Here is a 56,481-nt window from a genome sequence, read left to right as displayed (position 1 = left end):
AACGGCAGTGGTCCCTGCCGTGCCACGCGACGCAACTCGGGCAGTGCTCCCACGCGCTTGGCCGAGCGGACCACAGCGGCCAGGGGTTCCAGGACAGGCGTCTCGAAGAGTGCGCGCAGGGGGAGCTGGACGTCGAAGTCGGAGCGGATACGGGCGATGAGCTGGGTGGCCAGCAGGGAATGACCGCCCAGCGTGAAGAAGTCGTCGTCCAGACCGACCTGCTCGACACCGAGCACCTCGGCGAACAGTTCGGCCAGAAGCCGCTCGTCCGGTGTGCCAGGCGCACGGTGGGGGGCGCGCTGGGCCGTCAGGTCGGGGGTGGGCAGTGCGGCCCTGTCGATCTTGCCGTTCGGGGTGATCGGCATCGTGTCGAGGCCCATGACGACGGAGGGCACCATGGCCTCCGGGAGTGTCCGGGCGAGCGCTGCACGTGCCTGTTCCGGTCGAGCGGTGCCGGTCACGTAGCCGACGAGGGCGGTGCCGCCTGATGCGTCGGACCGGGCGAGGACCACGGCGTCGGTGACACCGGGCTGCTCGCGCAGCGCGTTCTCGATCTCGCCGAGCTCGATGCGCTGTCCGCGGATCTTGACCTGGTGGTCGCGCCGTCCGAGGAACTCCAGCTCCCCGTCGGGCAGGTAGCGCACGACGTCGCCGGTGGCATACATGCGGGCGCCCTGCGTCGTGCTGAAGGGGTCGGGCACGAAGACGGCGGCCGTCTTCGCCGGATCGCCCAGGTACCCCCAGGCGACCTGAGTGCCTCCGATGTAGAGCTCGCCCGGCACCCCTATCGGCGCCGGCGCCATCCGCTCGTCCAGAACGTACAGGGAAGTGCCTGCGATGGGCCGCCCGGCGGGGATGCCGGACCGACCGGGCACGGCATCACCGGGGGCGAGCCGGTGGACGCAGCAGCCGACGACGGTCTCGGTGGGTCCGTACTCGTTGACGATCGAGGCCTCGGGCGCGACCGCGCGGAACTGCTCCACGAGGACGGGAGACAGAGCCTCACCGCCGACGACGAAGCAGGCTTCCAGGCCCGCGAGGCCGTTCTCGGGAAGGAGCCGGCACAGAGCCTGAAGGTGGGAGGGGGTGAGCTTGACCACGTTGGGCCGGGCCGGGCCGGTGAGCACGGACACCAGTCCGTCCAGGGGATTGTCCTCGTCGACGAGGTGGATCGTGCCGCCTGCGATCAGCGGCACCCACAGGCTGGTCACCGTGAGGTCGAAGGCCACGCTGGAGTGGACCGGCGCCACGGGGGCACGGCCGGGGCTGTAGGCGTCGGCGGCCCAGCGCACGTAGTTGGCCAGACCTTGGTGCGGTACGACCACTCCCTTGGGGCGGCCGGTCGAGCCGGAGGTGTACAGCACGTACGCCGCCGTCCCCGCGCCGGGAAGGTTCTGCGCCGGGCGCTCGGGGAGGACCGTGACGTCGACGACGGCGGTACCCCCCGCCACGTCCCGTGCCTGCTCCCCGATGCCGACGACGGCGGCGGCTCCCGCGTCTCGCACGAGGGAGGCCAGCCGCTCCATCGGCTGCCCCGCGTCGAGCGCCAGGTAGGAGGCGCCGCACTTCCAGGCGCCCAGCATCGCCGCGACGAGGTCCACCGAGCGCGGCAGCAGCACGCCCACCACCTGTCCGGGACGCACGCCCGCCGCGAGCAGCGCGGCGGCGATACGGCCGGCCCGCTCGTCCAGCTCGCCGTAGGTGACGTGCCGTCCGCCCGCTACGGCGGCCACGCTGCCGGCCGCGGTGGCCACCTGCGTGTGGAACAGGTCAAGCGCCGTGGTGCCCTCGTCCACGGCGGCGGGGCCGCGTGACCAGCCGGACAGGCGAACCTGGTCCTCGACAGACACCGACGTCAGCGTGCACAGTGCCCGATCCGGGTGGTTGACGGCGTTGCGGCTGAGCGCGAGCACCGCGTCGAGCAGTCGCTCGGCGGTCTGTGCGGTGAACAGCTCGGTGCTGTACTCGAGGGTCAGGCGTGCGCCGCCGGGGCTGTCCGCGACGAACAGGGTGAGGTCGAACTTGGCGGTGGCGTTGGGGATGTCGAACCGCTCGGCGCGCAGCCCCGGAGCGAGGTCGAAGCCCTCTGGCATGTTCTCCTCGGCGACCATCGCCTGGAACAGTGGCTGCCCCGGGCGGTCCTGCCGGTGGCCGAGCGCCTGGACGACGTCGCGGAACGGAACGTCGGCGTGGCTGAGCGCCGTGGCCAAACGCGCGCGGACCTGACCGAGCAGGGCGCGGAATCCCAGACGGCGGTCGATCTCGGAACGTATGACGAGGGTGTTGGCGAAGAAGCCGATCAGCTCTTCGGTGTGCGCATGGCCGCGTCCCGCCGTGGGCACACCGATCCGGATCTCGCGCTGGCCGCTGTGCCGGCCGAGGGTGGCGGCGAACGCCGCCTGGAACGCGGCGAACAGGCTCGTGCCCTGGGAGGCCGCCAGCTCCCGGAGCCGCTGGGTGACCCCCTCGGACAGCACGGCGGTCACCCGGGCGCCACGGTGCGCCGGGACCGCGGTTCGAGGATGGTCGGTGGGCAGATCCAGGACGAGGGCTTCGGCCAGGTCGGCGCGCCAGTGGTCCAGTTGGCGTTCGGCCACACCGCCGGCCAGCCAGTCCCGGTGCCAGACGGCGAAGTCGGCGTACTGCAGTGCGGGAGCGGGGAGCGCGTCGGCGTTCCGCTCGGCGTACAGGGCGCGTAGTTCGTTCACGATGACGCCCATGGACCAGCCGTCGGTGACGATGTGGTGCATCGCCAGCAGCAGCACGTGGTCGTTCTCGGCGAGACGGTAGAGCACCGGGCGCAGCAGCGGACCCGCCGCGAGGTCGAACGGGGCGGCCGCGCGAGCGGCACTGTCCCTGCGGCACTCCTCTTCGGCGGCCTCGGCGGTGAGGTGGTCCAGGGTGATGTGCTCCATGCGCCAGGCGGGCTCGGCGTGGATGAACTGGGACACCTCCCCCTCGGCCAAGCCGAACGTCGTACGCAGGATTTCGTGCCGCACACCGAGGAGCCGAACGGCCTCTTCCAGCGCGCCGGGGTCCAGCGGGCCGGTGAGGCGCATCGCCACGGGCACGTGGTAGGCGCTCGACTCCGGCTCCATCTCGCCCAGCAGCCACAGGCCGAGCTGGCTCGGGGAGGCAGGCATGACATAGACCTGATCTGTGGACATGGGGTCCTCGCTGTTCCCTCTCGCGGTGCTGCCGGTCATTTCCGTACCGCTCGCTGGTCGTTCTCCTGGTGCGCCGTCTCGTCCCGGTGATCGCCGGGTGGGCCACAGGGTGGGCGCCCCGTCCGGCGGGTGTGCCGGACGGGGGGTTTCGCGTCAGACTGCGGGGACCTCTGTCCCGCCGTCCGTTTTCTCCTGCTCGCTCTCCGACCGGGCCGCCAAGGTGTGCAGCGCGTCCACCCAGCGGTCGGCGAGTTCATCGGCGTCGTGCGGCGGCTCGCGGTCGCCCGCGAAGGTGAGCACGAGCGCGTCCTCCGCACCACGCAGCACGTCGACCCGGACCGGGAACTCGGTCTGCGCCACGGAGTAGCTCCGGTGTGCCAGCGGGTGGTCCGACTCCACGGCCTCGGACACCGCGCCGAGCGAGGCGTCCACCGGGTAGTTGTCGAAGACGAGCACGGACTCCAGCGGGCGCCCGCCGGTCATCACGGCCAACTCGACGCCGCCGTGCTCCTCCGCCTCGAGGCGTTGCAGGTGGAGCCGGCGCACGGCTGCCGTCACGGGCTCGTCCGGGGCGAAGCGGAACCGGACGGGCAGGGTGCTGATGAAGGGGCCCACCGCCGCCTCAGCCTCGGCCGTGGCCGGGCGGCCGTTCGACGTCACGCCGAAGACGACGTCCTCGCTGCCGCTGCGGTCGGCGAGGACCCGTGCCCAGGCGAGCTGTGCGAACGTGGCGTAGGTGGTGCCCGCGCTCTTGGCCGCCGCGTCCAGCCGGTCGGTGAGCCGCGGGTCGAGCGCGCGCTGCACCTGCGTCAGGCGCCCCTCAGTGCGTTGCGGCTCCGCGGCCCACGGCCCGGTGCTGCCCTCCATGACCCGGGCCCAGTACGCGGCCGCCGTGTCCCGGTCGAGGCTCTCCACCCATGCGACGTGCTCGGCGAACGGGCGCGCCGGGTCGGCCTCCGGCTCGGAGCCGGTTGCGAACGCCTGGTAGGCGAGGAGGAGTTCCTGCCGCAGCCGCATGCAGGACCAGCCGTCGAGCAGGCTGTAGTGGTGGTGCTGGACGAGGAGTTGGAGGCTGTCCGTCAGCCGGTAGCGCAGCAGCCTGATCAGCGGCGGGCGGCCGAGGTCGAAGCCGGCCAGCCGCATCTCGTCCAGCTCGGACAGCAGGCGCTGCTCCTGCGTCCGCGGGTCGAGACCGCGCAGGTCGCGCTCCTCGAACCACGGCTCGACGTGGTCGGCGACGCGTTGCACCGGGGTGCCGGTGTCCAAGCCCTCGTAGTAGGTGCGGAGTACGGCGTGCCGGGCGAAGAGCCAGTCCCATGCCCGGCGGAAGGCCGCCTCGTCCAGTTCACCGGGGAGCGGGAAGCCGGACTGGATGACGTACAGGCCGGGGAAGGGCCGCTGCCGGGCAGTGGTGAGCATGTGGCGCTGGATCGGCGCCAGCCCGTACCGGTCGTGCGGCACTTCGGCATCGCCGTGCTGCCCCTTCCCGGTCTGCACCTTCTCCGCGTGCTGCGTTGCGGCCGACTCGTCGACGACCCTGGCCAGGTCCTCGATCGTCTGGTGCTGGAACACCATGCGGGGGGTGACGGCCAGGCCCGCTGCCTGAGCCCTGGTGACCATGCGGATGCAGGTCACCGAGTCACCGCCGAGGGCGAAGAAGCCGTCCGTGGCGCCGATGTCCGGCAGTCCCAGCAGCTCCTGCCACACGCCTGCCAGCAGTTGCTCGGTGGGTGTCACGGGGGCGCGGCCCGCGGAGCGGGTGGCGGCGCCGACCGGGGTGCCGGGCGCGGGGAGCCGGCCGCGGTCGACTTTGCCGTTGGGCGACAGCGGAAGCTTCTCCAGCTCGACCAGGAAGGACGGCACCATGTAGCCGGGCAGCAGCGTGGCCAGGTGCTCGCGGACGGCGTTCGCGTCCACCGGGCCCGCGCCCTCCTCGGGGACGACGTAGCCGACGAGGCGGCGCTGCCCGTCCATGGTCACGGCCGCGGCGACTGCCTGGCCGACGCCGAGCCGGCCCCGCAGGGCAGCCTCCACCTCACCCAGCTCGATGCGCTGTCCGGCGATCTTCACCTGGAAGTCGACGCGGCCCAGCAGCTCGAGGCTTCCGTCGGCCCGGTAGCGGGCCAGGTCACCGGTGCGGTACATCCGGTCGCCCGGCACGCCGCTGAACGGGTTCGGCACGAAGCGGTCCGCGGTCTGCCCCGGGGCGCCCGCATAACCCCAGGCCAGGCCGGTGCCACCCAGGTACAGCTCGCCCGGCACCCCCTGCGGGACCAGGCGCAGGTCGGTGTCGGTGACGTACGCGGTCTGGTTGGCCATGGGCACGCCGTACGGGATGCTCTGCCATGCGGGGTCGACCTGTTCGACCTCGAAGATGGTGGAGTCCATCGATGCTTCGGTGGCACCGCCCAGGCTGATCACCCGGGCTCGGGCGGCTCGCGTGCGCAGCCGGTCGGGCAGCGTGACAGGGATCCAGTCGCCGCCGAGCAGCACCACCCGCAGGTCCGGGAGGGACTCCACGCCGAGGTCGTCCATGCCGTCGAGCAGCAGCCCGAGCAGGGCCGGTACGGAGTGCCAGACAGTGATCCGGTGTTCCTGGATCAGCTCGAGCCAGTGGCCCGGATCGCGATCCCGCTCCGGTGCGGGCAGGACGACACAGGCACCGGTGATGAGGGTGCCCAGCAGGTCGTACGCCGTCATGTCGAAGCCGAGGGAGGACACCGACAGGACGGCGTCACCGGCCGCGATGTTGAAGCGCCGGTTGAAGTCGCTGAAGTTGTTCACCCGGCCCCGGTGGTCGAGCAGGACTCCTTTGGGCCGCCCCGTCGACCCCGAGGTGAAGATCATGTAGCACAGGTCGCCCGCGTCGGCCGGGCAGGGCACGGGCGCGTCCGACGCCGCGTCGAGTTCGCGGCGGACCTCGTCGGCGTCGAGCACGACCACCGGAACGTCCACGACGGGAAGCCGGCCTCGCACCGCCTCGCTGGTGACGACGGCCCGGATCCCGGCGTCCTGGAGCATCAGGGTGAGCCGCTCGGCCGGCTGGTCGGGGTCGACGGGCATGTATGCCGCTCCCGACTTGAGGGTGCCGAGCACCGCGAGCGGCAGGTCGGCGGTCCGCTCCACGGCGACGGCGACGACCTCGCCCCGCCCCGCTCCGCGCTCCGCGAGGACCCGGGCGAGCTGGGAGCTGCGCCGCTCCAGCTCCCCGTAGGTGACGGTGCCCGACGGGGTCCGCACGGCGGGGGCGTCGGGACGGGCGGCGGCGCGCTCGGCGAAGAGGTCCGGCAGAGTGCGCTCGCGGGGGTACTCCGCATGGGTGGCGTTCCACTCCAGGGCGGCGCGCCCCTCCTCCTCCGCGGTGAGCACTCCGAGATCCCCGACGGTGGTGTCCGGTGCCTCGATCAGGGTGACCAATGCCTGTTCGAGGTGGGCCAGCATGCGGTCGATGCGCTGGGCGGTGAAGATCTCGGCGTCGTACTCGCAGGAGACGTCGATGCCGTCGGGTCCGTCGAGGAGGGAGAGGTCGAGGTCGAACTTGGCGGTGCCGTTGTGGGTGTCGAAGGTCCCGGACTCGACGCCGGGCAGGCCGAACCCGCCGCCGACGTGCTGGTAGACGAACATGACCTGGAACAGCGGGTTGCGGTCCAGGCTCCGCTCGGGGCTGGTGCGGGCGACGACCTTCTCGAACGGCACGTCCTGGTACTCGTACGCGGCGGTGACGTCGTCCCTGACGCGGCGCAGCGCCTCGGTCGCGGTGTGTGCGGCGTCCAGCCGCAGCCGCAGGGCGAGGGTGTTGGCGAAGCAGCCGATGAGGTGCTCGGTCTCGGCTGTGGGCCGGTTCATCGCCGGAGTGCCGACGAGCAGGTCGCTCTTGCCGCTGTAGCGGCGCAGCACCAGGCCGAGCCCGGTGAGCAACGTCATGAACGGTGTGGCGCCCTGCTCCCGGGAGAAGGCGTGGATGCGTTCGACGAGCTCCGGCTCCAGACGGCGGCGTCTGCGCCCGCCGCTGCGCTGCGCGTCAGCCGGACGCAGCCGGTCGGTGGGCAGGTCGAGGGAGGAGTCCGCGCCGTCCAGCCACGTGTCCCAGAAGTCCAGCCCCTGGCTGAGGCGTTCGGCCCCGAGACCGGACTGCTGCCAGCGGGCGTAGTCGGCGTACTGGACCGGCAGGTCGGGCAGGGCGGGGTGCTCGCCGTCCTGCATCGCACGGTAGAGGGCGACGAACTCGCGGAACAGGATCTCCACGGACGCGCCGTCGGTGGCGATGTGGTGCACGATGATGGCGAGGACGTGGTCCTCGTCATCGAGCCGTATCAGCACCGCTCGCACGGGCAGTTCGGCACCGAGGTCGAAGTTGTACGCCGCGCACCGGTCCACGATCGCGCGGACCGCCTGCTCACGCTCGTCGGCGGGCACGGCGGTGACGTCCTCGGTGGCCAGGGAGAATCCGGTGGCGTTCGGCGCGGTCACGGCGACGGGTCCCTCGTCGCCGTCGGCGTACCGGGTACGCAGGATCGCGTGGCGCTCGACGATCCGGCGCAGTGCCAGGTCGACGGTGGCGGGGTTGATCGCTCCGCGCAGCCGCTGCGCCATCGGCACGTTGTAGACGCCGGAGCGTTCCGGATCCTGCTTCCACAGGAACCAGAACTGCCGCTGCGCGGCGGACAGCGGGGCCGGGCCGTCCTCGCCGCTCGGGGCGATCCGCGGCCGGCCGGCCGCGCGGCGCTCGCGCAGCATACGGGCGAGCAGGGCCTGCTTGGCCGGGGAGAGCCCGGCGATTCGGGCGTCGAGGTCGCTCATGCCGGGACGCTCCCGTGACGCTCGCGCACGGAGCGGGGGGTCAGATCGGTCCACACCTCGGCGATGTGGGCCAGGCACTCGTCGCGGGTGCCCGTGGTGCCGGTGTCGGTCCAGCCGGCCGGCATCGGGCGCTCCAGGAACCACACGGAGTACTGCTCCTCGGCGTTCACGACGACACGGAACTGGACGGTGTTGCTGCTCATGGACTGCCTCACTTGGTGGTGACGGTGGATGCGAAGAAGTCGGGCACGACGTGGCCGGTGCCCGCCGCCCGGGCGCGGTTGTGCACCCAGGAGCCGACGGCGAGATCCAGGACGCCGAGGCCGAAGGGGGAGAAGACGATCGGCCGGGAGCGGTCGACGTCGACCCGTCCGAGGAGGACGTCGGCGAGCGTGCCGGTGATGAAGTCACGTCCGCCCCGGGCCTGTTCGGCCAGGTGCAGGGAAGTGCGCTCCCGTACCGCGTGCTCGGTGTCGTCGGTGATGTTCTGAGAGGCCAGCACCATCTCGGGGGCGAGGTCGCGCAGGGAGAGGTGCAGCACAAGGGGGGCGTGGTCGAGGAGCTTCGGGTCGTGGATGTGCGGCTCTCCCGCGACGGTGGTGAGGACCACCAGGTCGCACTCGGTGAAGGCCTGCTCGATGTCCTCGGCGACGGTGAAGTCCTGGGCGCCCTCGGCGGTCAGCTCCTCGCCGAAGGCGCGGGCGGCGGCGGGGTCGAGGTCGTAGAGGGTGAAGCCGCCGATCTTCCAGTCCAGGTCGCGCAGGAACTTCCACACGTGCCGGGCGATCAGGCCGGTGCCGACGACGCCGACCCGGCGGGCGGTGCGGCCGCCGCCGAGAGTCTCGGCGGCGAGCACGGCGGAGGCCGCGGTGCGGGTGGCGGAGATGACCGAGGACTCCAGGCAGGCCGCCGGGTAGCCGGTCTCGGGGTCGTTGAGCAGCAGCACCGCTGAGGCCCGCGGGATGCCGTGCGTGCGCGGGTTGTCCGGGAAGCTGGCGATCCACTTCAGGCCCGCTGCTCCGAATTCGCCGCCCAGGTAGGCCGGCAGCGAGATGATGCGGGCCCGCGGGTTGCCGGGGAAGCGCAGGAAGCCGCTCTGCGGGTTGACGCTGTCGCCGCTGTCGTGCGTGAGGTAGGCGCGGCGCACGAGATCGACGCACTCCTCGCGGTGGCCCTCGATCTGTGCGGCGACGGCGGCTTCGGAGACGAGGGTGAGGGAAGGCGGGGAATCCGCGGTGCCAACGGACACGGTGGTTCCTTTCCTTTCGTACGGGCAGGAAGGCCGGACGGGGTCAGACGATGGCCGTGGCCACCGCATCCGGGGTGAGGGTGCGCTCCACCCAGGCGGGGTTGTAGACGGTGCGGGCGTAGGGGATGCCGCGGTCGGCGCAGAGGAAGACGGTGGTGGGCCGCTGTCCGGCGGGCGGCGGGCGCTCGGCGAAGTACCGGCCGATCGCCGCGTAGACGCTGCCGGTCGAACCGCCCGTGTACAGGCCGTGCTCGGCGTACAGGGAGCGGCAGCCGTGCACGGTCTCGTACTCGCTGACGTGTATGACGTCGTCGATGACGGCCCGGGTGACCAGCGGTGGCACGATGCTCGAGCCGAGACCGGGGATGTGGCGCCGGCCCGGCTCGCCGCCGAGGGCGACGGAGCCGAGGACGTCGACGGCGACGACCGTGACCCCGGGAAACCGTTCCTTGACGCGCCGCGACAGGCCGGCGATGGTGCCGCCTGTGCCGACGCCGACGAAGAGGTAGTCGATGCGCGCGAGCGCCCTGTTCAGCTCGGCCCCCGTCAGTTCGTAGTGGGCCGCCGCCGCGTCGGCGTTGGTGTACTGGTTGGGCCAGTAGACGTCGCTGATCTCCTCGCACAGCTCGGCGACCCGCGCCAGCCGGGCCGGCAGGTAGCCGTCGGGGCCCGGTTCCACGACCTTCTCCACCCGCTCACAGCACGACCGCAGGACAGCCTCGGTCAGCGCGTTGCAGTTGGCGTCGATGACAGGCACGAACCGGATGCCGAGCGACTGGCAGAAGGCGGCGAGCGACGTGGCGAAGTTCCCCGACGACGACTCGACGACGGTGGTGCGCTCGGTGATGTCGCCACGCTCGATGGCCTTCTTGAGGATCCAGTACGCGGAACGGTCCTTGGTGCTGCCGTTGGGGTTGACGTACTCCAGCTTCGCGAACAGGCTCAGCTCGTCATCCGGAAGGCACAGCAACGGGGTGTCGCCCACGGACGCGCCGATCATGTCCAGGCGCTTGCGCAGCGGGTTCACAGCTGACCGCCGGGCAGGTAGCGGGGCAGCGGGAACTCGGCTGCCAGCTTCTCCACCTCGGCACGCAGCCGGGCCGCCGTGAACTCGTCCAGGACGAAGTCACGGTCACCGACCGGCTCCATGGCGGTGAGGACGGAGTGGATGATCCCGGCGCAGGTGCGCATCTCCCGCGGGCCGAGTCCGCGCTGGGCGACGGCGTTCGTGCCGATGCGCACCCCGCTGGTGACCGCGGCGGGACGGGCGTCGCCGGGGACACGGTTCTTGTTGACGACGATGCCGATGGATTCCAGGGCCCGCTCGGCGGCGAGGCCGCTGACGTTGTCCCGGGTCAGGTCCAGCAGCACGATGTGGTTGTCGCTGCCACCGGTCACCACGTCGTGCCCGAGCGCCGTCAGCTCGGCCGCCAGAGCCGCCGAGTCGTCCAGGATGCGCTGGGCCGTGTCCCTGTAACGCTCGGTCGCGGCCAGCGCGAAGGCCCGCGCCTTCGCGGCGATCGCGGGGAGGACGGGCGCGCCCTGGAAGAACGGGAAGACGGCACGGTCCAGCGTCCTGGCGATCGTACGGCCGGTGCCGGGCAGCACCGTGCCGGCGTCCCGGCCGGACATGATGACGCCGCCGCGCGGCCCGGCGAGCTGCTTGTGGGTGCAGCTGGTGGTGATGTGGGCGTGGTCGATGGGGCTGGGGTGCAAGCCCGCCGCCACCAGCCCGGCGATGTGTGAGATGTCCGCCATCAGCAGCGCGCCGACGCTGTCGGCGATGGCCCGGAAGCGTGCGAAGTCGACCGTGCGCGGGTACGCCGTGGCACCGCAGATGATCAGCTTGGGCCGGTGTTCGGCCGCGAGGGCGGCGACCTCGTCGTAGTCGATCTGGCCTCGCTCGTCCAGGCCGTAGTTGACCGGCGTGAAGTACGTGCCGGAGTAGGCGACGCTGTAGCCGTGGGTGAGGTGTCCGCCGTGGTTGAGCCGCATGCCGAGCACGCAGTCGCCCGGATCCAGGACGGCCGAGAGCACCGCGTAGTTGGCGGTGGTCGCGGAGTGCGGTTGCACATTGGCGTACTGGGCGCCGAACAGGTCGCGGGCCCGGTCGACCGCCAGTCGCTCGATGGGGTCGATCGCCTCGCATCCCGCGTGGTAGCGGGCACCGGGGTAGCCCTCGGCGGTGACGTTCATCGATGAGGTCGCCAGGCACGCCAGTACCGAAGGATCGGTGACGCTGGAGGAGGCCACGAGCATCAGGGAGTCGTGCTGGCGGGCGTGCTCCCGTTCCATGGCGGTGACGAGTTCCTCGTCATCCGATGCCAGCAACTGTGCGGCGTGGCGGGCGAATTCTTCGGTTGCGAGCATGGTCGATAAGCCCCTCTTGCGGAATCGGAGAATGCGGGGTGAGAAAGCGGGAATCGGGTGCGGTGTGCCCCGTCTCAGACCTTCTGCGGCTGGGAGACGGGCGCGTCGAACGCGGGTGGCACGGGCACCGGGTCCATGAGGGAGTCGTCGGCGTCACGTCGGATGAACAGGCCCGCCAGGCCGGTCGTGACCAGCGCCATCACCACGAGCATGGTGTAGAGCTTCTGGTCCAGCAGGCCCACGCTGACACCGATGTTGAGCACGATGAGCTCGGTGAGGCCACGCATGTTCATCAGCAGCCCGAGCGTCCCGCTCTGCCGCCAGGACAGTCGGAACAGCCTCGCGGGAACGGCGGCACCGACGAGTTTCCCCACGCAGGCGACCAGCAGGATGAAGAGCATCTCCAGCGAGTTCCCCGCCGAGAGCGAGCGGAGATCGATCGAGATACCGACGACGATGAAGAACAGCGGCAGCAGGAAGACGCTCACCTGCTCGATGGGTTCCAGCGCGTGCTTCTGCAGCATCGGGTGCACCGGCCGCGGCATGACCAGTCCGAAGACGAATGCACCGAAGATGGCGTGCACGCCGATCCACGTGGTCGCGCAGGCGGAGAGAAACACCCCGGCGCCCACCACGGCCGACATGTACGGTGCGCCCGCCCCCATGCTCATCCGCTCTGTCAGCCGTGCCAGCAGTGGGCGCACGACCAGGGCCATCACCGCGAGGAACAGCGCCAGCCAGCCGGCCATGGCCGCCACCCCGAGCAGCGAACCGGCCGTCACGATGACCACCACCAGGGCCAGCGAACACCAGGCGATGGCATCGCCGAGCGCGGCGCTGGCCAACGCGAGCACCCCCACCGGGGTGTGCAGCATCCGGCGGTCGGCCAGGAACTTGGCCAGCACGGGAAACGCGGTGATCGACATGACGACGCCGATGAAGAGGGCGAACGGCACCGAGGCGACTTCTCCGCCGTTCACCACACCGTGCTCGCGGTAGAGCAACAGCGCCAGTGGGAGCCCGAGCAGGAACGGCACGGCCATGGCCGACACCGAGACGCCCACGACCACCCGTCGCCTGCCCTGGAGCAGCCCGGTGTCGAACTCCCATCCGATGAGGAAGACGAACAGCACCACGCCCACCTGGGCGAGCACCGACAAGTAGGGGCGGACGTCGGAGGGGAAGAGCGTTTCCGTCAGGTTGCCCGGCAGCAGGCCGAGCAGGGAAGGGCCGAGAACGAGGCCCCCGACGAGCTCACCGATGACGGCGGGCTGCCGGAAGCGGAGCGCCAGCCGGCGCAGTGCGGCGCCGGTCAGCAGGATGATCGCGATTCCCGCCATCACCATCGCAACGACCGTGTCGCTGTCTTTCACGGGGCCGGCCATCGCCGCACCACCCTTTCTGTTCAAGGTCCGGTGCCCACCACCGCGGGCACCGGACAGGACGTCAGCGGGCCGCGGTGCTCCGGGCGTACCGGGCACGCGGCAGGGCCACGGGACCGGCCGGAGCCGCGGGCTGCGCCACGGCGGTCCCGGCGTCCAGCAGCTCCTGGACGCAGCGCGCCACACCGCGGGCCGTCGGCTCGTCGAAGAAGGCGTTGAGGTCGATCTGCACGCCGTGGCGCTCGCGCAGCCGCGTCGTCAGCCGGATGGCGAGCAGCGAGTGGCCGCCGATGTCGAAGAAGTTGTCGTCCACCGCGACGCCGGGCACTCCGAGCACTTCGGCGAGCAGCGTCACCACCTCGCCCTCCAGCGGGGACATCTCCGCGTCCGGGGCCGCGGCCCCGGCGGTGTGTGCGGGCGGTTTCGGCAGTGCGGCGCGGTCGATCTTGCGGTTCGGGTTCTTCGGCAGCTCGGGCAGCCGCAGCAGGACCGGCGGGATCATGTACCGGGGCAGCCAGTCGGCCAGGTAGGCGGTCAGTTCCTGCGGGGAGGGCGCGCCCGCGTAGTACCCGACGAGGCGTTTGTGCCCGGCGCTCTCGTCCACCAGGGTTAGCGACTCCCGCACCTCGGGATGCGAGAGGACGGCGGAGTCGATGTCGCCCAACTCGATCCGGTAGCCGCGGATCTTGACCTGGAAGTCGATGCGGCCCAGGAAGTCGAGCATGCCGCCCGGCAGCCAGCGCACCTGGTCGCCGGTCGCGTACATCCTCGCCCCCGGTTCGTCGCCGAACGGGTCGGGCAGGAACGCTCCGGCAGTCAGTTCCGGCCGACCGAGATAGCCGCGGCCGAGCCCGTCGCCACCGATGAAGAGCTGGCCGGGGACACCCACCGGCACCGGGCGCAGCCACTCGTCGAGCACATACACCCGGGTGTTGGCGATGGGCCGGCCGATCGGCACCCGCCACGTCCCCTCCGGCACCTCGCGGACGGCGAAGGTGGCGGCGATGCTGGTCGACTCGGTCGGGCCGAAATCGTTGATGAGCAGGGGTCCGCCGAGCTCGACGACCTCCCTGGCGCGCTTGGGGTCCATCGTGTCGCCGCCGACCACGAGTTCCCTGGCACCCTCGAACACCGTCGGGTCGTACGCCGCGACCTCGGTGAACAGGGGCGTCGCGAAGACGACGGTGTCGACCCCGCCCGCGCGCAACGCCTCGCCGAGCACCGGCGGATTGAGCACCGTGGCCTGGTCGAAGCCGTGCAGCACGGCCCCGTTCAGCATGGCGCCCCAGATCTCCAGGGTGGCCGCGTCCCAGGCGGCGTTGGAGATCTGCGCCATCTTGTCGCCCGGTGCGATGTCGATGAAATTGGTGTTGCGCACCAGGCGGATCACGTTGCGGTGGGTGATGCAGATGCCCTTGGGCCGGCCCGACGAGCCCGAGGTGTACATCACATACAGCAGCGACTGGGGACCGGCTCCGCCGTCCACAGCGACGTCGTACGCGGGGTCGGCGGCGATGCCGGGACGCAGGTACGCGTCCACGTGGACCACGGGCACCGTGACGTCCACGCCGGGCAGCCGGTCAGCGGACGGCGTCAGCACCACGGCCGGACGCGCCGCGTCCAGGATCTGCCGCAGGCGCCGCCCGGGGTGGGAAGGGTCGAGCGGCAGGTAGGCGCCGCCTGCCTTCACCACGGCGAGCATGGCGACAACCACGGCCGGGTCCCGGTCCACGTACAGGCCGACCAGGGTCTCCGGGCCGACGCCCAGCTCCCTGAGGCGGGCCGCCAGCGCGTTGGAGCAGCGGTCCAGCTCCTGGTAAGTGCAGCGGAAGTCGCCGTACACCAGGGCGAGTGCGTCCGGCGTCGCGCGCACATGCTCCGCGAACAGGGCGGTGAGCGTGCTGTCCTTCGGGTAGGCGGTGGCGGTCTCGTTCCAGCCGGCGGCCTCGCGCTGCTCGGCCTCCGAGGCGTGCGGCAGCAGCCGCAGGGGCTCGGCGGGTGCCGCCGAGACCTGGGCGGCGAGCTGGGTGAAGTGGCCGGCGAACCGGTCGATCGTCGTGCGGTCGAACAGGTCGGTGCTGAAGGTGATCACGCCCTCCAGGCCGTCACCCGCCTCGGAGAGTGTCATCCCGAGGTCCGTCTGCGAGGCTCTGCGCGACAGCTCGACCGACTCCACCGCCAGGTCGCCGAGCCGGGCGCGCAGGCCGCCCTTGCCGGTCTGCAGCGCGCCGAGCCCGTCCTGGCCCAGCAGATGGGTGTTGGTGAGGCTGAACATGACCTGGTAACCGGGAGAGCGGGAGGCGTCCCGGTGCAGCCGCAGCCGCTGTACGAGCGCCGGGAAGGGCATCTCCTGGTGTGCGAGCGCGCCCACCACCGTCCGCTTGGTCTCCCGCACGAGCTCGGTGAACGTCGCCTCCTCGGTCACCCGCGAGCGGATGAGCAGCGGGTTCACGAAGTAGCCGATCACGTCGTGCAGGTCCGCGTCGTGCCGTCCCGAGCCGGGCACGCCGACGAGGAAGTCCCTCTCGCCCGTGTAGCGGTGCACCAACAGCTGGAAGACCGACAGCAGCGTGACGAACAGGGTGGACTCCTCGGCCTCCGCGCGGCGCCGCAGTTCCTGTGTGACGCCGGGGTCCAGGGCGAACGTCACTGTGTCGCCGCGGTGGCTCTGCACGGGGGGCCGCGGCCGGTCGGCGGGCAGTTCGAGGACGGGCTCGCAGCCGTCCAGCTCCGCCTTCCAGTACTCCCAGAGCCGCTCACCGCGGGGCGACTCCAGCAGCCGCTGCTGGCGGTCGGCGAGCGAGAGGTATGCAGCTTCGGGCGGCTCGGGCAGTGCCGGGCCCTCCCCTCGCTCCGCCGCGTAGAGACGAGCCAGTTCGTCGGTGAGCAGCGCCATCGACCACATGTCGGCGGCGACGTGGTGGAGCGTCAGCGACAGGATGTCGCCGTCGGATCGACGCAGCAGGAGCGCGCGCAGCACGCGGCCTTCGTCGAGCGCGAACGGTGTGCCGTCGCAAGCGCGCTCCAGACGGGCGGCGAGGGCGTCCTTGCCCAGGGTGTGCCCGTCCTCCACCGTGAAGTCGACGTCCAGGTGGGGCAGCACCGTCTGGTACGGCTCACCGTCCGCCCAGCGCAGGGCGGTGCGCAGCACGGGATGGCGGTCGACGAGGCGCTGGAAGGTGCGGTGCAGGGCGTCGGGGTCGACGTCCGCGAGCAGCCGCACGGCGAGGGAGATGTGCAGGGCGGACGTACCGGGGTGCTGCTGTTCCATGAAGACCATGGCCTGCTGGTTCGTGGTCAGCGGCAGGCGTTCCCCGGGTGCGGCCGGCGCCGGCCGCGCGACCGGCGCGGCCGGGGTGTCCAGGGTGAGGTCGTCGACGGCGGCGCCGGCGAGCAGCTCCGCCAGCGACAGCTCCACGCCTGTCGTCTGCGCGACGGCGGCCTGGAGCTCCACGGCGGCCAGCGAGTCCAGGCCCTGCCCGACGAGCGGCGCCGTGCGGTCCACGCTGACGCCCAGGCGCCGTGTGGCCAGATCGGTGACGACGGCGCGCAGGGCGTCCGGGTCCGGCTGCCGCCCCGGGGTGGCAGCCGTGGGCACGGCGCTTGCGGCGGCGGTCGCCGCGGTGGCCGCCCGCGGCGGCGTCCCGGACGGCTCCGGGCCGCCCGTGTCGGACCTCCGCACCACCTTGATCGTGCCGGTGGCGAGCGCCGCGCGGGTCGCGGAACGCTGGATCTTTCCGCTGGTGGTACGCGGGATGCCGCCGGGCCGCACGAGCACCACCGAGCCGGGTGCCACAGCGTGCTCCCGTACCAGCGCGGCTCGCACGGCTCCGATCACCTCGTCGGCCGTCTCCGCCACATGGCCGTGCGGCGTCTCCAGGACGAGACAGATCTCCTCACGGCCGTCCTGTTCGACGGCGAAGGCGGCGGCGCCGCGCCGCAGCGTGTCGTGGGCGGCGAGCGCGGTCGTCTCCAGGTCCTGCGGGTAGTGGTTGCGGCCGCGGACCACGATCAGGTCCTTGCTGCGGCCGGTGACGTACAGGTGGCCGTCGCGCACGAAGCCGTAGTCCCCGGTGCGCAGGTAGGTGCGTTCCTCGCCGGCCGGCCGGGCCCCGAACGTGCCGTCGGCGGCGGGGTCGCCCCAGTAGCCGTCGGCCACGTTCTCGCCGGCCACCCAGATCTCTCCGACGGCGCCAGGGGGGCAGGCCCTGCCGTGCTCGGCGTCGGCGACAGTGACGTCCAGGTCTACGGCGACGGGCCCGCAGTCGACGACGGGAAGCCCGTCGGCCGCCGGCTCGGGGAGGCGGCCGGGACCCAGCGAGTCCGCGGCGAAGGTATGGGCGATGTCCTCGTCGCCCACCCGCCTGCCGGACACCATCAGCGTCGCTTCGGCCAGCCCGTAGCAAGGGAAGAAGGCCTCGCGGCGGAACCCGAGTGGCGCCATGCGGGCAGCGAACCGCTCCAGCGTCCCCGCTCGCACCGGCTCCGCGCCGTTGAACGCCACCTGCCAGCGGGACAGGTCGAGCCCGGCGAGACGCTCCTGCGGAATGCGGTCCACGCACAGGTCGTAGGCGAAGTTCGGCCCGCCGCTGATGGACGCACCCAGCTCGGATATCAGTTCGAGCCACAGCAGCGGCCGTGTGATGAACGCCGTCGGAGCCAGCAGCGTCGCCGGGGCTCCGGCGTAGACGGGCTGCAGGATGCCGCCGATCAGGCCCATGTCGTGGTACGGCGGCAGCCAGCTCACCACACCCGTGTCAGGACCGGATCCGAACCGTTCCTGGATCTGGGCCGAGTTGACCACCAGATTGCGATGGGTGACGCGTACGCCGCGCGGTGTCCCCGTCGAGCCGGAGGTGTACTGGAGGAACGCCACACTGTCCCCGTCGATGCGGGGCCGCCGCCAGTCGTCCGCTGCGGGAAGGTCGCCGTCGACCGAGATCAACTGAAGCCCCGGCGCCCGCAGTTCCTCGGCCAGCTCGGCGGCGCGCGCCAGCTCGCTGCCCGGTACCAGCGCGGCCGCGGGTCGTGAGTCGGCGAGCACGGCCAGGTGCCGGGCCGAGTACTTGCCGCCGCTCGGGGGGTACAGCGGGACCGCGACGGTGCCCGCGTACAGGCAGCCGAGGAACGCGACCACGTAGTCCAGGCCTGGTGGCAGCAGTACGAGGACCCGCTCGCCGGTGAGTCCCCTGGCGGCGAGCATCGCGCCCACCGACCGGGCACGGGCGTCCAGTTCGGGGAAGGTCAGCGAGGGCCGCTCGTCCCGGTCGGGGCTCACGAAGGTGTAGGCGGTGCCGCCGCTGAGCGTCGCACGCTCGGCCACGACGTCCACGAAGGTCGGGGCGCGCCTGACGGAGAGGTCCGTGGGTGGGGCGCTGGTGCTCGGCAGGTACATGACAGGGAGTCCTTAGGCGGATCGTACGGAGGTGTTGCCAGGGGACGTGCTCAGGCGGTGCGCCAGCGCATCCAGCGGCTGGCGCCGACCAGGCCGGCCGCGGTCATCGCGGCCAGGACGGCGATGTCGAACAGGAAGGTGGCGCCGAAGTCACCGACAAGGGCAAGGCGCAGGGACTCCGCCGCATACGTGGGCGGGAGCAGGTAGCCGAACACCTGGAGCGGAACCGGCAGCGACTCGATCGGGATGAGCACCGGGGCCACCAGCAGCAGCACGAAGATCATCAGGTTGACGATCACGAGCAGCAGGTCCATGCTGCGCACGAGCGTCCCGATGGCCAGTCCAATGGCCGACAGCGCCATGCAGGACAACGGCAGCACGAGCAGGAGCGCGGGCGAGATGACGAAGTCCGTGTCGTACATCAGCTTCGCCACGACCATCGGGGTGATCAGGCCCGGCAGGATCAGCAGCAGCCGGGAGAACACCATCGCCGCCAGGAACGAGATCCTGCTGATGGGCAGCGACGCGTAATACACCATCATCCCGTCCTGGCGCAGGACGCCGATGCGCTGGGCGAGCGTGCCGATACCCTCGTTGGCCACGGAGAAGATGGCCGCGCCGCTGACGATGAACAGCAGGCTCTGCTCGTCGGACAGACCATTGCCGATCCGGGTCAGGCCGAACACCATGGCCGTCGGCATCAGCAGGCCGAACATCAGCACCCACGACCAGGTGGTGCGGACCTCCAGCATCTGTTCCAGCCACAGGTACTTGAGGTCGGTTCCCATGCGTCGCAGCCGTGTTTTCGCACCACGGGCAGGCACCCCCTTCCCGCCCGGGGGCACCGGGCCCGCGGACGCGGCCTGTCGGGCCCGGACACCGGAAGCCGTCTCGTCGCCCGCCTCCCCGAAGGCGGAGGGCGGGGCGGGAGTCGTCACCGGTGCGCTCGCCGCCGTCGTCAGGACGGCTGTCGACGACGTCACCGCTCCCGCCGGCACGAGGCCGGCAGCGGTCTCGCTCGTCTCCGCGCTCGCCAGGCCCTCCGCGGCGTCCGGCTCCGTCGTCACCGAAGGGGCCGCATCCGGCCCCGAACGGCCGTCCATCGTCAGGTAGACGTCCTCCAGCGTCGGCCGGGTCAGCCGGAAGTCGGCCACCCGGTCCATCCCCACCTCGCCGTGGACGAGGCGCATGAGCTCCGGCATCCGTGCGGAGTCCGTCTGGACCAGGTAGCTGCCGTCCCGCTTGCCCGCGGTGATCGTGCCGACGGCGCCGAACCGTTCCCGCTCGTGCCGTGCCAGCCCGCCGTCGCCCTTGACGAACAGCTCCAGCCGGATGCTGTCGCCCAGCGCCTCCTTCAGACGGCCCGGCGTGCCCATCGCGGTGATGCGGCCACCGTTCATGACGGCGACCTGGTCGACGGCCGACTCGGCCTCCAGCACGTTGTGCGTGACGAGGACGACAGTCGTGCCGTCCGCGGCGCTGCGCCGCGACACCATGTCCCACACGAGCCGCCGGTTGTGCGGGTCGAGTTCGTTGGTCGGCTCGTCGAGGATGAGGAGTTTGGGCCGGCCCATGAGGGCCATGCCGAAGTTGACCAGACGCGTCATGCCGCCGCTGAGCTGGTCCACGTAGCGGTCCCTGACGTCGCCCAGGCCGAGTTCCTCGATGAGCTCGGCGGTCTGGCGGCGCGCGTCCGCCTCGGACTGGCCGCGCAGCCGACCGGTGTAGTGCAGCGCCCGCCGCACCTCGACCAGGCGCATCGACAGGCCGGTCTGCGGCAGGAAGCCGGTCATGGCCTTGACCTCGTCCGGCCAGGCGACGGCGTCGATGCCCTCGACCAGGATCTCGCCCGAGGTGGGGCGCACCAGGCCGAGGAGCTGCGACACCAGCGTGGTCTTGCCCGCGCCGTTCGCCCCCAGCAGCCCGAAGACCTGGCCGCGGGGAATGCTGAATGTCAGGTCGTCATTGGCCTTGACGAGCGTGTCCGAGCCCCCGGCCGGGAAGACCCGGGTCAGGTTGCGGACCTCGATGGCGTTGTCCCGTGAGACGTGGTTCATGGATCCTCAGATCTCTTCCGCCGCACGGGCGATGACGGAGTCCTCCGGCAGGAAGCCGAACGCGACCGGGACGGTGTCCCGCGGCCGCGGCCCCACCAGATCCCGCACCTGCGGGGTCAGACCGATGGTGTAGTCCGCTACGTCCACGCGCAGCCGGGTGCCGGCCGGGACCTCACAGCTGACGTCGAAACCGCGCGCACCGTAGTGGTGGAAGACGACGTCGTTCGCGCCTCCCGTTTGCTCCTTCATCGCCGCCCGGTCCAGGCGGGTGCCCGCGACCGTGCATGCGGTGAGAGGTTTCTGCGGCAGCCGCACCTGGATGCGCCAGGCGGGGCGCTGCGACTCGGCCCTGAAGCGGACCGTGCGGGTGCCGCCGCGCGTGGTGTCGTCCAGCACCGTGACCTCCGGGAGGGGGACGTCCAGCGCGGGCGCCTTCGCCACCATGGCCGGCTCGTCTCCGCGCGGAGGGAAGTAATCGTTCACGGCAGCCCGCTCCGGGTCGTCGCCCAGCGCTCTGCGCGTCCAGGCATCGGGTGCCGGGTCGCCGCTGAACCACAGCGTCCTGGCCTTCACGTCATCGCGTACGTACAGCAGCGAGTCGGGCCTCGGCCGCTCCGCGCTGAACCCGTGCCGGACGACGCCGGTGCCCAGAAGGGCCAGCGCGACACCGGCCGCGACGACGGCACTCAGTCCGGTGGCCGGCAGCCGGACCAGCAGCGGCAGGGCCGAGACCAGACCGGCCGTGACGAAGACCATGGACACCGAGGCGAGCGGAATGCCGAGCGCCGTCAGCAGGCTGCCGGTGAGCGGCACGAAGAGAACGACGGCGACGGCGGGCCCGGCCGACCACAGCAGCGCACCGGCCCACATCTCCCGCGTCCCGGCCGCCGTCTCGCCCTTCGCGCGTCCCTCGGTCCGGCAGATCCACCACAGCGAGGGCAGCGCAGCGAGCAGTGGCCACTGCAGGAGATAGCCGGCACCGGGCAGCAGCAGCGTCAGGACCGCGAGCAGCAGGCCCGCGAACAGCAGCACGCCACCCGTCGTCTCGGCCGGACGCAGCCGGCGCAGCACCTTGGCCGCCGTCAGCAGGACGCCGCCCACGATCGCGCCGAACGCCGCCACGAACCAGCTCCGGTTGTACGGCTCGGCCAAGGGCAGCGTGGCCAGGTCGGGTGCGAGCAGCAGTGCCAGCGTCCACAGCCCGTGGACCACGGCACCGGCCGCCACCAGCGTGCCGAGTGCCGTCCCCGCCGCCGCGACGACCCGCAGGGGACGCAGGGCGGACCGGCGTGCCCCCCACACCAGCAGGCCGGCGAGCACCGTCAGCGTGACCCCGGCCAGCGGCAGCGCCCACGACACCGGGTAACGCACGAGGACCCGCGCGAACAGGTCGAAGTAGACCCCGTTCTCGCCGCGGAGCTGCTCCGCGTCGGCGCCGTCCAGGGCCCGCACCATGCCGACCATGGCCTCACCGTGGTGCTGCATGCTGTCCCGGTCGAGCTGTTCGACCGTGTCGGAACGCGAGTGGTAGTCGTGGAACCCCTCGATGAAGGCGGAGTTCAGGCCCGCGACGCCCTCTTTGCGGAAGACGGTGAAGTCGCTGTCGTTGGGCAGCCGCTTGTAGACCTCGTACGCCAGCGAGTTGGCGACCGGGCGGGGGTTCGCCTCGGCGAACAGGTCGATCAGCGGCAGATTCCCCTCGCCGGTCTCGAACAGCATCACCGGGCCGCCGCTGCCGCGCGCCTCCCAGTTGAGCACCGCACCGAACTCATCGAGTCCGTGCTTCCGGGTGAAGAACTCGGCTCCCAGCGCCCCGAGTTCCTCCCCGTCGCTGAAGAGGAAGACGACGTCGTTCCTGACCCCGCCGGACGCCTTGAGGGCGCGCAGCGTCTCCAGCATGGCCGCCACCGCGGCCCCGTCGTCCGATGCCCCCGGCCCGTTCGGCACGGAGTCGTAGTGGGCGACGAGCAGCAGCGCACCGCCCGCGTCGCCCTGACCGTCGCGCCCGTCCTGCCCGTCCTGCCCGTTCTCGCCGGGCAGCCGGGCGATCACGTTGTGCACGGTCGCGGACGGGAACGGGCTGCCCATGTCGGGCTGTACGACCTCGCCCGACTGGACGACGACTTCTGCCCCCAGCTCCCGTGCCGTCCGCGCGAGGTACTCGCGGACCCGGGTGTGCTCCGCGGTCCCGAGCGGATGCGGCTTCCGGGCGAACTCGGTCAGGTACTCGGCCGCTCGGGCCGCCGAGAACTCTCCTTGTGGCGCGTCCGTCCCCTTCGCGGGCGGCGGCTGCAGCGCCAGTGTGCCCAGCAGCGCGAGGAGCGCCAGAAGCGATGACACAGCAAGCAGCACCAGGGGGTGGCGTCGCCGGGGGAGCACCACGCCGGGCGCGGCCGGCCTCACGTCGGTGGGGGCAGAGGACGTCGTGGTCATGGCGTGTCAGCACCCTGCAGTTCGGGTTCCTCGGGAGCGACGAAGTCGACCTCGGCGGCCGTTTGGAGGCGGATCTCGTACGGCCGGCGCTCGACGTAGACGCCGTAGCCGTCGAGGATGCGGTGGTGATGGTCGATGATCGCCTCAAGGGGGAGATGCTTCGCCGGAGTCGAGTGGCCGTCGGAGACCAGAGTCACGTCGTACCCGAGGGTCACGGCCTTGCGGCAGGTGGAATCGATGCACAGTTCGGTGACCAGGCCGGCAACCACCAGGTGCCGGATGCCGTGCGAGCGCAGCAGCTCGTCCAGCCGGGTCTCGTGGAAGGCGTCACATTCGACCTTGCGTACCTTCAGGTCCCCCTCTTCCACGCCGAGTCGGGGGTCGATCTGCCACTCCTCGGAGTCGACGTCGCCGAGGTCGTCGTCCTGCACATGGACGACGGGGACCCCGAGTTCACGCGCCTTCGCGGCGAGCGGACGCAGCCGGTCCAGCAGGGAGTCCGCCTCGGGTACCGCGTCTTCTCCGTTCAGCAGGCCTACCTGGAGGTCCACCAGGACAAGTGCCGTAGTCATCTGACTGATCTCTTTCGGTCGGGTGGGATCGGGTGGCGGCCGGGGCCGGTGCTGCTCGGGAGCGCGTCGGTGTGTCACCACCGAACGTGCGCGACGAACCGCACCGGCCCGGCACAGGTGCATGCCTGCGCCGATCAGGCTGATCGCTGGGAATGGAGCCCAAACCCGCTCGGTGCGGCGGAATCAGTTGAACATCGCCTGCATGGTTTCGTGGGTCGCCTTCTTCAACTGGTCCTGCTCGCTGCCCCAGCAGGTGTTGAGGATGATCCGCGTCTTGTCGGCGTTCAGCGGAATCGTGCGGTGCAGGGTGGTGTCCGACCGCAGGAAGTACATCTCGCCGGTGGCGTGCGGGTACGTGCTGATCGGGTGCTTGGCGAGGTACTCGTGGACCCGCGGGTTCTCCTTGTCCCAGTCCGTGTGCGGAACGGCCTGGAGCTGCCCGCCGAACTCCGGGCCCGGCGCCTCGATGATCCAGATGACGGTGAAGCTGAAGTCGCCCCAGTGCCAGCCGTGCGTGTCACCCTGCTTGTGCTGGCGGATGAGGACGTACTTCTCCTCGTCCCAGGGGCAGGGCAGGACCGGCTGGCCGGCGATGCGGGACAGAGTGCCCATCATCGCCTCGGAGTTGTAGACGGCCCGGACGAGTTCGCTGTCGGTCTCGATGGCCTTCTGGCTCACCGTGCTCATGAAGCGCGGCGAGTTGCTGGTCTCTTTCAGGTGGATGTCGATGCGCTGCTGGTGCAGGTCCAGCAGCCTGTGGCACTCCTTCGTGATGGTCGCGAAGAGGTCCTTCGAGACGAAGTTCGACAGCTTCACGTAGCCGTTGCGCCGGAAGCTCTGCGACAGCTCACGCAGCGCGGCGTCGTCAAAAGCGCCCGCGAAGTGGTTCGCCAGCTCCTTCTCGATCTGCGCCGGGGCAATCTCGTCGAATGACATGTGTTTCTCCCTGCTTTCACGCCGAAGCCCGTTGGCGGAAATCCGTCGGGCGATTCGTGAGTGAACCTACGGGGCGCCGAAGAGGCCCACAAGGAAAGGGGCAGTAACCCGGGCCTCCGTTGCCGGTGGCGAACGCATCCTGCCCACTGCTGTCGTAACTGCCGGAAGTCTGCCGCCCAACCGCCTTGCGCTGCGCCCCGGACGAAATCATCCTCAAGTGAGGCCATACCGCGCTCATAACCGCCATGTGGGGGAGACGACGAGATGAACGAACCCCTGGAGCCGACGCGGAGCGTTTCTCCACGGGACCAGGTCGAAGCTCTCCTGGGGGACCTGGTCCACAGCGAGGGCACGCCCTCCGACCCCCTCGGCCGCGCGCAGGTCAGCGGTCTGCGTACGGTCCTCTGCCTCCTCGACGCAGAGGAACAACTCCTCACGTCCGGGCAGCGGCTCGCGCGCCTTCGCAAGGCCCGTGCCCACGCCCGCACCACCACCTTCCTCACCGCCTACCTGCTCAACGACGCCACCCTCCCCGTCGGCCCTGACGAATAAGGGAATTCGGGACGGGCGGCTCCGCGACTCGAAGCCGTCGCGTTTTCTTTCCAGATATTCCTTTACATCGACGGGAGAGCTGTGTCCGCAGAAGCATCGGGGATGCATTCCGGGCTCGGGTCCTATGTGCGACTGCTGAGATCGCCCGGTGCGGCAACATTGGCGCTCTCCGGGATGATCGGTCGATTTCCGATTGCCATGCGTTCCATCAGCTGCCTGATGCTGGTCTCGGCTGTCACCGGATCGCTGGCCGAGGCCGGGACGGTGGCGGCGGCGATGCTGGTCTGCCAGGGGGTGGCAAGTCCGGTGCTCGGCCGTCTGGCCGACCGGACGAGCCAGCGGCGGGTGCTGCTCACCGCATGCCTGGCGCACGCGGTGGGGATGGCGTCGCTGCTGGTGTCGATCGCGCTCGAGGCTCCGCTCTGGGTGCTGATCGCCGGGGCGGCTGCCGCCGGGTGCACCTCCGTGTCGTTCGGCTCGTTCGTACGGGCACGGTGGGCGGCGATGGTCGCCCCCGAGTCCCTCCGGACCGCCTACGCCATGGAGTCCATGCTGGACGACACGATCTTCCTGCTCGGGCCGCTGCTGGCCACGGCGTTGGCATCGGCGGTGCACCCGGTCGCGGGTCTGCTCACGTGCTGGGCGCTGCACACCATCGGCTCCATGGCGGTCGCCCTGCACAGCAGATCCGAGCCGGCGTCCGAGCCGGTACCGGGCCGCAGCCCCGTACGAGCGATCACCGTGACCGGGGTGTGGGTGCTGACGCTCGCGTATGCCGGAATGGGCTTCCTGTTCGGCGCCGTGGACGTCTCGATGATCGCGTTCGCCGAGGAGCAGGGGACACCCTGGTTCGGCGGCGTACTCCTTGCTCTGATCGCAGCCGGCAGTCTGGTTTCCGGCCTGGTCTACGGAGCGGTCGACTGGCGTGTCCCGCAGGACAGGATGCTCTCGATCACCACGTGCTTCCTGATACTCAGCGCGATCCCCCTCGCCCTCACGGACTCGTCTCTCGTGATGGCCTTCCTCGCCGTCATCGCGGGCGTAGCCATCTCGCCCGCGCTGATCTCGGGAAGCACCCTCCTCGAGTCGGTGGCTCCGCAGGGCTCCCTCTCGGAGTCGTTCTCATGGCTCACCAGCGCCGGGGCCTTCGGCATCGGCTCGGGCACGGCAGTGGGCGGGGCGCTTTCCGACATGAACGGTTCCGCGCACGGGGTGTGGGCGGGCGTCGGCGGCGGGGTCGTCGCCGTGACACTCAGCGTCGCGGGCCGGCGGGCGCTGCGGCAGGGCAAGCCGGACGTGCAGCCGGCATCGACATGGGCGGTATCCGAACAGTGAACGATGAGGACAGAGTTGTGAACACAGCGCATTCTGTGTCGGGGCGGGACACTCTCGGGGGCCTACCGGTTCCCCGCATCTCGTTCGACGAATTCATGGCCTTCGGGCGGCGTGCCCTCATCCGGGCCGACGTTCCAGTGATCATCACCCTGCCGAAGGGCACCGAGGGCCTGGGCCGGGAAGGCGTGGCCGAGCGCCTCGGCGACATGACGGTGACCCTGTTCACCGAACCGAGCAACAAGCAGAACTCGGAGCGATGGACCACCGAGGAGATCAAGCTCCGCGAGTTCTTCGAGAACGACAAGTACCTGACCGACCCCGGTACGTGGAACCGCATCGTCTCCAACTTCCGCAACAGCCCGGCCGACGTCAACGCGATCCTCGGGTTCGACGCCGGAAAGCTCTTCGACTACCGGGGCCCGATGAACGCCGCCAACCTGTGGATCAGCCACCAGGGGGTGTTCACCCAGAGCCACTTCGACGAGCTGGAGAACTTCAACATCTGCCTGGAGGGCCGCAAACGGTTCGTGCTGGCGCCCCCCGGGTTCTGGGAGTACTACCCCAGGTCGCTCAAGGGAGGGTTCGGCGACAAGTCGCAGGTCTTCGACTTCGACGACGTGGACTGGGCACGCCACCCGAAGGTGGCCGCCAAGCTCGCCCAGCGGCGCGAACTGGTCCTGGAACCAGGACAGATGCTCTACCTCCCGCTGGGGTGGTGGCACCAGGCCGAGTCGCTGGACGAGATGAACATCAACATGAACTTCTGGCTGCGTGACGCGAAGATCTTCCGTCGGCCCTACGTGCTGGGCGTGGCGCTCTACACCGCGGTGTTCCGGAAGCTCAAGGGCGTCTACAACTACGAGCCGGCGGTGACGAGTTCATGAGCGAACGCAAGACCATCACCCCCACCCACCGGTACCGCAACAACGACAAGCTGATCGGAATCGGCAACGAATTCTGGGACATGTCGGAACGCAACGGCCTGGCCGGAATCGTGGCCGACCTCGACGCCGGCTCGGGCGTGCTCCGCGCCACCGAGGGGCATGAATTCATCGCCGACGGCCATGAGTTCGTCAACTTCAGCTGCTGCTCGTATCTGGACCTCGACTCGCACCCCGAGGTGATCGAGGGCGGCATCGACGCGATGCGCCGCTACGGCGTGCTCGACCACTGCATCGCCCGCAGCCGGGTCCAGATCCCCGCCATGCGGGAACTGGAGACGTCCCTGGGTGAGCTGTTCGGCGCCCAGGTCGTCTGCTCCATCGCCGCCAGCACCGCGACGTTCGGCCTGCTCCCGCTGATCGCCTCCGGCCACCTGGGCAACGGCACCCGGCCCTTGATGATCTTCGACAAGAACGCCCATGTGTCGATGGCCGGCCTCAAGCCGGTCTGTGCCGACGAGACCGAGGTCGTCACCTCACGCCACCACGACCTCGACTTCATCGAGGACATGTGCAAGAAGTACGCCAAGGTCGCCTACGTCTGCGACGGCAGCGACAGCCTGGGCGGCTACGCACCGGTCAAGGAACTGGCCGAGCTCCAGGACAAGTACGGTCTGCTGGTCTACTACGACGACTCGCACTCCCTGTCGGCCTACGGCGAGCGCGGCGTCGGCTACGTCCGTACGCACAGCCCGATCCAGGACGAGCGCACCATCACGGTGGTCACCCTGAACAAGGCGTTCGGCACCAGCGGCGCGGCGATCGTGCTCGACGGGCAGTCGAAGAAGACCCTGCGCGTCATCGAGCGATTCGGTGGCGCCCTGAACTACTCGCAGCTGCTGAACACCGCGTCGGTCGGTGCGAGCCTCGCCTCGGCAGAGATCCACCGGACCGGCGAGCTGACCACCCTGCAGAACCGCCTCTACGCGAACATCGAGCTCTTCGACTCGCTGGTCCGCACGGAGCAGGCCGGCAGCACGTTCCCGATCCGCCTCGTGCCGATGAGCGACGCGACGGTGATCGAGGCGGGCCGTCGCGTGATCGAGGCCGGTTTCTACGTCTCGCCGGTGTTCTTCCCGATCGTCGCACGCGGTACGGCAGGACTGCGCGTCATGATGCGGGCGGGCCAGACCGAGCAGCAGATCCGCGATCTGTGCGATGTGCTGGTCGAAGCGGGCGCCGAGGCGGCCGCCCCGCTGTCCGGGGAGGCGGTCCTGTGACGAGCACGGCCCGGGCGATCCCGCGCAGCATCCTGTACACCCCCGCGCTCTCCCTCGACCGAGTGGTCAAGGCCTGGTCGTACGACGCGGACGTGCACCTGATCGACCTGGAGGACGGAGTCCCGCCGCAGGAGAAACCCGCGGCGCGCGACGTATGCCGGGTGGCCCTCGACAAGGCGCCGGAACCGGAGAACGTCGCCGTGCGCGTCAACGGACTCGGCACCATCGAGGCGGTCCACGACATCGAGTTGCTCGCCGAGTCACCGGTCCGGCCCGGCTTCGTCGTGATGACGATGGTGAAGTCCGCGGTCGAGGTGAGGCTGATGCGCGACACCCTCGCCTCGGCAGGGCAGCGTCCGCAGATCTACGTGACCCTGGAGACCCCGGAGGCCGTCGCCGGCGTCGACGAGGTCGCGGCGGCCGCCGACGGGCTGATCCTCGGTTCCGCCGACCTGGCCGCCACCCTGGGCATCGAGATCACCTGGGCGGGCCTGCTCGCGACCCGGCAGGCGATGGTCATGGCCTGTGCTCGCTACGGCACCGCCTGCATCGACACCGGTAACTTCCGGCTCACCGAGCCGCTCGTCCTGGCCGAAGAGATCGCGCGGGGGCGCGAACTCGGCTTCCAGGGCAAGGCGACCGTGCACCCCGGTGAGCTGGACGCCATCAACCGGGCCCTGCGGCCCGACCCGGAGGGGCTTCGCACGGCCCGGCGGGTCTCCGACGCGGTACAGGCCGCGGGTGAGGGAATCGCGGTCCTGGACGGGAACATGATCGGCCCGCCGTTCGCCCGGATGGCCCGGATGACGGTGGCACTCGGGGACGCCTGGGCTGGTCGGTTCGGCCGGGCCGGCAGCAATCGTGAAGGGATGGACCATGACCGTCATTGAGGAGGCGACCGCCCCGAGGCCGGGTGCCGTCCGGGCCGTCTCCGTCGCCGTCATCGGCACCGGGGCGATCGGCCAGGACCTGGTCAGCAAGATCCACCAGTCCGACGTACTCGAATGCGGCCTGGTGGCCGGGCGCAGTCCGGAGTCCGCCGGCCTGCAGCGCGCACGCCGGCTCGGCTACGCCACCACGGCCGGGGGGATCGACGCGGTCCTCGCGGCGCCACGCCCGTTCGACGTGGTGTTCGACGCCACCAACGCCGCCGCGCACGTCGAGCACTGGCGGCTGCTCCAGCCGCTGGACACGCTGCTGATCGACCTGACGCCCAGCAAGGTCGGGCAGATGGTGGTGCCGACCGTGACCGGGACGCACGCCCCGACCGAGCGCAACATCAGCCTGATCAGCTGCGGCGGCCAGGCGTCGACCCCGATCGCGCACGCGTTGGCCGGCCGGTTCGAGGTGGAGTACATCGAGGTCGTCTCCACGGCGGCCAGCACCATCGCGGGCCGCGCCACCCGGCTCAACCTCGACGAGTACGTGGCGACGACCCAGCACGCCATCAGCACGTTCTCCGGCGTGCGCGACACCAAGGTGCTCCTCAACATCAGCCCGGCAGTGCCCCCGGCGACCTTCCGGACGACCGTCCACGCGGTCGTCCCCGGGGCCACCGCCGAGGCGGTACGTGCCGTGGTCGACGAAGCGGCCGCGCGGGTACGGGCGTTCGCGCCCGGCTACCAGGTCATCGGCTGCACGGTGGAGGGCGACCGGGTCGTGGTCTCCCTGGAGATCATCGCCAGGAGCGAGGTGCTGCCGCCGTACGCGGGCAACCTGGACATCATCAACTCGGCCGCCGTCATGGTCGCCGAGCAGCACGCGGCCCGGATCGCCCTGGCCGCAGGGACGAAGGTGGGCCGATGAGCGCCGTCGTGATCCATGACCCCACGTTGCGCGACGGCCAGCACGCGGTGCGACACCAGCTCGGTGTGGCGGCGCTGCGAGGGTACGCGCAGGCGGCCGACGCGGCGGGCGTCCCCGTGGTGGAGGTCGGCCACGGCAACGGCCTGGGCGCCTCCTCGCTCCAGGCCGGACGGGCAGCGGTCAGCGACGACGTGATGCTGTCCACCGTGCGGGAGGCCCTGAGCACCAGCAGGATGGGTGTGTTCATGCTGCCCGGCTGGGGGACCTCCGACGAGCTGCGCAAGGCGGTTGCGCACGGCACCGACGTGGTCCGTGTCGGCGTGCACTGCACCGAGACGTCACTGGCCGAGCGCCACCTCGAATTCCTGCGGGAGCAGCAGACCGAGGCACACTGCGTGCTGCTGATGAGCCACATGGCCACCCCCGGGGAACTGGCCGAGCACGCCGCGAACGCCGTCGAGTACGGGGCGCAGGCCGTGGGGATCATGGATTCCGCGGGCCACTTCCTGCCCCGGGACGTCGCCGAGCGGATCGGCGCGATGGCCGCGGCCGTGGATGTGCCGGTGATCTTTCACGGGCACAACAACCTCGGCATGGCGGTCGCCAACTCCGTGGCCGCCGCCGAGGCCGGGGCCGGGATCATCGACGGCTGTGCGCGCGGCTTCGGCGCCGGAGCCGGCAACACCCAGCTGGAGGTGCTCGTGCCGGTGCTGGAACGCACCGGGTTCACGACCGGCATCGACCTGTACGCACTCCTCGACGCCGCCGAGTTCGCCGAGCGCGAGCTGATGCCCGCGCCGCCGGTCACCGGCTCGCTGAGCATCGTCAGCGGTCTGGCCGGGGTGTTCTCCGGGTTCAAGCACCAGGTACTCGACCAGTCCGCGCGTGCCGGGGTCGACCCGCGCGACGTGTTCTTCGAGCTCGGCAGGCGGCAGGCCATCGCCGGGCAGGAGGACCTGATCCGGGACGTCGTGGCCGGCTTGAGCGAAAAGGCCGTCGCATGAGCGGGCAACTGATGATCGGCCCCGCGGACATGGCGGGCCGAGAGCGGCTGCTGCGGGTGATCGACGCGCTGGCCGATGTGTTCGTCGACCTGTCGGCGGGCCGTACCTCCTCGCCGCCCCGGACCGTCGTCCAGCACGGCCCGCAGCGGGAACTGCTGGCCGGGACGGCGGTCTGGGAACGGCGCGGGGTGGGCAGCGTCAAGATCACCACGCTCACCCCGGACAATCCGGAGCGCGGCCTGCCGCTGATCCACGGGGTGGTCGCGCTGACCGCCCTGGAGACCGGCCGGATCACCGCCCTCCTGGAGGGCGCCGAACTCACCGCCCTGCGCACCGGTGCGGTCGCGGCACTCGCGACCCGCCTGTGCGCACCGGAGGATGCCGAGGACCTGGCTGTCATCGGCGCCGGGGTGCAGGCCCGCGCGGTGGTGCGAGCGGTGTCCGCGGTGCGCCCGATCCGCTCCGTCCGGGTGTACTCACGCACCGCGGCCCGTACGCAGGAGTTCGCCCAGTGGATCCGCGACACGGCGGGCACCCCGGTGAGGGTCACGGTGTGCCGCACGGCCGAGGAGGCCGTCACCGACGCCGCGGTCGTCTGCACGACGACCTCCACCAGCGACCGTACGCCCCTCGTGGAGGCCGGCTGGGTGGCTCGGGGCGCGCACGTCAATGTGATCGGCGGGACGCATGAAGAAGCCCTTGAAGTCGCCCCGGCGCTCCTGGCGGACGCGTTCGTCGTCGTGGAGCAGCGGGTCGCGGCTGTCGAGGAGGCGGGCGAGGTGCGGGCCGCGCTGGCCGCCGGGCTGATCGGCGAGGACCGGCTCCACGAACTGGGCGAGCTGGTCAGCGCTCCGGCCGCGACCGGCGGCCGGACCTCGGTGTTCCGCTGCGTCGGCATGGCCATCGAGGACACGGCCGCGGCGGCAGCGCTGTACGAGGCCGCGAGCTGAGCCGGTTCGGGCATCGGCCCTGCCGGTCAGTCCGTCTCGCGGCAGCGGACCATGAAGGAGCGCTCGAACACTATGACGGCTTCGCCGGTCGACTTCGTGCCGGTCGTCTCGACCGTGATGATCCCTTGCCCGGGGCGGGAGTTGGACAGCCGTTTGCCGAGGATCCGGCTTGTCGCGTACAGAGTGTCACCGACGTACACCGGATCCTTCAGGCGCACCTTGTCCCAGCCGAGGTTGGCCACGGCACGCGCGGACAGCGCCTGTACGGTCATGCCGCCGACCAGGCACAGCGTGATGCCGCTGTTGACCAGCACCCGCCCGTACTCGGACCCCGCGCCGTAGTGCTGGTCGAAGTGCAGGGGATGCTGGTTCATGGTCAAGAGGGTGAGCCAGGTGTTGTCGGTCTCGGTGATGGTCCGCCCCGGCCAGTGCCGGATCACCATGCCGGCCTCGAAGTCCTCGTAATCACCGCCGTGCTCCTCGACGTACTCGTTGTGCTGGACGCGGCGCAGAGTCATGGGTCGATCTCCCCTGTGAAATACGGCGGTTGCTATGCGATCAGACCGTACGTCATCCAGATCACGGCAGGTCAGAGCAGTCCCGACGGGACGAGACAGGTAGGGGGAACAGCGGATGACCGCGCTTGAGGACCACGCAACGCACGGGGTGAAGGACCACCCGTGGTTCGGCAGGCACCGCCTGGCGCCCGCCGCTCCGGCGAAGACGATCAGCGAGATGCTGCGCCACGGGCTGCGGGACATCGGCTACCCGTACCAGCCGCTGCTGCCCGCCGCGCCGTTCGCTCTGCCGCGTGCGACCTATGCGGAACTGTTCCGCGTCTCCGCCGCGCTGCTCGACATGGTGCGCCGCACCGCCCTCGAGACCGCGCCCACCACGGAGGGCAGGCTCACGGCGTACAGCATGCCGCGCAGCGAGCGGCAGTTGTTCATGGCCGACCCGTTCGTGGAGGAACGGTACGCGGACTGCGTGGCCCGTCCGGACGTCGTCATCGGGCCGAACGGGCCGCAGTTCCTGGAGTTCAACGTCAGCGGGGCGCTCTGCGGCGCGGTGGAGGTGCATTGCCGCATGGACGTCTGGCACAAGCTCTACGCGAGCGCGGGCCGGGTGCCGTTCACCTCTCCCGATCCGTTCGCGGCCCGTACCCGGATGTTCGAGGACCTGTGCACGGAGCTCGGGGCGGAGCCCCGGGTGGCCCTGCTGGGCAGCGCCCGCGACCAAGGCGGCTTCACCCGCTACTTCGACCTGCAGACGGACTACTTCAACCGCAGTGGACTCACGGCGCGCTTCTTCGAGCCCGAGGACCTGCATGAGGCCTGGGACTGTCCGCCGCACCTGCGCTACCCACTGGGCCTGCGGGACTTCACCATCCCCGACTGGGAGGCCCTCGGTCTCGACACCGCCCCGGTGCAGGCCGCGGTGGACGCCGGCTGCCTGCTGGTGGGCACCCAGACCTCCACCTTCCTGTCCAGCAAGCTCACCATGGGCCTGCTGTCGGAGGGGCGGCCGTGGATGAGCGCGGCCGAGCGGAAGCTGGTCGACACCTACCTGCCGTGGACGCGAGTCCTGTCCGACAGGGGGACGCACCGGGACGGCCGCAAGGTCGACCTCGTCCAGTACGCCGTGGGCCACCGGGAGTCTCTGGTGCTCAAGGCGAGCGTCGGAATGAGCGGCAAGCAGGTCGTCATCGGCCGTGAGACGGAGCAGGCGCAGTGGGACACGGCGGTGGCCGCGGCAGCCGAGGCGGGCACGAGCGTGGTGCAGGAGTACGTGGCTCCGCAGACGTACCGGCTTGCGATGTGTGCCGACGGTGTCGACGAGCCGTACGAAGCCGACGTTGCCCCCGTGCTCGGGCCGCTGCTGTTCGGCGGCCGCCCGGCGGGGGTGTACGCGCGGTTCTACGGTGACGGCACGAGTGGGATCGTCAGTGTGTTCGGTGGCAGGAGCTCCGACAACTGCGTCGTCGCCGTCTAGCGGTGGTCGAGGGGCGCTCTCGGCGTCCCCAGCGACCTCTTCGCGACCCGCTCCAGATGCCGCTCGAACACCTCCCGCGCCTCAGGGGTCAGCGTCCGCAGCGCCATCAGCGCGGTGATGGCGACGTCGCACAGCTCCGACTGCACGTCGTCCCAGGTGTGCGTCACGCCCTTGCGCGGGTTCTGGCCGGTCGCGCCGATGACCGCCTCGGAGACCTCACCGACCTCCTCGGACAGTTTCAGGATGCGCAGGAGCACCCCCTCGCGGCCCTCGACCGGGCGGTGGGTGTCGAGCCACTCGGACAGGGTGTCGATGGTGGCCCACAGGTCGGGCGAGGGCGGGGTCCGAGGCGTGTGATCGTCCATGGGGCCGCAGCCTGCCACGAGGGTCTGACAGCGAGGCGCCCGACGGGTGCTACTCCATGTACTCCTCTTCGAACAGCGGGTCCTGCTCGCCTTCCTTCGCCTTCCGCAGCCGCCGGTTGCGCGCCCCGACGATCAGGGCCGTCCCCGCCGCCGTCGCCGCGAACGCCGCCGGGATCATCCAGCTCCGGTTCACCGCGTGCCCGAGCGCGTGGTCCAGGGAGAGCCGGCCCGGGCCGGTGACGGCGAGTCCGGCGGCCGTGAGGCCCAGTGACGCGGCGTACTCGTAACCGCCGCCCTGGTTGAAGAAGCCGTTCGGCGTGTGCACGGCCGCCGCGCCCGCCATCGCACCGGCCGCCGCGGCACCGGCCGCCGGTGTGGCCAGCCCCAGGGCCAGCAGGGTGCCGCCGCCGGTCTCCGCGAGGCCCGCCGCCGTCGCGCTCGCCTTGCCGGGGACATAGCCGACGGACTCCATGAACTGGCCGGTGCCCTCGATGCCGTGCCCGCCGAACCAGCCGAACAGTTTCTGCGTGCCGTGCGCGGCCAGCACACCGCCCGTCCCCAGCCGGAGCAGCAGCAGGCCCAGATCACGTCGGTCGTAACGCCTCACGTCGTCTCCCGGAGCAGACATCAGGAACGGAAGGGAACAGAAGAACCCTCCCCGTCGCGTTTCCACCGTCGCACTCCTGACACCCCGCGACACCCGGCGAACCCACCGGGGACGCCGTTCGGGTGGCACGGGTGGCGTGCTCCGCCGGTCGGGACGAGGCTGACTGGCATGACGATTCAGACCACGCGCCTCAGCGATCCGTCCGTCCGGGCCTTCGTGGCCGCCGTGAACAACCACGACCGCGAGGCCTTCATGGCTCTTCTCGCGCCCGGCGCGACCATGGCGGACGACGGCTCCGACCGCGACCTCGCCGACTGGGTCGACCGGGAGATCTTCTCCTCGCACGGCCACATGGAGGTCGACAACGAGTCCAACGGCGGTCGCGCCCTCATCGCCCGCTACAGCAACGACACCTGGGGCGAGATGCGCACCCGGTGGAGCTTCACCGTGGACGACGACGGCAGGATCTCCCGCTTCGAGACCGGCCAGGCCTGAAAAACCCCGCACCGCCCGGGTCTTGTGCTGGAGTGCACTCCAACTCCTAGCCTCCCGGGCATGGAGACCACACGGCAGCTCGGACGCAGCGGTATCGAGGTGAGCGCCCTCGGCTTCGGCTGCTGGGCGATCGGCGGGGAATGGCAGGACACGGACGGGCAGCCGCTCGGCTGGGGCAAGGTGGACGACGAGGAGTCGGTACGGGCGGTGCGGCGCGCCCTCGACCTGGGCGTCACCTTCTTCGACACCGCCGACACCTACGGCGCCGGACACAGCGAACGCGTGCTCGGCCGGGCCCTCGGCAAGCGCAGGGCCGATGTCGTCGTCGCCACCAAGTGGGGCAACGTGTTCGACGAGGACACCCGGACCCGCACCGGCAGCGACGACTCCCCGGCCTACCTGCGCCGCGCCCTGACCGCGTCCCTGGACCGGCTCGGCACCGACTACGTCGATCTCTACCAGTTCCACCTCTCCGACGCGGACACCGAGCAGGCCGCCCTGCTCCGGGACGCGTGCGAGGAACTGGTCCGCGAGGGGCTGATACGGGCCTACGCCTGGAGCACCGACGACCCCGCACGCACCGCCGTGTTCGCCGAAGGGCAGCACTGCGCCGCCGTCCAGCACACGCTCAACGTTCTCCAGGACGCACCCGTGATGATCCGGCTGTGCGAGGAGGCCGGCCTGGCGAGCATCAACCGCAGTCCGCTCGCCATGGGGCTGCTCAGCGGGAAACGCCGGGCCCGGCAGCCGCTGGAGGCCGGTGACATCCGCAGCAGGCCCCCGGCCTGGCTCCAGGGTTTCGGCGACGGATCCGGCCCCGACCCGGAGTGGCTCGCCCGCATAGACGCCCTCAGGGACGTCCTCACCAGCGGGGGCCGCACGCTCGGCCAGGGCGCCCTGGCCTGGTTGTGGGCACGCAGCCCGCGCACGATTCCGATCCCGGGCTTCCGTTCGGTCGCCCAGGCGGAGGAGAACGCGGGAGCGCTGGAGAAGGGGGCACTGACCGGCGAGCAGCTGGCCGAGGCCGACCGGCTGCTCGGGCGGTGAGCATTGCGGGACCTTGGGCGAGTCTTTGAACGTTCCGGGCCCGCCGAGGTGGTTCCGCTTCGTAACGTCGCGGGATGTGTGACTCCGCCCGGCTGTCCAGACGTTCCGTGCTCGCCCTGGCCGCGGCCGCCGCGGCACCGGCCCGGGCCTCCCGGCCCGTGCTCGGCGGTGACCGCCTCGGCGAGGACGCGGTGCAGGTGGGCAGCACTACCGGGCTGCCCGGCAGGCTCACCGCCCGGTCCTGGCTGGTCGCCGACCAGGACAGCGGCGAGGTGCTGGCCGCCTACCGGGCGCACCGGCGGCTGCCGCCCGCGTCCACGCTGAAGATGCTGTTCGCCGACACGGTGCTCGACCGGTTCCCGCCCAGCAGGCGGCACACCGTCACCGCCGCCGACCTCGCCGGAATCCCGGCGGGCTCCAGCCTCGTCGGCATCCGGGCGGGGACCACGTACACCGTCGGCCGGCTCTGGCAGGGCGTCTTCCTGCGCTCGGGGAACGACGCCGTGCACGTCCTCGCCCACATGAACGGCGGTGTGGCGAAGACCGTCGCCGAGATGCGGGCCAAGGCGCGGGAACTCCAGGCCCTCGACACGCACGTGGTCAGCCCGGACGGCTTCGACCACCCGGGGCAGCTGTCCTCGGCGTACGACCTGACGCTCTTCGCCCGGTACGGGCTGCGCGACCCCGGCTTCCGCGCCTACTGCCGTACGAGAACGGCCGACTTCCCGGCCGGGGGCGGGAAGACGTTCCAGATCCAGAACACCGACCGGCTGCTGGGCGGGGCGTGGGGCCTGCGGGCATATCCGGGGCTGATCGGGGTGAAGAACGGCTACACGACCCACGCCGGCAACACCTTCACCGGCGCCGCCACACGTGCCGGGCGCACCCTGCTCGTCACCGTCATGCACCCCGCCGACAGCGCCGACGCCGTCTACCAGGAGGCCGCCGCCCTGCTCGACTGGGGTTTCGCGCACGGGGCGTCGGCACGGGCGGTGGGCACGCTGGTCGAGCCGGTGAGCGCGGGGCAGGGGGCGGAGCCGGCGCCCCGGCGCGGGGGAGCCGCCGCCGGTACCGTCGTGCGCGGACCCTCGGCGGGGCGGCTGGCGGAAGGCGCCGGTACCGCGGTCGCACTCCTGGCGGGCGGGGCCTGGGCGCTGCGCCGGCGGGTGGCGCGCCGGCCCGCGAAGGGACGGCACCGCGAATGACGTCCAACAGCCGTACGCCGGCGCGCCCTTGATGTAAGCGGCAGTCGTTCCACGCGTACCGGTGCGTACCCCGCGGTCCCACGCGGGGTCCACCCCCACCCGGTGCCGTGGAACGACTGCCGCCCTCCCCCCTGGATGTGGCCGACGGAAGCTGTCTGCTCCAACTGTGAAGCTTTCGTGTAGGAGATTTGAGCATAGGCGCCCGACCGGCCGCAATGGTGCGGACGTTCATATTCCGTTTGTGCAAGTTGACGAGTTGACGAATGCCCGCTCCCGGGTCAGCCGCGCCCGACGTACGGCATCGCCGTGGCCAGTACGGTCGCGAACTGCACATTCGCCTCCAGCGGCAGCTCCGCCATGTGCCGCACCGTGCGGGCCACGTCGGCGACGTCCATCACAGGTTCCGGGGCGATCTCGCCGTTCGCCTGGAGCGCTCCCGTCTGCATACGGGCCGTCATGTCCGTCGCCGCGTTGCCGATGTCGATCTGCCCGACGGCGATGCGGTGCGGCCGCCCGTCCAGCGACAGCGACTTGGTCAGACCGGTCAGCGCGTGCTTGGTCGCGGTGTAGGCCACCGAGTGCGGACGCGGCGTGTGCGCGGAGATCGAACCGTTGTTGATGATCCGCCCGCCCTGCGGCTCCTGCTCCTTCATCTGCCGGTACGCCGCCTGCGCGCACAGGAACGCCCCGTTGAGGTTGGTGTCCACCACGTGCCGCCACGCGTCGTAGGACAGCTCCTCGACCGGCACGCCGCCCGGTCCGAACGTGCCGGCGTTGTTGAACAGCAGGTCGACCCGCCCGAAACGCTCGACGGTGGCCGTGAACAGGGCGCTCACGTCCTCGGGCCGTGAGACGTCCGTCCGTACGGCGAGCGCGGCGCCCTCGGGCACCAGGGCCGCGGTCTCCTCCAAGGTCTCGACGCGCCGCCCTGCCAGCGCCACCGACCAGCCGGCGCGGAGCAGTTCCACGGCCACCGCGCGGCCGATACCGGATCCCGCTCCGGTCACCACCGCGATACCAGTTCGCTTCGCATTCATGGGCCCGCAGCGTACGGGAGGGCCCGCCATCCGGAACTCATCCGTCCGTCACGCGAGTGCTGTGTACGTGTCGACCAGGTGTCGTCCCCGGCCACTCCAATGCCCTCTGAGCCATTCGTCAGGGGAGGACCGGATGACACCCGCAGCACACCCGTCCCAGCACGCCCCCGAACTCCGCGCGGCCGCCCGGCACATCGGCCGTCGCCGCTTCTTCACCGCCACCGGCGCCGCCGCCGCGCTGGCCTTCGCGACCAACCTGCCGTCCCCGGGAGTCGCGGCCGCCGCCGAACTCGACGCCGCGCGGATCACCGAGAACCCGTTCACGCTGGGCGTCGCCTCCGGTGACCCGCTGCCCGGCTCCGTGATCCTGTGGACCCGCCTCGCGCCCGCCCCGTTCCAGGCCGACAGCGGACTGCCCGCCGAACGCGTCACCGTCCATTGGGAGCTGGCCCACGACGAGCGGTTCCACCGCATCGCCCGGCGCGGCACCGCCACCGCGCACCCCGAGTTCCACCACACCGTCCACGTCGAGGTGAGCCACCTCGAAGCCGGCCGCGTCTACTACTACCGCTTCCGCGCCGGCCGTTGGGTCAGCCCGGCCGGCCGCACCCGCACCGCCCCCGACCCCGGCAGCCGCGTCCCGGAACTCACCCTCGCCGCCGTCTCCTGCCAGGCGTACCACGACGGCTACTACACGCCCTACGCCCATCTCGCCGCCGACGACGTCGACCTCGTGTTCCACCTCGGCGACTACCTCTACGAGTACGCCGTCAACTCCGTCGGCGGCCAGCGCAACTACACCGACCGCACGCTGCCCGACCTCTTCAACCGCGAGACCCTGACCCTGGAGGACTACCGCCTGCGGTACGCCCTCTACAAGTCCGACCCCGACCTGAGCGCCGCACACGCCGCGCACCCCTTCGTCGTCACCTGGGACGACCACGAGACCGAGAACAACTACGCCGACGACATCCCCGAGAACAGCGTCCCGCCGGAGGAGTTCCTGCTGCGCCGCGCCTCCGCCTACCGCGCCTACTGGGAGAACCAGCCGTTGCGCCGGCCACAGCGCCCCGCCGGACCCGACATGCGGCTCTACCGCCGGCTGCACTGGGGCCGGCTCGCCCAGTTCGACGTCCTGGACACCCGCCAGTACCGCTCCGACCAGGCCTACGGAGACAAGGCGCACGTCCCCGGGCCCGAGTCCGACGACCCGGCGCGCACCATGACCGGGGCGACGCAGGAACGGTGGCTGCTCGACGGCTGGCGCTCCTCCCGGGCCCTGTGGAACGTCGTACCGCAGCAGGTCCTGTTCGCCCGGCGGCACATGGACGCCACCACCCCGTCACGGGTGTCGATGGACGCCTGGGACGGCTACAGCGCCTCACGCCGGCGCGTCCTCGACGGGGCGAAGGCCGCCGGCGTCGAGAACCTGATGGTGCTCAGCGGCGACGTGCACGCGGCGTACGCCTTCGACATCAAGGACGACTTCGACGACCAGAACTCCGCGACGCTCGGCACCGAGATCGTGGCGACGTCGGTCTCCAGCGGCCGCGACGGCGCCGACAAGCCCGCCACCTGGGACACCTACATGTCCGCCAACCCGCACCTGAAGTTCTTCAACGGCCGGCGCGGCTACGTCACGGTCGCCCTGGGGCAGGAGTCGGCGCGGGCCGACTTCAGGACCGTGCCGTACGTGACCCGCCAGGGGGCGCCGGTCACGACGGCCGCGTCCTTCGTGACGGAGGTGGGGGAGCAGGGGCTCAAGCCGGCGTGAGCTCGGCCGTGAGGTCCTCGTCCGGCATCTCGCCCGGGTAGCGGACGCCGACGCGGTCCCGGATGGCGTCGAGCGTCCGCATCACGGCGAGCGTGCCGTCGAGCGGGACGAGCGGGGACTCGGTCTCACCGGCACGCAGGGCGCGCATCACCTCGGCCGCCTCGTGACGGAGGCTGTTGCGGGGCCCGTCCGCCGGGTCGGCCGTGAACTCCTCGGGGTCCCGGCCGTCCCGGTGCAGTACGAAGCGGTCCGGGAAGAAGAAGCCGTGCGGGATGTCGATACGGCCCTTGGAGCCGGTGACCGAGGCGGAGGTCGCCGTGCCGCCCACGATGGAGCAGTGCACCGAGCCGAGAGCGCCGCTCTCCCAGGAGAGCAGCGCTCCCGTCTGGAGATCGACGCCCTCGTCGGAGAGCACCGCTCGCGCCGCGACGTCCGACGGCTCCCCGAGCAGCAGCTGCGCGAACGACACCGGATACACGCCGAGATCGAGCAGCGCGCCCCCGCCCAGCTCCGGATTCCGCAGCCGGTGCGAGGGCGGGAACGGCCCGGCCAGCCCGAAATCGGCCTGGACCGTGCGTACTTCGCCGATCACACCGTCGTCGACCAGCGACTTCAGCCGCCGCACCAGCGGATTGCAGTACATCCACATCGCCTCCATCAGGAAGCGCCCGTGCTCCCGCGCCAGCGCGACGAGTTCCGCCGCCTCGCGCACGTTCAGCGTGAACGGCTTCTCGCACAGCACGTTCCGCCCGGCCGCCAGACACAGACCGGCGGCGGTCCGGTGCGCCGTGTGCGGGGTGGCGACGTAGACGACATCGATGTCCTCGTCCCCCGCGAGCGCGTCCCAGTCCCCGTACGCCCGGGGGATCCCGAACCGCTCCGCGAACGTCTTCGCCGACGCCTCCGACCGGGACGCCACCGCCACGACCTCCGCGTCCGGCAGGTCGATCAGGTCCGCGGTGAACGCGCCCGCGATCCCCCCGGTCGCCAGGATCCCCCACCGCACCGTGTCCGCCGTCATTCCCGCCCCGCCTTCACCACGTAACCCGAGCAGTCCGTACGAGCTGAGAGCATAGGTGGCCATCGACTCGAAAAGGGAGGGACTCATGCCCGAGGGTGGGGCGTCCATATCGAACACCGCGCAGGGGGCCGCAGCCGGGGCGGAGCCCCCCGGCCTCACAGCGCACCGCCGCACCGGGCTCCTGGTCACCTTCCTCCTCGGCAGCCTGACCGCCGTACCTCCGCTGGCGATGGACATGTACCTCCCGGCCCTGCCGGAGGTCACCCGCGCCCTGCACGCGCCCGCCGCGACCGTCCAGCTCACCCTCACCACCTGCCTGGCAGGCATGGCCCTCGGCCAGCTCGTCGTCGGGCCGATGAGCGACCGCTGGGGCCGCCGCCGCCCCCTCCTCGCCGGACTCGGCGTCTTCGTCGTCGCCACGGTCCTGTGCGCCCTCGCGCCCACCGTCGAACTCCTCGTCGCCTTCCGGCTGGCGCAGGGCCTGGCGGGCGCCGCCGCGATCGTCATCGCCCGGGCCGTCGTCCGCGACCTGTACGACGGCATGGCCATGGCCCGGTTCTTCTCCACCCTCATGCTGATCTCCGGGGTCGCCCCGATCGTGGCGCCGCTGATCGGCGGGCAGGTCCTGCGCGTGACGGACTGGCGGGGCGTGTTCGTCGTCCTCACGGTCATCGGCGTCCTGATCGGGGTCCTGGTCTGGACGAGGCTGCCCGAGACCCTGCCGCCCGCCCAGCGCCACAGCGGCGGCGTCGGCGAGGCCCTGCGCGCGATGAGCGGCCTGCTCGCCGACCGCTCCTTCGCCGGCTACACCCTCGCCGGCGGCTTCGCCTTCGCCGCCCTGTTCGCCTACATCTCGGCGTCCCCGTTCGTCATCCAGGAGATCTACGGCGCCTCCCCGCAGACGTTCAGCCTGCTGTTCGGCGTCAACTCCGTCGGGCTGGTCCTAGTCGGCCAGATCAACGGCAAGATCCTCGTCGGCCGGGTCAGCCTGGACCGCGTCCTGGGCATCGGCCTGACCATCGTCATCACCGCCGCGACCGCGCTGCTGCTGATGTCCCTGGGCGTGTTCGGCGAGGTCGGTCTCGCGCCCGTCGCCGCCGCGCTCTTCGTCCTGATGTCCGCGATGGGCATCACCCTGCCCAACACCCAGGCCCTCGCCCTGATGCGCACCAAGCACGCCGCCGGCTCCGCGTCCGCCCTGCTCGGCACCTCGTCGTTCCTCATCGGCGCGGTCGCCTCCCCGCTCGTCGGCGTCGCCGGGGAGGACACGGCCGTCCCGATGGCCGTCGTCCAACTGGCCGCCGCCCTGGTGGCACTGGCCTGCTTCGTGGGAATGTGCCGACCCTGGAGGACGGACGGAAAGACAGACGGAAAGACGGACCCGGATACGGACGGGAAGACGGACCGGAATACAGACGGGGATACGGACGGCGATACGGACGGCGATACGGACGGCAGGCGCGCGAGCGTGGAGGGAGCAGGGAGCTGAGCGCACCACGACTGCGCAACGGCACGCCGGAACGGGCCGGGCTCGACCCCGGGGAACTGCGTCACCTGGTCCGGGAGGTCCACGTCCTCACCACCGGGCAGCGCCCCTGGGCGCCGGGCGCGGTCGTGGTCGTCGGGCGTGGCCCGGTGATCGCCGTGGAGGAGGCGGCGGGCTGGGCCGTGCGGTACTCGGCCTACGACGAGGACACCGACACCGGTGTGGAACTGCCCGTCGAGGACCGGGTCCCGATGACCGTCGGCACGCCCTTCGACCTCGCGTCCCTGACCAAACTGTTCACAGCCGTGGCCACCGTGCAGCAGATCGAGCGCGGCACCCTGGGCATCGACGCGCGGGTGGGCGCGTACCTGCCGGACTTCACGGCAGCCGCCCGGCACGACATCACCGTACGGCAGCTGCTCACCCACACCTCCGGTCTGCGGCCCGACCTCCCGCTGTACGACTGCGCCGACGAGGCCGGGCGGCTGGCCGCGCTGCGGACGGAGGCACCGGTCGGGGCACCGGGCGCGTACCGCTACTCCGACCTGAACATGCTGCTCCTGCAGCACCTCCTGGAACGCATCACCGGCCGCACGCTCGACGTCCTCTTCCGCGACGGCATCACCCGGCCGCTGGGCATGACGGCGACGGAGTTCGGGCCGTGCCCCGGGGCGGCGGCGACGGAGGACCAGCGGCGGCCGTGGGCCAAGGCGGACCGGGGGATGCTGCGGGGCGAGGTGCACGACGAGAACGCCTGGGCGCTGGGCGGTGTGGCGGGCCACGCGGGCCTGTTCTCCACCGGCCGCGACCTCGCGGTGTTCTGCCGCACCCTCCTCGCGGGCGGCTCCTACGGTCCCGCCCGCATCCTCGGCCCCGACTTCGTCGACCTCCTCTTCACACCCCCCGGCCTGGGCTTCTCCCTCGACCAGCCGTGGTTCATGGGCGACCTGGCGGGCCGCGGCGCGGCGGGCCACACGGGCTTCACGGGCACGTCCCTCGTCCTGGACCCGGCGACGGACACGTTCCTGATCCTCCTCACCAACGCGGTCCATCCCCGTCGCCGCCGCCCGGACAGCGCGCCCAGGGCGGCGGCGGGGTCGCGGGTGGCGCGGGCGTTGCGGGGGACGTGAACTCTGTCCGCTCACCCGTCAGCCCGCTCCGGCACCGATCAGTCCTGCCCGGCCTGTCTCTGCACCTGCTCCAGGACCTGTTGCGCGGAGCTCGTCCCGCTGAAGAGCTGGGCCCCGTACTGGTTGAGCAGGTGGTTGACCTGCTCCCAGTGTTTCGTCGTACGCAGCGGAATCGACGTGGCGTTGGCGGCTTCGAGGGCTTCTCGGGCGCCGGCGAGGCGGGCGCCCTCGTACCACGCGTGCTGTGCGGACTCACGTGACGGATAGGCACGTCCCACCCCGCCGAGCCACTCCAGTTGCTTCTTGGCCGTCATCAGCGTGATCGCCTCGAACGCCCGCTCCGGGTCCGGGCAGGACTTGGAGATGCCGAATCCGGAACCGGCCGAGTACGTCCTGCCGCCGTCCGGGCCGGCGGGAATCGTGGTCAGGCCCACCTGGAAGCCGGCCTGGTTCTTCAGGTTCAGCAGCGCCCATGGCCCGCTGGCACTCATGGCCACGTCACCGCTGAGGAACATCTTCTCGGCGAAGAACGCGGGATCGGCCTCGGGTACGCGGGGGGCGACCTTCTTCCTGGCCGCCAGGTCGGCGTACCACTGCACGCCGTTGGTCATGGCGGGGGTGGTCAGTCGCAGCCCGCCCGCCCCGTCGGTGGGTTGCGCACCGGTCTTGGCCAGCACCATGGGAAACATCCACAGATCCTGAGGCGCCGCCACGAACCCGTACGTCCGGTCTCCGGTCAGCTTGCGGGCGGCCGACTCGAACTCGGCCAGAGTCCAGCCCGGCTTGGGCTCCGGCACCCCCGCGTTCCGGAAGATGCGCTTGTTGTACGTGAGGATCACCGGGCCGAAGTCGTACGGCAGCGCGTACTGCTTCCCGCCGACACTCAGCCCTTCCATGATGGACTTGTCGAAATCCGTCACATCGAAGTTGTTCTTTGCGATCAGATCGTCGAGCGGCAGCATGCCCTGGGTGTAGCCCGCGGCGCGGAGCGACTGCATCGAGACGATGCAGGGCGCGTCGCCGCTGCTGAAACGGGTGCCGAGCTTGGCGAAGTAGTCGTTGAAGGACGAGGTCTCGAGCCTGATCGCGAGCTGCGGGTCTTCGCGGGACACACGGTCCGCGAGTTCATGCCAGACCTGCTGTTCCTCACCACCGTCGGCCCACATGGACCAGGTCAACGGCCGGGAGTCGCCACCGTCGGCGCCGCACGCCATGACCAGCGTCCCGGCCAGCGCCAGGGCGACGGCTGCCCGCACTGCGATGCGCGGCCCTTTCATCACACGTCCGCAATTCCCTTTTTGTGGCATTTGTATGCAATGGCATGGCCCACATGTGCACGCCTGTCCGTGGTCACGTGCTCGGTCCGACCGGTCCGACCGGTCCGGACGGGGGAGTCCTCGGGCCCCGGGCCCTCGTAGAATCGCCGGGTGAACGCCCCCGCACCCCCGGCCGAAACCCTCCGCGCCGCCCTCGCCGGTCTGCTCGACGGGCTGCCGCCCCGGCAGGCCGCCCAAGCGGTCGAGCGGCTGATCGCGAGCTACCGCGGGGCCACCCCGACCGACGCGCCGATCCTGCGGGACCGGGCGGATGTGGCCGCCTACGCCGCCTACCGCATGCCCGCGACCTTCGAGGCGGTGCGGTCGGCACTGGAGGCGTTCGCCGAGGCCGCGCCCGCGTGGGTGCCCGGATCGCACACCGACATCGGCGGCGGTACGGGTGCCGCGGCCTGGGCCGTGAGCGCCACCTGGGGCGGGGAGCGGCCCGTCACCGTGCTCGACTGGGCCGAGCCCGCGCTCGCCCTGGGGCGGGAGATCGCCGCGGCCGACCCGGCCCTGCGCGACGTACGGTGGCAGCGCTCTCGGATCGGAGCGGCGCTCACTCTCGAGAGCACTGATCTCGTCACGGTCTCCTACGTCCTCAACGAGCTGACCGCCCCCGACCGCACCGCCCTCGTCGACGCCGCCGCGGCCGCCGCCCAGGCCGTCGTGATCGTCGAACCCGGCACCCCCGACGGCTACGCCCGCATCATCGAGGCCCGCGACCGGCTGATCGACACCGGCTTCCACGTCGCCGCGCCCTGCCCGCACAGCGCCGCCTGCCCCATCGCCCCGGGCACGGACTGGTGCCACTTCTCCGCCCGGGTCAGCCGGTCCTCCCTGCACCGCCAGGTCAAGGGCGGCTCCCTCGCCTACGAGGACGAGAAGTTCAGCTACGTCGCCGCCGCCCGCTTCCCCGTCGCCCCGGCACCCTCCCGTGTCGTGCGGCGCCCGCAGATCCGCAAGGGCCAGGTCCTCCTCGACCTGTGCGAGACCGAACCGTCCCTGCACCGCACCACCGTCACCAAGCGCCACGGCGACCTCTACAAGGCGGCCCGGGACGCGGACTGGGGCGACGCCTGGCCTCCGGCGCCCTGACCGGAGCCGGTCAACCCTGACCGGCCCAGCGGGACAACGCCTCCTGCGCCGACGCCCGGTCGGCGGGGGACAGGTCGACGATGTCGGCCCCGTGATTCCCGCCCGGCGCCCACAGGACCCGCGAGTCGGCCCCGCCGGGGTGGAAGTGCTCGGCCACGCTGGGGTCCTGGGTGCCGTAGACGAACAGCATGCGGCTGCCGCGGCGGCGGACCCAGCGGTCGATGTCCGGCATGGCCGTCGTGTCGAACACCATGGGGATGTCCCTGGGGACGAAGTTGCGCGCCGCGATGCCGCCGGGGTGGCGCAGCTGGTCCGCCACGTGGGCGGTGGGGACATCGCCGTACCCCAGTTGCGTGCCGATCTGGTACCAGTACGGGACGTACTGCCGCGCCGCCGTGTCGGCGTACAGGGACAGTCCCGCCCACTCGTCCAGCCATGCGTACAGCTCGTCGGTCGACGCCTCCGGGCCGGGGATCGCGGCGAGGTCGGCCGGGGTTGAGCGCTGCCAGAACATGAACAGCACACGCAGCACGGCGATTTCGAACGCCTGGTCGGCGCTGCCGATGATACGGAAGGTGTCGCCCCGGGCGGTCGCCCAGGCCTCGTATCGGGCGACCATCTCGGCCCGGCGCAGCAGCATCTGCCGCTGGGCGGCCTTGACGGCCTCGCGGTCGGGAGCGGTGCCGACCGTCTCCAGGAATCGGACGTAGGCGGAGTCCTCGCGGTCGTCGACGTTGTTCGGGGCTCCGTAGACCACCGTGCCGTCCACGTCGTGAGGGTGGAAGCGGCGGTGGTAGACGCTCGCCATGCCGCCCTTGCTGCTGCCGGTGGAGATCCAGGCGCCGGGGTAGAGCCGGCGGAAGAGGCGGACGACGCGGTGGTGGTCGTCGGCGGCCTGGCGGATCGTGAGGTGCGCGTAGCCGGTGCCGGCCGGGCGTGAGGTGCCGAAGTAGCGGTGCTCCACCTGGAGTTGGTTGGCTCCGAGCAGGACCGCCGGTTCGGTCCGCCGGGGGGTGAGGACCGCGTGGTAGCCCGTGCTGAACAGCACCATGGGGCGCTCGGCGGCGGTGTGCAGCAGGGTGACGCGCTGCTCGAAGGTGCCGGCCGCGGGGTTCGTGTGGTCGACCGGCTGGCGCAGGCCGAGGACGAAGTGCCGGTAGCCCGGTTCGGCGTCCTGCCGCTCCTCGATCAGCCGCAGTCCGGGCAGTGCCCGCAGGGCGGTCGCGATGTCGTCGTCCCCCGAGCGGGGCCCTCCGGTCGCCGCCCGCGCCGGTACGGCCGCCGTGGCGGCGAGGCCCGCCGCCGGGATGGCCGAGGCCGCCGAGGTGAGCAGCCGTCGTCTCGTCCACACGCGCATCGTGTTTCCTCCCGGGTGTCCGTCTGCAGTCGCTGTCGCGGTGTCACGACCGCTTCAGTACATCCGCCGGACGTCCCGGGAGGATCCCGCGCGCGAGGGGACCGTCTCCCCCGGGCGGGGGAGGCTCACGACGACTCGTCGGTCGTACTGCCCTCCTGTCGTGTCTGCTCCTGCCGTTTCTCCTGAAGCTTGCGCAGCAACTCGCGCTTCTGGGCCTGCGGATCGAGGCCGCCGCCGATCCGGCCGCCCCGGCCGCCGCCGCGCAGCGCCTTGCGGCCGAGCTTCTGGCGCGATCCGCCGACACCCAGCAGGTTTCCGGCTCCGCCTCGGGTCATGTGGGGCTCCCTTTTCCGGTTCTTCTCTGCGACGAGACGGTTCGTCTCGCCCGTGTCGCTCCACTGTCCGCGAGACGCTCCGTCTTGTCAACCTGATAAATTCGAGCCATGGCCGCACAGAAGTCCGCCCAGACCGCCCCCGGCAAGCCCGCCCCCGACGCCTCCCGGCGCAGCGAGAAGTCGCGTCGTGCCATCTACGACGCCGCTCTCGCGCTCGTCGTGGAGGTCGGTTATCCGAAGACCACCATCGAGGGCATCGCCGCCCGCGCCGGCGTCGGGAAGCAGACGATCTACCGCTGGTGGTCGTCGAAGGCGGACGTGCTGATGGAGGCGTTCCTCGACCTCGGCGAGCAGGCCCTGAGGGAAGCGGGACCGGAGCCGTACGCCTTCCCCGACACCGGCGATGTCGCCGCCGACGTCAAGGGTGTCCTGCGCGCCACCGTCGACCAGTTGCGCGACCCGAGGTTCGAGGCGCCGTCCCGCGCGCTGGCCGCCGAGGGCGTCGTCAACGCACAACTCGGGCGCGAGCTGGTCGCCAAGCTGATGCAGCCCTCACTCGACCTGTACATGGAGAGGCTGCGCGCCGCCCAGGAGGCCGGTCAGGTGCGGCCCGACGTCGACCCGCGCATCGCCCTGGAGTTCTTCGTCTCCCCGCTCGCCCAGCGCTGGCTCCAGCACACGGGCCCGATCTCCTACGAGTACACCGACACCCTCGTGGACTACGCCCTTCACGGCCTCGCGCCCCGCTGAGTGCCGTGCCGGGCGGCCCGCGCGAGGCGCCCCGGCGCGTCCGTGATCACCCCGTCGCAGCCCAGCGCCAGCACCCGGTCCCGCTGCGCGTCCGTCACCACGGTGTGCGCCCACACCCGCCGGATCCCCGACTTCACCGCCCGCACGAGATCCGCGTCCCGCGCCCGGTGGTCCACGTCCAGCAGATCCACGTACGACCGCCAGCGCTCCGGGCGGTCCGTGCGCAGTTGCCGCGCCGAGCGCCACAACTGCGTGAGCAGGCCGAGGCGGTGGACGCGCCGGGCGACCTCGGGGTCGTTGGAGTTCACGAACACCGAGCGGGTCAGGCCGCGGGCCCGGATCAGCCCGGCCAGCCGGCCGAGGCTGCGCGGGTCCTTCGCCTCCAGCATCAGCACGATCCGCCCGCCGAAACGGTCCAGTACCTCGGCGACCGTCGGCGGCCGTTCCGACCGCCAGCTGCCGGGCAGCGCGTCCTTCGGGCGCAGCCGGACGCCCCGCCACTCCCGGGCGTCGAGGCCGCGCACCTCGCCGCCCAGGTAGGTGGTGCGGTTCAGGGTCTCGTCGTGGAACACCACGGGCGTCCCGTCGCGCAGCAGCCGCGTGTCGAAGTCCAGTACCTGCGCCGTACCGCGCTCGTAGGCGGCCACCAGCCCCGTCATGCTGTTCTCGGGCACCTCGCGGGCGCCGCCGCGGTGGGCGACGTACGTGATCCGGGGGAGCGCCGCCACGGTCAGGGGGCCGGTGCCCCACTCCAGCGGGTGGGCGCGTCCCTCCAGCGGGCGGCTGCCCGTCGGCAGGGCCGGGGCGGCGCCGGCCGGTCCCGTGAGGGTCAGCGAGACCACGGAAACCGCGGAGGCGAGGCCCGTCAGCGCGATCCTTGCGACCATGGCGACCACGGTAGGGCGCCATGTCACGGCAAAGCGGGCAATGACACCCGATCACGGTGCGGAGTACCTCTCGCCCCACGGGCATATGCCTCGCCCCACCGGTACATGTCTCGGCCCTCCTGCCCCGGATGTGGGCACTGGCCCCCCGGCGCGCGGGAAGATGGGACCATGAGGCATGCTGTTCCGCACGACAGCGAGGCGAGGGGATAGATGAGCGCGGAGTACGGCGGCAGGACCGGCCTACAGGGCAAACTCACCCAGTGGCTGCGCGCCGGGCGCCGGCCGAAGGAGACCGCCGGTGACGGCGGCCGTGAGGCCCTGCTGCTCGCCGCCGCCGCAGCGGGACTGCCGCTCGCGCCCGCCGCCCACCCGGCCGGCTACCGCTGCTCCTGCGACCGCGTCGGCTGTCCCACCCCGGCCCGGCACCCGGTGTCCTTCGCCTGGCAGACGCAGTCGACCACCGACCGCGCCCAGATCGAACGCTGGGCCCGCCATCAGCCGCAGGCCAACTTCATCACCGCGACCGGCATGGTGCACGACGTCCTCGACGTGCCCCTGGATGCCGGTCGCAGTGCGTTGGAGCGGCTGCTCGCCGACGGTGTCGAGGTCGGGCCCGTCGCCGAGAGCGACGACGGCCGGATGCTGTTCTTCACACTCACCCGCGGCACGCCCGAGGACGAGGACGAGTGGTGGCCGTGCGAACTGGACTGCCACCCCGAGACGATGGACGAGCACCCCGGACTGCGGTGGCACTGCCGCGGCTCCTACGTCCTCGTACCGCCGGCGCGGCTGCCCGGCGAGCACCAGACGGTGCACTGGGTGCGCGGGCCCGAGCATCCGCTGCCGGATCCGCTGACCCTGCTGGAGACCCTGACCGAGGCCTGCGCCCGGTACGCCGGTGAGGAAGCCGACCAGGCCGGGGCGGCCTGGCCGCTGCGGCACTGAGCCGGTCCTGCCCTGCTCCTACGAGCCTTCCGCTGAGCTGCTCCTACGAGCCTTCCGCCGAGGTCATTCCCTGGATCCGGCCGAGGATCGTCACCTGCCGGCCGGCGCTGCCCTTCGGCGGGTCCAGCGCCACCTCGTTGGAGACGAACTCCATCAGGAGGGACTGCTTGACCTCGCCCTTCGTCAGCGCGAGGACGTCCTCGTTGGGGATGGGGAACGTCGTGCCCGCGTAGGCCGTCTGCTTCTCGTAGTGCCGTGTCGTGAAGAACACCAGTGCGCCGCCGTCCGCCGTGCGCAGGGCGAGGGGCTGGTAGTCACCGTTGGTCAGCGGCTCGTCGATGTACTGGGTGACCAGGCCCGGCCTCTTGGCGTTCTTCTCGCGCAGGGCGCGCCACTGGCTGGTGTGGGAGCCGTCGGCGAAGGTGTTCCCGCCGTTCTTGAGGTAGGTCGTGTACTCCTGGCTCAGGTCGCCGGGGGTGGCGGCCAGGCCGGTCGAGTTCACCGGGACGGACTCGGCCCAGCCGTCCGCGTCCTTCTTGAACTGCGGGACCTTGCCCGGTGCGACGAGGGTGAGATAGGCGACCTGGAAGGGGTCGTCCAGACTGCTGCGGGTGAACACGAGCAGCCAGCGGGCGGTGCCGCCCTTGTTGCCGGCCGCGTCGACGAGGAACCAGCGGGGCCAGCCGGCCTTCTTGGGGATCGTGTACTTCGCGTCCGTCAGCTTCAGGGGCGTGTGGTTCGGGTTGCCGTCCGGGCTGTTCGTCTTGCCGGCCTTCAGACGTGCCGAGTCGATGTCGGCCAGCGCTCCGGTGGTGTGGTCGGCGTCCAGGGAGGCGTCGTAGGCCTTGTCGGCCTCGTTGTACGCGGTCGTGAACTCCTGGAGGGCCTTGGCGGCTTCGGCGCGGGTGGTGGACGGGAGGATCTCCCGTTCGCCGTGCACCACGACGCATCCGCTCGCCGTCAACGACAAAGCGGTCACCGAGGCTGCTATGAGGGCGCTCCGGGCGGACCTGCGGAGCGTTCGAGGGTCGCGATCCCTGCTCATCGGGTTCCTTCACCTTCCCCTTTCCGGAGGCGAACCCTACCGGGTGCCTCCGGCGGTCGGGCGGGGGTGGGTGCGCGCGGCGCCCCGGCCTCACTTGTCGCCGGCCGGTGTCGCTGCCGTCCGGCGCTGGCCGAGGCCCGTCGGCGCCAGGAACAGTGCCAGGGTCGGGAGCAGGTACAGCAGCCACACCGCGACTTGGAGCACTGTCGGGTCCGGCTGGAAGTTGAACACGCCCTTGAGCAACGTGCCGTACCAACTGTCCGGCGGAATCGTGCTGGAGACGTCGAAGGCCTTGTCGCCCAGGCCGGGCAGGAAGCGAGCCTCCTGCAAGTCGTGGAAGCCGTACGCCAGTACGCCCGCGGCCACGACGACGAGCATGCCGCCGGTCCAGGTGAAGAACCGGGCGAGGTTGATGCGCAGGGCGCCCCGGTAGAACAGCCAGCCCAGGAGGACCGCCGTCAACAGGCCCAGGGCGACACCGGCCAGAGGGCGCGGGCTGCCGTCGCTCGCCGCGTGGACCGAGGCCCAGACGAACAGGGCCGTTTCCAGGCCCTCCCGGCCCACCGCCAGGAACGCCGTGGCGACCAGCGCGCCCGTGCCCATGGCGAGCGCCGCGTCCAGCTTGCCGTGCAGTTCGGACTTCAGGTGCCGGGCGGTGCGCCGCATCCAGAACACCATCCACGTCACCAGCGCGACCGCGAGGATCGACAGGGACCCGCCGAGCGCCTCCTGCGCCTCGAACGTCAGCTCCTGCGAGCCGAATTCGAGGGCGCAGCCGAAGCCGAGCGCGAGGGCGACCGCGATGCCGATGCCGATCCAGATCGGGCGCAGCGCGTCCCTGCGGTCCGTCTTGACCAGATAGGCGATGAGGATGCAGACGACGAGGCTCGCCTCCAGGCCTTCGCGCAGACCGATCAGGTAGTTGGAGAACAACGGGCTCAGGCCTCCTTGGAGAACAGCGTCCGGCCCCACCAGTCGTCCTTGTCGCGGACGCCCGGCGGGATGGCGAAGAGCGCCGAACCCACGTGCTGGATGTACTCGTTGAGCGCGTCCGTGGCGAGGTTGCGCTGGATCGGGATGAAGCCCTCGCGGACGTCCCGCTGGTAGGCCAGGAAGAACAGGCCCGCGTCCAGGCGGCCCAGTCCGTCCGTGCCGTCGGTGAAGGAGTAGCCGCGGCGCAGGATCGTCGCCCCGTGGTTGGCGTCGGGGTGCGCCAGCCGGACGTGCGCGTCGGGCTTCATGGCCTTCAGGAACGGCTCGTCGCGCTCCTTCGCCTTGCCGACCGGGGCGCCCTCGCCCTTGTCCCGGCCGAAGATGTCCTCCTGCTCCTGGAGCGAGGTGCGGTCCCAGGTCTCGATGTGCATGCGGATGCGGCGGGCGACCAGGTAGGAGCCGCCCTCCAGCCAGGGCGGGCCGTCCTCGCCGTCCACCCAGACGAACTTCTTCAGCCGGTCCGTCTCCGTGCCCGCGATGTTGCGGGTGCCGTCCTTGAAGCCCATCAGGTTGCGCGGCGTCTGTGCCTCGGGTGTCGTCGACGACGTTTTGCCGAAGCCGAGCTGCGACCAGCGGATGACGACCTTGCCGAAGCCGATGCGGGCCAGGTTGCGGACGGCGTGCACCGCGACCTGGGGGTCGTCCGCGCAGGCCTGGATGCACAGGTCGCCGCCGCTGCGGTTCTTGTCCAGGTTGTCGCCCGCGAACTTCGGCAGGTCCACGAGGGCGTCCGGTCGTCGCCCGGCCAGGCCGAACTTCTCGAACAGACTCGGACCGAAGCCGATCGTGAGGGTCAGGCGGGAGGGCTTGAGGTCCAGGGCCTCGCCGGTGTCGTCCGGGGGCGCCTCGGGGAGGCCGCCGAAGCCGCCCTCGCCCACCGCCTGCCCGGCCGTCATGCGGCGGGCGGCCTGCGTCCAGTCCTTCAGCAGCCGGACGAACTCCGCCCGGTCGTCGGTCGTCACGTCGAACGCGGCGAAGTGCAGCCGGTCCTGCACCGGGGTGGCGATGCCCGCCTGGTGCGGGCCGTGGAAGGCGATCGCGGTCCCGGTGTCCGGCGCGGGATCGTCGTCGGTGCGGGCCATCGCCACCGCTCCGCCCGCCGCGGCGGCGCCGAGGGCCAGGCCCGCGCCGCCCCAGCCGAGCAGGGCGCGCCGGGAGGGGGAGTGGGACGGGGAGTGGGAGGGGATGTCGTTGTCCGTCATGGCGGGCGGCCCCTCTACTTCGCGACTGCGGCGGCGAGCTTCGACAGCGGCTCCGCCAGCGCGTTGACCGCGTCCGAGAGTTCCTTCCGGTCGGCCTTGCCGACCTTGTCGTAGGAGGTGAAGTCGTACGACGCCGGGTCCGGGCGGTACTTGTCGAGCAGCTTGTTCAGGGTGGCGAACTGCTTGTCCAGCTCCGTGGTGAGAGCCTTGTCGTTCTCCTGCGCGACCGGCTTCAACAGCTCGTACGACTTCTGCGCGCCCTCGACGTTGGCCTTGAAGTCGACCAGGTCGGTGTGCGAGTAGCGCTCCTCCTCGCCGGTGACCTTGCCGGTGGCGACCTCGTCGAGGAGTTCCTTGGCGCCGTTGGCCATCGAGGTCGGGGTGATCTCCGCCTTGCCGACCCGGTCCTGCCAGTCCGTCAGGTCGGTGATGAGCCGGTCGGCGAGCTCCTTCTCCCGGTCGCCGATCTTCTTGTCCTGCCAGAGGGCCTTCTCCAGGCGGTGCCAGCCGGTCCAGTCCGTGGCGGGGTCCTGGCCGTCCTCCAAGCCGTCCTCGCGGACGTCGACCTTGGGGTCGATGTCGCCGAAGGACTCGGCGACCGGCTCGGTGCGCTCCCAGCCGATGCGGGACGGGGCGTACGCCTTCTTCGCGGCTTCCAGGTCGCCGTCCTTGACGGCCCGGGCGAAGGTCTCGGCCTTGGGCAGGGTCTCGTCGGCCTGCTCCTGCGTGTAGGCGCGGTAGGCCGCCACGGCCTCGTCCAGGCGCGGGTCGCGCTTGACCGCCTTGCCGCCGGTCGCCTTGACGGCCTGGCGGATGCCCTTGCCCTTCATGCCGGGCTTGCAGGCGATCTGGTAGTCGCCGGCCTTCACCTCGGCGGTGACCCGCTGCTTGGTGCCGGGGCCTATGTTCTCCCGCTCGGTGACCACACGGTCGTCGGGGAAGAGGACGTAGACCTCGGTGACCTTGGAACCCTTGTTCTCGACGGCCAGTTCGACGTGTCCGGCGGGGAACTCCTTCTTCGACACCTCGCACTTGTCGTCCGTGGCCGTCACCTGCACGACGTGGTCGCCGTCCTCGGCGTTGCTCTTCTCCGTGCAGCCGGTGACGGCGGCCAGAGCCGCCGCGGCGGCGATCGCGACGGATACGGGGCTGGCGGGTCGCATGAAAGCTCCAGGAGGACGGGAAGGTGAGGCTCACCTAAGCCAGATAAGGATTACTTAAGTGGCTCAAAATCGCTGTCATGAAGAGGTCAAGGGAAGGTCAAAGGTCGCGCTTCGGGATGATCAGGGGCACCGGATGCCCGGGACGACCTGGCCGCCGGGGCGGTGTTTGAATGCCCCCGTGACTGACTACGACGTGCTCCGCGTCTTCTGCGGGCCGAACGGTGGATACGGCAACGAACTCGGTGTCGTGCGCGAGGGTTCGGTGATGCCCGAGCGCGGTGAGCGGCAGGCGTTCGCCGCGAAGCTCGGGTTCAGTGAGACCGTGTTCGTCGACGACCCCGAGCGCGGGGTGATCGACATCTACACGCCCACCGTGCGCCTGCCCTTCGCCGGGCACCCGTGTGTCGGGACGGCCTGGCTGCTCGACGTGCCCGAACTGGTCACGCCCGCCGGGGTGGTCGGTGCCCGGCAGGACGGGGAGTTCTGCTGGATCGAGGCGCGGGCGGAGTGGGTGCCGCAGCGCACCCTGCGGCAGTACGGCAGCGCCGCCGAGGTCGACGGCCTGGCCGTGCCCGCGCCGGGGGAGTGGGTGTACGCCTGGGCGTGGGAGGACGAGCCCGCCGGACGGGTGCGGGCCCGGGCCTTCCCCGGACGCGGCGACGGGATCGACGAGGACGAGGCGACCGGGGCGGCGGCCCTGCTGCTCACCGACCGGCTCGGCCGGGCCCTCAACATCACCCAGGGCGCGGGCTCCCAGATCCTGACCGCACCCCAGCCGGGCGGCTGGACCGAGGTCGGCGGCCGGGTGCACCTCGAACGCTGACGCTCACGCCGACAGCGGGAACTCCTCGCCCAGTGCCTGGAACACCGCGTTGTTCAGCGCGTACGCCTGCTTGCACTCGGACACGACCCGCTGCCGCTCCAGCTCGTCCCCGGGCAGCGCGTCCAGCAGCTCCCAGTAACCCCGCTTGAAGGCGGCCGGGTTGGGGATCTCCTCGAACACGTAGAAGCGGACCCCGTCGCCCTTCTTCGGCAGACCCCATGCCCTCTCGGCCGTGTCGC

General features: G+C 71.2%; 44 protein-coding genes and 1 pseudogene (1 of these 45 cut by a window edge). 19 read left to right on the top strand and 26 right to left on the bottom strand.

Annotation, left to right across the window (positions count from 1 at the left end):
* The 12 genes from ACH4G3_RS28810 to ACH4G3_RS28755 all read right to left on the bottom strand — a co-directional run.
* Window positions 1–3,143 (bottom strand): amino acid adenylation domain-containing protein (locus ACH4G3_RS28810; RefSeq protein ID WP_397627235.1); only part of this gene is annotated, 3,143 nt, incomplete at its 3' end.
* Between the two features lie 177 nt (window positions 3,144–3,320).
* Complete coding sequence (locus ACH4G3_RS28805; RefSeq protein WP_397627234.1) at window positions 3,321–7,967, bottom strand: amino acid adenylation domain-containing protein; 4,647 nt, start codon at window positions 7,965–7,967, stop codon at window positions 3,321–3,323.
* A complete protein-coding gene (locus tag ACH4G3_RS28800) occupies window positions 7,964–8,170 on the bottom strand; it encodes an MbtH family NRPS accessory protein (protein ID WP_354750320.1) in 207 nt (68 codons plus the stop codon). The genes ACH4G3_RS28805 and ACH4G3_RS28800 overlap by 4 nt, the downstream gene beginning before the upstream one ends.
* Window positions 8,171–8,178: 8 nt before the next feature.
* Window positions 8,179–9,216 carry a 2,3-diaminopropionate biosynthesis protein SbnB gene (sbnB, locus tag ACH4G3_RS28795; protein ID WP_397627233.1) on the bottom strand — a complete coding sequence of 346 codons (1,038 nt, stop codon included), beginning with the start codon at window positions 9,214–9,216 and terminating at the stop codon, window positions 8,179–8,181.
* 43 nt (window positions 9,217–9,259) lie between these two features.
* Window positions 9,260–10,243, bottom strand: a complete 984-nt coding sequence (gene sbnA / locus ACH4G3_RS28790) for a 2,3-diaminopropionate biosynthesis protein SbnA (protein WP_397627232.1) — start codon at window positions 10,241–10,243, stop codon at window positions 9,260–9,262.
* The gene (locus ACH4G3_RS28785) at window positions 10,240–11,586 is read right to left on the bottom strand and encodes a serine hydroxymethyltransferase (protein ID WP_397627231.1); all 1,347 of its coding nucleotides are present in this window, start codon (window positions 11,584–11,586) and stop codon (window positions 10,240–10,242) included. Before ACH4G3_RS28785 ends, sbnA begins: the two co-directional genes overlap by 4 nt.
* A gap of 74 nt (window positions 11,587–11,660) precedes the next feature.
* Window positions 11,661–12,971 carry a cation:proton antiporter gene (locus ACH4G3_RS28780; RefSeq protein WP_397627230.1) on the bottom strand — a complete coding sequence of 437 codons (1,311 nt, stop codon included), beginning with the start codon at window positions 12,969–12,971 and terminating at the stop codon, window positions 11,661–11,663.
* Between the two features lie 61 nt (window positions 12,972–13,032).
* A complete protein-coding gene (locus ACH4G3_RS28775) occupies window positions 13,033–18,363 on the bottom strand; it encodes an amino acid adenylation domain-containing protein (protein ID WP_397627229.1) in 5,331 nt (1,776 codons plus the stop codon).
* Window positions 18,364–18,413: 50 nt separating this feature from the next.
* Entirely contained in the window at window positions 18,414–20,420 is a 2,007-nt protein-coding gene (locus ACH4G3_RS28770) for an ATP-binding cassette domain-containing protein (RefSeq protein ID WP_397627228.1), read from the bottom strand.
* A 6-nt stretch (window positions 20,421–20,426) separates the two neighbouring features.
* Window positions 20,427–22,853, bottom strand: coding sequence for a M20/M25/M40 family metallo-hydrolase (locus ACH4G3_RS28765; RefSeq protein WP_397627227.1), 2,427 nt, complete (start codon window positions 22,851–22,853; stop codon window positions 20,427–20,429).
* Entirely contained in the window at window positions 22,850–23,425 is a 576-nt protein-coding gene (locus ACH4G3_RS28760; protein WP_397627226.1) for a cysteine hydrolase family protein, read from the bottom strand. Before ACH4G3_RS28760 ends, ACH4G3_RS28765 begins: the two co-directional genes overlap by 4 nt.
* A gap of 183 nt (window positions 23,426–23,608) precedes the next feature.
* Complete coding sequence (locus tag ACH4G3_RS28755; RefSeq protein WP_397627225.1) at window positions 23,609–24,361, bottom strand: HalD/BesD family halogenase; 753 nt, start codon at window positions 24,359–24,361, stop codon at window positions 23,609–23,611.
* A 264-nt stretch (window positions 24,362–24,625) separates the two neighbouring features.
* Here ACH4G3_RS28755 and ACH4G3_RS28750 point away from each other — a divergent pair, with 264 nt between their 5' ends.
* The 8 genes from ACH4G3_RS28750 to ACH4G3_RS28715 all read left to right on the top strand — a co-directional run bounded on the left by ACH4G3_RS28750 (window position 24,626) and on the right by ACH4G3_RS28715 (window position 32,169).
* The gene (locus ACH4G3_RS28750; RefSeq protein WP_397627224.1) at window positions 24,626–24,913 is read left to right on the top strand and encodes a hypothetical protein; all 288 of its coding nucleotides are present in this window, start codon (window positions 24,626–24,628) and stop codon (window positions 24,911–24,913) included.
* 198 nt (window positions 24,914–25,111) lie between these two features.
* A complete protein-coding gene (locus tag ACH4G3_RS28745) occupies window positions 25,112–26,248 on the top strand; it encodes an MFS transporter (RefSeq protein WP_397627223.1) in 1,137 nt (378 codons plus the stop codon).
* 95 nt (window positions 26,249–26,343) lie between these two features.
* On the top strand, window positions 26,344–27,132 hold the full coding sequence (locus tag ACH4G3_RS28740) for a cupin-like domain-containing protein (protein ID WP_397627222.1): 789 nt from the start codon (window positions 26,344–26,346) through the stop codon (window positions 27,130–27,132).
* On the top strand, window positions 27,129–28,409 hold the full coding sequence (locus tag ACH4G3_RS28735) for an 8-amino-7-oxononanoate synthase family protein (RefSeq protein ID WP_397627221.1): 1,281 nt from the start codon (window positions 27,129–27,131) through the stop codon (window positions 28,407–28,409). Before ACH4G3_RS28740 ends, ACH4G3_RS28735 begins: the two co-directional genes overlap by 4 nt.
* A complete protein-coding gene (locus ACH4G3_RS28730) occupies window positions 28,406–29,299 on the top strand; it encodes an HpcH/HpaI aldolase/citrate lyase family protein (protein ID WP_397627220.1) in 894 nt (297 codons plus the stop codon). Before ACH4G3_RS28735 ends, ACH4G3_RS28730 begins: the two co-directional genes overlap by 4 nt.
* Complete coding sequence (locus ACH4G3_RS28725; RefSeq protein ID WP_397627219.1) at window positions 29,286–30,215, top strand: acetaldehyde dehydrogenase (acetylating); 930 nt, start codon at window positions 29,286–29,288, stop codon at window positions 30,213–30,215. The genes ACH4G3_RS28730 and ACH4G3_RS28725 overlap by 14 nt, the downstream gene beginning before the upstream one ends.
* Window positions 30,212–31,219 carry a 4-hydroxy-2-oxovalerate aldolase gene (gene dmpG, locus ACH4G3_RS28720; protein ID WP_397627218.1) on the top strand — a complete coding sequence of 336 codons (1,008 nt, stop codon included), beginning with the start codon at window positions 30,212–30,214 and terminating at the stop codon, window positions 31,217–31,219. The genes ACH4G3_RS28725 and dmpG overlap by 4 nt, the downstream gene beginning before the upstream one ends.
* Complete coding sequence (locus ACH4G3_RS28715) at window positions 31,216–32,169, top strand: ornithine cyclodeaminase family protein (RefSeq protein WP_397627217.1); 954 nt, start codon at window positions 31,216–31,218, stop codon at window positions 32,167–32,169. The genes dmpG and ACH4G3_RS28715 overlap by 4 nt, the downstream gene beginning before the upstream one ends.
* 26 nt (window positions 32,170–32,195) lie before the next feature.
* Here the strand turns inward: ACH4G3_RS28715 and ACH4G3_RS28710 are convergent, their stop codons facing one another.
* Window positions 32,196–32,687, bottom strand: a complete 492-nt coding sequence (locus ACH4G3_RS28710) for a MaoC family dehydratase (protein ID WP_397627216.1) — start codon at window positions 32,685–32,687, stop codon at window positions 32,196–32,198.
* 115 nt (window positions 32,688–32,802) lie between these two features.
* Between ACH4G3_RS28710 and ACH4G3_RS28705 the strand changes: the two genes are divergently transcribed.
* The gene (locus ACH4G3_RS28705; RefSeq protein ID WP_397627215.1) at window positions 32,803–34,161 is read left to right on the top strand and encodes a hypothetical protein; all 1,359 of its coding nucleotides are present in this window, start codon (window positions 32,803–32,805) and stop codon (window positions 34,159–34,161) included.
* On the opposite strand, the gene ACH4G3_RS28700 is transcribed toward ACH4G3_RS28705, so the two are convergent.
* Both ACH4G3_RS28700 and ACH4G3_RS28695 read right to left on the bottom strand, forming a co-directional pair.
* The gene (locus ACH4G3_RS28700; protein ID WP_397627214.1) at window positions 34,158–34,526 is read right to left on the bottom strand and encodes a MazG-like family protein; all 369 of its coding nucleotides are present in this window, start codon (window positions 34,524–34,526) and stop codon (window positions 34,158–34,160) included. The two genes, ACH4G3_RS28705 and ACH4G3_RS28700, sit on opposite strands and share 4 nt — an antisense overlap.
* A 49-nt stretch (window positions 34,527–34,575) precedes the next feature.
* The gene (locus ACH4G3_RS28695; protein ID WP_243380902.1) at window positions 34,576–35,133 is read right to left on the bottom strand and encodes a DoxX family protein; all 558 of its coding nucleotides are present in this window, start codon (window positions 35,131–35,133) and stop codon (window positions 34,576–34,578) included.
* 168 nt (window positions 35,134–35,301) lie between these two features.
* Here ACH4G3_RS28695 and ACH4G3_RS28690 point away from each other — a divergent pair, with 168 nt between their 5' ends.
* The 3 genes from ACH4G3_RS28690 (at window position 35,302) to ACH4G3_RS28680 (ending at window position 37,880) form a co-directional block, all read left to right on the top strand.
* Window positions 35,302–35,628 carry a nuclear transport factor 2 family protein gene (locus tag ACH4G3_RS28690; protein WP_397627213.1) on the top strand — a complete coding sequence of 109 codons (327 nt, stop codon included), beginning with the start codon at window positions 35,302–35,304 and terminating at the stop codon, window positions 35,626–35,628.
* A gap of 60 nt (window positions 35,629–35,688) precedes the next feature.
* Window positions 35,689–36,675, top strand: coding sequence for an aldo/keto reductase (locus tag ACH4G3_RS28685; protein ID WP_397627212.1), 987 nt, complete (start codon window positions 35,689–35,691; stop codon window positions 36,673–36,675).
* Between the two features lie 74 nt (window positions 36,676–36,749).
* A complete protein-coding gene (locus ACH4G3_RS28680; protein WP_397627211.1) occupies window positions 36,750–37,880 on the top strand; it encodes a D-alanyl-D-alanine carboxypeptidase family protein in 1,131 nt (376 codons plus the stop codon).
* Window positions 37,881–38,158: 278 nt separating this feature from the next.
* Here ACH4G3_RS28680 and ACH4G3_RS28675 read toward each other — a convergent pair whose 3' ends face one another.
* Complete coding sequence (locus tag ACH4G3_RS28675; protein ID WP_397627210.1) at window positions 38,159–38,917, bottom strand: SDR family oxidoreductase; 759 nt, start codon at window positions 38,915–38,917, stop codon at window positions 38,159–38,161.
* A 133-nt stretch (window positions 38,918–39,050) separates the two neighbouring features.
* Here ACH4G3_RS28675 and ACH4G3_RS28670 point away from each other — a divergent pair, with 133 nt between their 5' ends.
* Window positions 39,051–40,691: an alkaline phosphatase D family protein gene (locus ACH4G3_RS28670; RefSeq protein ID WP_397627209.1), complete on the top strand. Its 1,641-nt coding sequence runs from the start codon at window positions 39,051–39,053 to the stop codon at window positions 40,689–40,691.
* On the opposite strand, the gene ACH4G3_RS28665 is transcribed toward ACH4G3_RS28670, so the two are convergent.
* Window positions 40,678–41,712 carry a Gfo/Idh/MocA family protein gene (locus ACH4G3_RS28665; RefSeq protein WP_397627208.1) on the bottom strand — a complete coding sequence of 345 codons (1,035 nt, stop codon included), beginning with the start codon at window positions 41,710–41,712 and terminating at the stop codon, window positions 40,678–40,680. The genes ACH4G3_RS28670 and ACH4G3_RS28665 overlap by 14 nt on opposite strands.
* Window positions 41,713–41,797: 85 nt before the next feature.
* Here ACH4G3_RS28665 and ACH4G3_RS28660 point away from each other — a divergent pair, with 85 nt between their 5' ends.
* Both ACH4G3_RS28660 and ACH4G3_RS28655 read left to right on the top strand, forming a co-directional pair.
* The gene (locus ACH4G3_RS28660; RefSeq protein ID WP_397627207.1) at window positions 41,798–43,201 is read left to right on the top strand and encodes a multidrug effflux MFS transporter; all 1,404 of its coding nucleotides are present in this window, start codon (window positions 41,798–41,800) and stop codon (window positions 43,199–43,201) included.
* Window positions 43,202–43,212: 11 nt separating this feature from the next.
* Entirely contained in the window at window positions 43,213–44,328 is a 1,116-nt protein-coding gene (locus tag ACH4G3_RS28655; protein ID WP_397627248.1) for a serine hydrolase domain-containing protein, read from the top strand.
* A gap of 38 nt (window positions 44,329–44,366) precedes the next feature.
* Here the strand turns inward: ACH4G3_RS28655 and ACH4G3_RS28650 are convergent, their stop codons facing one another.
* Entirely contained in the window at window positions 44,367–45,605 is a 1,239-nt protein-coding gene (locus ACH4G3_RS28650) for an ABC transporter substrate-binding protein (protein WP_397627206.1), read from the bottom strand.
* Between the two features lie 150 nt (window positions 45,606–45,755).
* Here ACH4G3_RS28650 and ACH4G3_RS28645 point away from each other — a divergent pair, with 150 nt between their 5' ends.
* Window positions 45,756–46,742, top strand: a complete 987-nt coding sequence (locus tag ACH4G3_RS28645; RefSeq protein ID WP_397627205.1) for a small ribosomal subunit Rsm22 family protein — start codon at window positions 45,756–45,758, stop codon at window positions 46,740–46,742.
* Between the two features lie 10 nt (window positions 46,743–46,752).
* Here ACH4G3_RS28645 and ACH4G3_RS28640 read toward each other — a convergent pair whose 3' ends face one another.
* Window positions 46,753–48,099, bottom strand: coding sequence for a S28 family serine protease (locus tag ACH4G3_RS28640; RefSeq protein ID WP_397627204.1), 1,347 nt, complete (start codon window positions 48,097–48,099; stop codon window positions 46,753–46,755).
* A gap of 125 nt (window positions 48,100–48,224) precedes the next feature.
* Window positions 48,225–48,434, bottom strand: coding sequence for a DUF6243 family protein (locus ACH4G3_RS28635; RefSeq protein ID WP_397627203.1), 210 nt, complete (start codon window positions 48,432–48,434; stop codon window positions 48,225–48,227).
* Window positions 48,435–48,542: 108 nt separating this feature from the next.
* Between ACH4G3_RS28635 and ACH4G3_RS28630 the strand changes: the two genes are divergently transcribed.
* Window positions 48,543–49,184: a TetR/AcrR family transcriptional regulator gene (locus tag ACH4G3_RS28630; protein WP_397627202.1), complete on the top strand. Its 642-nt coding sequence runs from the start codon at window positions 48,543–48,545 to the stop codon at window positions 49,182–49,184.
* On the opposite strand, the gene ACH4G3_RS28625 is transcribed toward ACH4G3_RS28630, so the two are convergent.
* Window positions 49,163–50,071: a glycerophosphodiester phosphodiesterase gene (locus tag ACH4G3_RS28625; RefSeq protein ID WP_397627201.1), complete on the bottom strand. Its 909-nt coding sequence runs from the start codon at window positions 50,069–50,071 to the stop codon at window positions 49,163–49,165. The genes ACH4G3_RS28630 and ACH4G3_RS28625 overlap by 22 nt on opposite strands.
* A 210-nt stretch (window positions 50,072–50,281) precedes the next feature.
* Between ACH4G3_RS28625 and ACH4G3_RS28620 the strand changes: the two genes are divergently transcribed.
* Window positions 50,282–51,016, top strand: a complete 735-nt coding sequence (locus ACH4G3_RS28620; RefSeq protein ID WP_397627200.1) for a bifunctional DNA primase/polymerase — start codon at window positions 50,282–50,284, stop codon at window positions 51,014–51,016.
* 43 nt (window positions 51,017–51,059) lie between these two features.
* Here the strand turns inward: ACH4G3_RS28620 and ACH4G3_RS28615 are convergent, their stop codons facing one another.
* The 4 genes and pseudogenes from ACH4G3_RS28615 to efeO form a co-directional block, all read right to left on the bottom strand.
* A complete protein-coding gene (locus ACH4G3_RS28615) occupies window positions 51,060–52,061 on the bottom strand; it encodes an SCO2278 family lipoprotein (RefSeq protein WP_397627199.1) in 1,002 nt (333 codons plus the stop codon).
* Window positions 52,027–52,994: pseudogene (efeU, locus tag ACH4G3_RS28610) on the bottom strand (iron uptake transporter permease EfeU); the annotation flags it as partial. The gene ACH4G3_RS28615 and the pseudogene efeU, both read right to left, overlap by 35 nt.
* Before the next feature lie 5 nt (window positions 52,995–52,999).
* Window positions 53,000–54,256: an iron uptake transporter deferrochelatase/peroxidase subunit gene (gene efeB / locus ACH4G3_RS28605; RefSeq protein WP_397627198.1), complete on the bottom strand. Its 1,257-nt coding sequence runs from the start codon at window positions 54,254–54,256 to the stop codon at window positions 53,000–53,002.
* Between the two features lie 14 nt (window positions 54,257–54,270).
* Window positions 54,271–55,419 carry an iron uptake system protein EfeO gene (efeO, locus tag ACH4G3_RS28600; protein WP_397627197.1) on the bottom strand — a complete coding sequence of 383 codons (1,149 nt, stop codon included), beginning with the start codon at window positions 55,417–55,419 and terminating at the stop codon, window positions 54,271–54,273.
* A gap of 178 nt (window positions 55,420–55,597) precedes the next feature.
* Between efeO and ACH4G3_RS28595 the strand changes: the two genes are divergently transcribed.
* Window positions 55,598–56,242, top strand: a complete 645-nt coding sequence (locus ACH4G3_RS28595; protein ID WP_397627196.1) for a PhzF family phenazine biosynthesis protein — start codon at window positions 55,598–55,600, stop codon at window positions 56,240–56,242.
* A gap of 3 nt (window positions 56,243–56,245) precedes the next feature.
* Here the strand turns inward: ACH4G3_RS28595 and ACH4G3_RS28590 are convergent, their stop codons facing one another.
* Window positions 56,246–56,481 carry the 3' end of a biliverdin-producing heme oxygenase gene (locus ACH4G3_RS28590; protein ID WP_397627195.1) on the bottom strand. 412 nt of this gene lie beyond the right edge of the window, so the window shows 236 of its 648 coding nt (coding positions 413–648); its start codon lies off the right edge, out of view — the gene reads right to left on this strand; its stop codon occupies window positions 56,246–56,248.

This window comes from Streptomyces afghaniensis, from assembly GCF_044327915.1.
Lineage (GTDB): Bacteria > Actinomycetota > Actinomycetes > Streptomycetales > Streptomycetaceae > Streptomyces > Streptomyces afghaniensis.
Note: the sequence above shows the minus strand (reverse complement) of the source record. Positions and strands in the feature narration are given on the sequence as shown.

Bases quoted from the DNA above. Each gene is read 5' to 3' on its own strand.
- ACH4G3_RS28680 (WP_397627211.1), top strand. From the start codon at position 36,750: ATGTGTGACTCCGCCCGGCTGTCCAGACGTTCCGTGCTCGCCCTGGCC.
- ACH4G3_RS28755 (WP_397627225.1), bottom strand. From the start codon at position 24,361: ATGTCATTCGACGAGATTGCCCCGGCGCAGATCGAGAAGGAGCTGGCG.
- ACH4G3_RS28725 (WP_397627219.1), top strand. From the start codon at position 29,286: ATGACCGTCATTGAGGAGGCGACCGCCCCGAGGCCGGGTGCCGTCCGG.
- ACH4G3_RS28750 (WP_397627224.1), top strand. From the start codon at position 24,626: ATGAACGAACCCCTGGAGCCGACGCGGAGCGTTTCTCCACGGGACCAG.
- ACH4G3_RS28760 (WP_397627226.1), bottom strand. From the start codon at position 23,425: ATGACTACGGCACTTGTCCTGGTGGACCTCCAGGTAGGCCTGCTGAAC.
- ACH4G3_RS28780 (WP_397627230.1), bottom strand. From the start codon at position 12,971: ATGGCCGGCCCCGTGAAAGACAGCGACACGGTCGTTGCGATGGTGATG.
- ACH4G3_RS28625 (WP_397627201.1), bottom strand. From the start codon at position 50,071: ATGGTCGCAAGGATCGCGCTGACGGGCCTCGCCTCCGCGGTTTCCGTG.
- ACH4G3_RS28615 (WP_397627199.1), bottom strand. From the start codon at position 52,061: ATGAGCAGGGATCGCGACCCTCGAACGCTCCGCAGGTCCGCCCGGAGC.
- ACH4G3_RS28635 (WP_397627203.1), bottom strand. From the start codon at position 48,434: ATGACCCGAGGCGGAGCCGGAAACCTGCTGGGTGTCGGCGGATCGCGC.
- ACH4G3_RS28770 (WP_397627228.1), bottom strand. From the start codon at position 20,420: ATGAACCACGTCTCACGGGACAACGCCATCGAGGTCCGCAACCTGACC.
- ACH4G3_RS28775 (WP_397627229.1), bottom strand. From the start codon at position 18,363: ATGTACCTGCCGAGCACCAGCGCCCCACCCACGGACCTCTCCGTCAGG.
- ACH4G3_RS28690 (WP_397627213.1), top strand. From the start codon at position 35,302: ATGACGATTCAGACCACGCGCCTCAGCGATCCGTCCGTCCGGGCCTTC.
- ACH4G3_RS28660 (WP_397627207.1), top strand. From the start codon at position 41,798: ATGCCCGAGGGTGGGGCGTCCATATCGAACACCGCGCAGGGGGCCGCA.
- ACH4G3_RS28785 (WP_397627231.1), bottom strand. From the start codon at position 11,586: ATGCTCGCAACCGAAGAATTCGCCCGCCACGCCGCACAGTTGCTGGCA.
- ACH4G3_RS28745 (WP_397627223.1), top strand. From the start codon at position 25,112: ATGCGTTCCATCAGCTGCCTGATGCTGGTCTCGGCTGTCACCGGATCG.
- efeB (WP_397627198.1), bottom strand. From the start codon at position 54,256: ATGACGGACAACGACATCCCCTCCCACTCCCCGTCCCACTCCCCCTCC.
- ACH4G3_RS28700 (WP_397627214.1), bottom strand. From the start codon at position 34,526: ATGGACGATCACACGCCTCGGACCCCGCCCTCGCCCGACCTGTGGGCC.
- ACH4G3_RS28665 (WP_397627208.1), bottom strand. From the start codon at position 41,712: ATGACGGCGGACACGGTGCGGTGGGGGATCCTGGCGACCGGGGGGATC.
- ACH4G3_RS28630 (WP_397627202.1), top strand. From the start codon at position 48,543: ATGGCCGCACAGAAGTCCGCCCAGACCGCCCCCGGCAAGCCCGCCCCC.
- ACH4G3_RS28705 (WP_397627215.1), top strand. From the start codon at position 32,803: ATGACCGCGCTTGAGGACCACGCAACGCACGGGGTGAAGGACCACCCG.
- ACH4G3_RS28735 (WP_397627221.1), top strand. From the start codon at position 27,129: ATGAGCGAACGCAAGACCATCACCCCCACCCACCGGTACCGCAACAAC.
- ACH4G3_RS28715 (WP_397627217.1), top strand. From the start codon at position 31,216: ATGAGCGGGCAACTGATGATCGGCCCCGCGGACATGGCGGGCCGAGAG.
- ACH4G3_RS28675 (WP_397627210.1), bottom strand. From the start codon at position 38,917: ATGAATGCGAAGCGAACTGGTATCGCGGTGGTGACCGGAGCGGGATCC.
- ACH4G3_RS28685 (WP_397627212.1), top strand. From the start codon at position 35,689: ATGGAGACCACACGGCAGCTCGGACGCAGCGGTATCGAGGTGAGCGCC.
- efeO (WP_397627197.1), bottom strand. From the start codon at position 55,419: ATGCGACCCGCCAGCCCCGTATCCGTCGCGATCGCCGCCGCGGCGGCT.
- ACH4G3_RS28620 (WP_397627200.1), top strand. From the start codon at position 50,282: ATGAGCGCGGAGTACGGCGGCAGGACCGGCCTACAGGGCAAACTCACC.
- ACH4G3_RS28670 (WP_397627209.1), top strand. From the start codon at position 39,051: ATGACACCCGCAGCACACCCGTCCCAGCACGCCCCCGAACTCCGCGCG.
- dmpG (WP_397627218.1), top strand. From the start codon at position 30,212: ATGAGCGCCGTCGTGATCCATGACCCCACGTTGCGCGACGGCCAGCAC.
- ACH4G3_RS28800 (WP_354750320.1), bottom strand. From the start codon at position 8,170: ATGAGCAGCAACACCGTCCAGTTCCGTGTCGTCGTGAACGCCGAGGAG.
- ACH4G3_RS28710 (WP_397627216.1), bottom strand. From the start codon at position 32,687: ATGACTCTGCGCCGCGTCCAGCACAACGAGTACGTCGAGGAGCACGGC.
- ACH4G3_RS28650 (WP_397627206.1), bottom strand. From the start codon at position 45,605: ATGAAAGGGCCGCGCATCGCAGTGCGGGCAGCCGTCGCCCTGGCGCTG.
- ACH4G3_RS28765 (WP_397627227.1), bottom strand. From the start codon at position 22,853: ATGACCACGACGTCCTCTGCCCCCACCGACGTGAGGCCGGCCGCGCCC.
- ACH4G3_RS28805 (WP_397627234.1), bottom strand. From the start codon at position 7,967: ATGAGCGACCTCGACGCCCGAATCGCCGGGCTCTCCCCGGCCAAGCAG.
- ACH4G3_RS28740 (WP_397627222.1), top strand. From the start codon at position 26,344: ATGGCCTTCGGGCGGCGTGCCCTCATCCGGGCCGACGTTCCAGTGATC.
- ACH4G3_RS28640 (WP_397627204.1), bottom strand. From the start codon at position 48,099: ATGCGCGTGTGGACGAGACGACGGCTGCTCACCTCGGCGGCCTCGGCC.